The organism is Salinisphaera sp. SWV1 (genome assembly GCF_052044155.1).
Classification (GTDB): Bacteria; Pseudomonadota; Gammaproteobacteria; order Nevskiales; family Salinisphaeraceae; genus Salinisphaera.
Genome location: NZ_JBQDYE010000010.1, coordinates 1 through 54,990, shown reverse-complemented (window position 1 = coordinate 54,990; position 54,990 = coordinate 1). Strand labels below are relative to the sequence as shown.

55 protein-coding genes (1 of these 55 only partly in view) are annotated in these 54,990 nt (G+C 66.0%); 27 read left to right on the top strand and 28 right to left on the bottom strand.

Translation table 11 applies throughout. The annotated features are described in order from the left end of the window. From ilvG to ACS8YF_RS06925, 4 genes are all read left to right on the top strand, one after another. Positions 1 to 1,283: the 3' portion of an acetolactate synthase 2 catalytic subunit gene (gene ilvG / locus ACS8YF_RS06940; protein ID WP_440849492.1), read on the top strand. The gene continues 451 nt to the left of window position 1, outside the view; 1,283 of the gene's 1,734 nt are visible here — the last part of the coding sequence; its start codon lies off the left edge, out of view; the stop codon is at positions 1,281 to 1,283. Between the two features lie 3 nt (positions 1,284 to 1,286). Next, positions 1,287 to 1,592, top strand: a complete 306-nt coding sequence (locus ACS8YF_RS06935; protein ID WP_440849491.1) for an ACT domain-containing protein — start codon at positions 1,287 to 1,289, stop codon at positions 1,590 to 1,592. Positions 1,593 to 1,722: 130 nt separating this feature from the next. Continuing rightward, positions 1,723 to 2,808 carry a GGDEF domain-containing protein gene (locus ACS8YF_RS06930; RefSeq protein ID WP_440849490.1) on the top strand — a complete coding sequence of 362 codons (1,086 nt, stop codon included), beginning with the start codon at positions 1,723 to 1,725 and terminating at the stop codon, positions 2,806 to 2,808. Between the two features lie 167 nt (positions 2,809 to 2,975). Further along, the gene (locus ACS8YF_RS06925) at positions 2,976 to 3,674 is read left to right on the top strand and encodes a uracil-DNA glycosylase family protein (RefSeq protein ID WP_440849489.1); all 699 of its coding nucleotides are present in this window, start codon (positions 2,976 to 2,978) and stop codon (positions 3,672 to 3,674) included. 82 nt (positions 3,675 to 3,756) lie between these two features. Here the strand turns inward: ACS8YF_RS06925 and ACS8YF_RS06920 are convergent, their stop codons facing one another. The 4 genes from ACS8YF_RS06920 to ACS8YF_RS06905 all read right to left on the bottom strand — a co-directional run bounded on the left by ACS8YF_RS06920 (position 3,757) and on the right by ACS8YF_RS06905 (position 5,843). After that, the gene (locus ACS8YF_RS06920) at positions 3,757 to 4,143 is read right to left on the bottom strand and encodes a hypothetical protein (protein ID WP_440849488.1); all 387 of its coding nucleotides are present in this window, start codon (positions 4,141 to 4,143) and stop codon (positions 3,757 to 3,759) included. 81 nt (positions 4,144 to 4,224) lie between these two features. Continuing rightward, complete coding sequence (locus ACS8YF_RS06915) at positions 4,225 to 4,953, bottom strand: GNAT family N-acetyltransferase (protein ID WP_440849487.1); 729 nt, start codon at positions 4,951 to 4,953, stop codon at positions 4,225 to 4,227. 297 nt (positions 4,954 to 5,250) lie between these two features. After that, positions 5,251 to 5,436: a hypothetical protein gene (locus tag ACS8YF_RS06910; RefSeq protein WP_440849486.1), complete on the bottom strand. Its 186-nt coding sequence runs from the start codon at positions 5,434 to 5,436 to the stop codon at positions 5,251 to 5,253. Beyond that, positions 5,397 to 5,843 (bottom strand): GNAT family N-acetyltransferase, encoded by a 447-nt coding sequence (locus ACS8YF_RS06905; protein WP_440849539.1) that lies wholly within the window; start codon positions 5,841 to 5,843, stop codon positions 5,397 to 5,399. Before ACS8YF_RS06905 ends, ACS8YF_RS06910 begins: the two co-directional genes overlap by 40 nt. Positions 5,844 to 6,174: 331 nt before the next feature. Between ACS8YF_RS06905 and ACS8YF_RS06900 the strand changes: the two genes are divergently transcribed. Together ACS8YF_RS06900 and ACS8YF_RS06895 are read left to right on the top strand one after the other, a co-directional pair. Next, positions 6,175 to 7,296 (top strand): aminotransferase class I/II-fold pyridoxal phosphate-dependent enzyme, encoded by a 1,122-nt coding sequence (locus ACS8YF_RS06900; protein WP_440849485.1) that lies wholly within the window; start codon positions 6,175 to 6,177, stop codon positions 7,294 to 7,296. Positions 7,297 to 7,302: 6 nt separating this feature from the next. Continuing rightward, on the top strand, positions 7,303 to 7,956 hold the full coding sequence (locus ACS8YF_RS06895) for a PLP-dependent aminotransferase family protein (protein WP_440849484.1): 654 nt from the start codon (positions 7,303 to 7,305) through the stop codon (positions 7,954 to 7,956). On the opposite strand, the gene ACS8YF_RS06890 is transcribed toward ACS8YF_RS06895, so the two are convergent. After that, a complete protein-coding gene (locus tag ACS8YF_RS06890; RefSeq protein ID WP_440849483.1) occupies positions 7,948 to 8,613 on the bottom strand; it encodes an HAD-IA family hydrolase in 666 nt (221 codons plus the stop codon). The genes ACS8YF_RS06895 and ACS8YF_RS06890 overlap by 9 nt on opposite strands. 170 nt (positions 8,614 to 8,783) lie before the next feature. Between ACS8YF_RS06890 and ACS8YF_RS06885 the strand changes: the two genes are divergently transcribed. Next, positions 8,784 to 9,968 (top strand): GGDEF domain-containing protein, encoded by a 1,185-nt coding sequence (locus ACS8YF_RS06885; protein ID WP_440849482.1) that lies wholly within the window; start codon positions 8,784 to 8,786, stop codon positions 9,966 to 9,968. A 24-nt stretch (positions 9,969 to 9,992) separates the two neighbouring features. On the opposite strand, the gene ACS8YF_RS06880 is transcribed toward ACS8YF_RS06885, so the two are convergent. Next, on the bottom strand, positions 9,993 to 11,000 hold the full coding sequence (locus ACS8YF_RS06880; protein ID WP_440849481.1) for a LacI family DNA-binding transcriptional regulator: 1,008 nt from the start codon (positions 10,998 to 11,000) through the stop codon (positions 9,993 to 9,995). 108 nt (positions 11,001 to 11,108) lie between these two features. Between ACS8YF_RS06880 and ACS8YF_RS06875 the strand changes: the two genes are divergently transcribed. Continuing rightward, on the top strand, positions 11,109 to 11,954 hold the full coding sequence (locus ACS8YF_RS06875; RefSeq protein ID WP_440849480.1) for a phytanoyl-CoA dioxygenase family protein: 846 nt from the start codon (positions 11,109 to 11,111) through the stop codon (positions 11,952 to 11,954). 69 nt (positions 11,955 to 12,023) lie between these two features. Here ACS8YF_RS06875 and ACS8YF_RS06870 read toward each other — a convergent pair whose 3' ends face one another. After that, positions 12,024 to 13,109, bottom strand: a complete 1,086-nt coding sequence (locus ACS8YF_RS06870; RefSeq protein WP_440849479.1) for a right-handed parallel beta-helix repeat-containing protein — start codon at positions 13,107 to 13,109, stop codon at positions 12,024 to 12,026. 204 nt (positions 13,110 to 13,313) lie between these two features. On the opposite strand from ACS8YF_RS06870, the gene ACS8YF_RS06865 reads away from it, so the two are divergent. Continuing rightward, a complete protein-coding gene (locus tag ACS8YF_RS06865; RefSeq protein WP_440849478.1) occupies positions 13,314 to 15,074 on the top strand; it encodes a methyl-accepting chemotaxis protein in 1,761 nt (586 codons plus the stop codon). 322 nt (positions 15,075 to 15,396) lie between these two features. On the opposite strand, the gene ACS8YF_RS06860 is transcribed toward ACS8YF_RS06865, so the two are convergent. Continuing rightward, positions 15,397 to 15,633 carry an META domain-containing protein gene (locus ACS8YF_RS06860; RefSeq protein WP_440849477.1) on the bottom strand — a complete coding sequence of 79 codons (237 nt, stop codon included), beginning with the start codon at positions 15,631 to 15,633 and terminating at the stop codon, positions 15,397 to 15,399. A gap of 781 nt (positions 15,634 to 16,414) precedes the next feature. Here ACS8YF_RS06860 and ACS8YF_RS06855 point away from each other — a divergent pair. After that, complete coding sequence (locus tag ACS8YF_RS06855; protein WP_440849476.1) at positions 16,415 to 19,354, top strand: TonB-dependent receptor; 2,940 nt, start codon at positions 16,415 to 16,417, stop codon at positions 19,352 to 19,354. A gap of 145 nt (positions 19,355 to 19,499) precedes the next feature. Here the strand turns inward: ACS8YF_RS06855 and ACS8YF_RS06850 are convergent, their stop codons facing one another. Beyond that, the gene (locus ACS8YF_RS06850; RefSeq protein WP_440849475.1) at positions 19,500 to 20,285 is read right to left on the bottom strand and encodes an enoyl-CoA hydratase-related protein; all 786 of its coding nucleotides are present in this window, start codon (positions 20,283 to 20,285) and stop codon (positions 19,500 to 19,502) included. Positions 20,286 to 20,453: 168 nt separating this feature from the next. On the opposite strand from ACS8YF_RS06850, the gene surE reads away from it, so the two are divergent. The 6 genes from surE to ACS8YF_RS06820 all read left to right on the top strand — a co-directional run bounded on the left by surE (position 20,454) and on the right by ACS8YF_RS06820 (position 25,489). Next, positions 20,454 to 21,269 (top strand): 5'/3'-nucleotidase SurE, encoded by an 816-nt coding sequence (surE, locus tag ACS8YF_RS06845; RefSeq protein WP_440849474.1) that lies wholly within the window; start codon positions 20,454 to 20,456, stop codon positions 21,267 to 21,269. Next, complete coding sequence (locus ACS8YF_RS06840) at positions 21,266 to 22,207, top strand: ketopantoate reductase family protein (protein WP_440849473.1); 942 nt, start codon at positions 21,266 to 21,268, stop codon at positions 22,205 to 22,207. The genes surE and ACS8YF_RS06840 overlap by 4 nt, the downstream gene beginning before the upstream one ends. Positions 22,208 to 22,291: 84 nt before the next feature. Further along, positions 22,292 to 23,398, top strand: a complete 1,107-nt coding sequence (locus ACS8YF_RS06835; RefSeq protein WP_440849472.1) for a histone deacetylase family protein — start codon at positions 22,292 to 22,294, stop codon at positions 23,396 to 23,398. Beyond that, complete coding sequence (locus ACS8YF_RS06830) at positions 23,395 to 23,910, top strand: GNAT family N-acetyltransferase (protein WP_440849471.1); 516 nt, start codon at positions 23,395 to 23,397, stop codon at positions 23,908 to 23,910. The genes ACS8YF_RS06835 and ACS8YF_RS06830 overlap by 4 nt, the downstream gene beginning before the upstream one ends. Positions 23,911 to 23,945: 35 nt before the next feature. Next, positions 23,946 to 24,119, top strand: coding sequence for a DUF2256 domain-containing protein (locus ACS8YF_RS06825; protein ID WP_440849470.1), 174 nt, complete (start codon positions 23,946 to 23,948; stop codon positions 24,117 to 24,119). Beyond that, the gene (locus tag ACS8YF_RS06820; RefSeq protein ID WP_440849469.1) at positions 24,116 to 25,489 is read left to right on the top strand and encodes a DASH family cryptochrome; all 1,374 of its coding nucleotides are present in this window, start codon (positions 24,116 to 24,118) and stop codon (positions 25,487 to 25,489) included. Before ACS8YF_RS06825 ends, ACS8YF_RS06820 begins: the two co-directional genes overlap by 4 nt. A 148-nt stretch (positions 25,490 to 25,637) precedes the next feature. Here ACS8YF_RS06820 and ACS8YF_RS06815 read toward each other — a convergent pair whose 3' ends face one another. The 3 genes from ACS8YF_RS06815 to ACS8YF_RS06805 form a co-directional block, all read right to left on the bottom strand. Beyond that, entirely contained in the window at positions 25,638 to 26,093 is a 456-nt protein-coding gene (locus tag ACS8YF_RS06815) for a MarR family winged helix-turn-helix transcriptional regulator (protein ID WP_440849468.1), read from the bottom strand. Between the two features lie 89 nt (positions 26,094 to 26,182). Next, positions 26,183 to 27,187, bottom strand: coding sequence for an LLM class flavin-dependent oxidoreductase (locus ACS8YF_RS06810; protein ID WP_440849467.1), 1,005 nt, complete (start codon positions 27,185 to 27,187; stop codon positions 26,183 to 26,185). A gap of 98 nt (positions 27,188 to 27,285) precedes the next feature. Next, on the bottom strand, positions 27,286 to 27,447 hold the full coding sequence (locus ACS8YF_RS06805; RefSeq protein WP_440849466.1) for a YqaE/Pmp3 family membrane protein: 162 nt from the start codon (positions 27,445 to 27,447) through the stop codon (positions 27,286 to 27,288). A gap of 163 nt (positions 27,448 to 27,610) precedes the next feature. On the opposite strand from ACS8YF_RS06805, the gene ACS8YF_RS06800 reads away from it, so the two are divergent. Continuing rightward, complete coding sequence (locus tag ACS8YF_RS06800) at positions 27,611 to 27,985, top strand: hypothetical protein (protein WP_440849465.1); 375 nt, start codon at positions 27,611 to 27,613, stop codon at positions 27,983 to 27,985. Between the two features lie 368 nt (positions 27,986 to 28,353). Here the strand turns inward: ACS8YF_RS06800 and ACS8YF_RS06795 are convergent, their stop codons facing one another. From ACS8YF_RS06795 to ACS8YF_RS06775, 5 genes are all read right to left on the bottom strand, one after another. Next, complete coding sequence (locus tag ACS8YF_RS06795) at positions 28,354 to 29,808, bottom strand: peptidoglycan DD-metalloendopeptidase family protein (RefSeq protein ID WP_440849464.1); 1,455 nt, start codon at positions 29,806 to 29,808, stop codon at positions 28,354 to 28,356. Between the two features lie 134 nt (positions 29,809 to 29,942). Beyond that, a complete protein-coding gene (locus ACS8YF_RS06790; RefSeq protein WP_440849463.1) occupies positions 29,943 to 30,740 on the bottom strand; it encodes a hypothetical protein in 798 nt (265 codons plus the stop codon). A gap of 75 nt (positions 30,741 to 30,815) precedes the next feature. Beyond that, entirely contained in the window at positions 30,816 to 32,348 is a 1,533-nt protein-coding gene (locus ACS8YF_RS06785) for a DHA2 family efflux MFS transporter permease subunit (RefSeq protein ID WP_440849462.1), read from the bottom strand. Next, positions 32,345 to 33,571 carry an HlyD family secretion protein gene (locus ACS8YF_RS06780; RefSeq protein WP_440849461.1) on the bottom strand — a complete coding sequence of 409 codons (1,227 nt, stop codon included), beginning with the start codon at positions 33,569 to 33,571 and terminating at the stop codon, positions 32,345 to 32,347. The genes ACS8YF_RS06785 and ACS8YF_RS06780 overlap by 4 nt, the downstream gene beginning before the upstream one ends. Further along, on the bottom strand, positions 33,571 to 35,133 hold the full coding sequence (locus ACS8YF_RS06775; RefSeq protein ID WP_440849460.1) for an efflux transporter outer membrane subunit: 1,563 nt from the start codon (positions 35,131 to 35,133) through the stop codon (positions 33,571 to 33,573). The genes ACS8YF_RS06780 and ACS8YF_RS06775 overlap by 1 nt, the downstream gene beginning before the upstream one ends. Positions 35,134 to 35,261: 128 nt before the next feature. Here ACS8YF_RS06775 and ACS8YF_RS06770 point away from each other — a divergent pair, with 128 nt between their 5' ends. Both ACS8YF_RS06770 and ACS8YF_RS06765 read left to right on the top strand, forming a co-directional pair. Beyond that, positions 35,262 to 35,894 (top strand): TetR/AcrR family transcriptional regulator, encoded by a 633-nt coding sequence (locus ACS8YF_RS06770; RefSeq protein ID WP_440849459.1) that lies wholly within the window; start codon positions 35,262 to 35,264, stop codon positions 35,892 to 35,894. Positions 35,895 to 35,987: 93 nt separating this feature from the next. Then, the gene (locus ACS8YF_RS06765; protein WP_440849458.1) at positions 35,988 to 37,454 is read left to right on the top strand and encodes an SH3 domain-containing protein; all 1,467 of its coding nucleotides are present in this window, start codon (positions 35,988 to 35,990) and stop codon (positions 37,452 to 37,454) included. 72 nt (positions 37,455 to 37,526) lie between these two features. Here the strand turns inward: ACS8YF_RS06765 and ACS8YF_RS06760 are convergent, their stop codons facing one another. The 3 genes from ACS8YF_RS06760 to ACS8YF_RS06750 all read right to left on the bottom strand — a co-directional run bounded on the left by ACS8YF_RS06760 (position 37,527) and on the right by ACS8YF_RS06750 (position 39,344). Next, positions 37,527 to 38,216, bottom strand: a complete 690-nt coding sequence (locus tag ACS8YF_RS06760) for an SDR family oxidoreductase (protein WP_440849457.1) — start codon at positions 38,214 to 38,216, stop codon at positions 37,527 to 37,529. Positions 38,217 to 38,261: 45 nt separating this feature from the next. Further along, positions 38,262 to 38,744 (bottom strand): FKBP-type peptidyl-prolyl cis-trans isomerase, encoded by a 483-nt coding sequence (locus tag ACS8YF_RS06755; protein WP_440849456.1) that lies wholly within the window; start codon positions 38,742 to 38,744, stop codon positions 38,262 to 38,264. Positions 38,745 to 38,918: 174 nt separating this feature from the next. Continuing rightward, on the bottom strand, positions 38,919 to 39,344 hold the full coding sequence (locus ACS8YF_RS06750) for an OsmC family protein (protein WP_440849455.1): 426 nt from the start codon (positions 39,342 to 39,344) through the stop codon (positions 38,919 to 38,921). A gap of 196 nt (positions 39,345 to 39,540) precedes the next feature. Between ACS8YF_RS06750 and ACS8YF_RS06745 the strand changes: the two genes are divergently transcribed. Beyond that, positions 39,541 to 40,911: an MFS transporter gene (locus ACS8YF_RS06745; protein WP_440849454.1), complete on the top strand. Its 1,371-nt coding sequence runs from the start codon at positions 39,541 to 39,543 to the stop codon at positions 40,909 to 40,911. Between the two features lie 87 nt (positions 40,912 to 40,998). On the opposite strand, the gene ACS8YF_RS06740 is transcribed toward ACS8YF_RS06745, so the two are convergent. Continuing rightward, a complete protein-coding gene (locus ACS8YF_RS06740; protein WP_440849453.1) occupies positions 40,999 to 41,775 on the bottom strand; it encodes an SDR family oxidoreductase in 777 nt (258 codons plus the stop codon). A gap of 331 nt (positions 41,776 to 42,106) precedes the next feature. Here ACS8YF_RS06740 and ACS8YF_RS06735 point away from each other — a divergent pair, with 331 nt between their 5' ends. The 3 genes from ACS8YF_RS06735 (at position 42,107) to ACS8YF_RS06725 (ending at position 44,524) form a co-directional block, all read left to right on the top strand. Next, positions 42,107 to 43,318 carry a CaiB/BaiF CoA transferase family protein gene (locus ACS8YF_RS06735; RefSeq protein WP_440849452.1) on the top strand — a complete coding sequence of 404 codons (1,212 nt, stop codon included), beginning with the start codon at positions 42,107 to 42,109 and terminating at the stop codon, positions 43,316 to 43,318. Then, positions 43,315 to 44,034 carry a glutathione S-transferase family protein gene (locus ACS8YF_RS06730; RefSeq protein ID WP_440849451.1) on the top strand — a complete coding sequence of 240 codons (720 nt, stop codon included), beginning with the start codon at positions 43,315 to 43,317 and terminating at the stop codon, positions 44,032 to 44,034. The genes ACS8YF_RS06735 and ACS8YF_RS06730 overlap by 4 nt, the downstream gene beginning before the upstream one ends. Positions 44,035 to 44,098: 64 nt before the next feature. After that, positions 44,099 to 44,524, top strand: coding sequence for a hypothetical protein (locus tag ACS8YF_RS06725; RefSeq protein WP_440849450.1), 426 nt, complete (start codon positions 44,099 to 44,101; stop codon positions 44,522 to 44,524). 738 nt (positions 44,525 to 45,262) lie between these two features. Here ACS8YF_RS06725 and ACS8YF_RS06720 read toward each other — a convergent pair. Beyond that, entirely contained in the window at positions 45,263 to 45,631 is a 369-nt protein-coding gene (locus ACS8YF_RS06720; protein WP_440849449.1) for a PAS domain-containing protein, read from the bottom strand. Between the two features lie 247 nt (positions 45,632 to 45,878). Here ACS8YF_RS06720 and ACS8YF_RS06715 point away from each other — a divergent pair, with 247 nt between their 5' ends. Next, the gene (locus ACS8YF_RS06715) at positions 45,879 to 46,508 is read left to right on the top strand and encodes a response regulator transcription factor (protein ID WP_109993763.1); all 630 of its coding nucleotides are present in this window, start codon (positions 45,879 to 45,881) and stop codon (positions 46,506 to 46,508) included. Between the two features lie 90 nt (positions 46,509 to 46,598). Here ACS8YF_RS06715 and ACS8YF_RS06710 read toward each other — a convergent pair whose 3' ends face one another. The 3 genes from ACS8YF_RS06710 to ACS8YF_RS06700 form a co-directional block, all read right to left on the bottom strand. Next, positions 46,599 to 46,775 carry a DUF1328 domain-containing protein gene (locus ACS8YF_RS06710; RefSeq protein WP_109993764.1) on the bottom strand — a complete coding sequence of 59 codons (177 nt, stop codon included), beginning with the start codon at positions 46,773 to 46,775 and terminating at the stop codon, positions 46,599 to 46,601. Positions 46,776 to 46,940: 165 nt separating this feature from the next. Next, positions 46,941 to 47,378, bottom strand: coding sequence for a host attachment protein (locus tag ACS8YF_RS06705; RefSeq protein ID WP_440849448.1), 438 nt, complete (start codon positions 47,376 to 47,378; stop codon positions 46,941 to 46,943). A gap of 32 nt (positions 47,379 to 47,410) precedes the next feature. After that, positions 47,411 to 47,608 carry a CsbD family protein gene (locus ACS8YF_RS06700; RefSeq protein ID WP_440849447.1) on the bottom strand — a complete coding sequence of 66 codons (198 nt, stop codon included), beginning with the start codon at positions 47,606 to 47,608 and terminating at the stop codon, positions 47,411 to 47,413. Positions 47,609 to 47,765: 157 nt separating this feature from the next. Here ACS8YF_RS06700 and ACS8YF_RS06695 point away from each other — a divergent pair, with 157 nt between their 5' ends. Further along, a complete protein-coding gene (locus ACS8YF_RS06695) occupies positions 47,766 to 48,800 on the top strand; it encodes a hypothetical protein (RefSeq protein ID WP_440849446.1) in 1,035 nt (344 codons plus the stop codon). Positions 48,801 to 48,806: 6 nt separating this feature from the next. Here the strand turns inward: ACS8YF_RS06695 and speE are convergent, their stop codons facing one another. Beyond that, positions 48,807 to 49,658 (bottom strand): polyamine aminopropyltransferase, encoded by an 852-nt coding sequence (gene speE / locus ACS8YF_RS06690; protein WP_440849445.1) that lies wholly within the window; start codon positions 49,656 to 49,658, stop codon positions 48,807 to 48,809. Positions 49,659 to 49,721: 63 nt separating this feature from the next. On the opposite strand from speE, the gene speA reads away from it, so the two are divergent. Beyond that, entirely contained in the window at positions 49,722 to 51,581 is a 1,860-nt protein-coding gene (gene speA, locus ACS8YF_RS06685; RefSeq protein WP_440849444.1) for a biosynthetic arginine decarboxylase, read from the top strand. 145 nt (positions 51,582 to 51,726) lie between these two features. On the opposite strand, the gene ACS8YF_RS06680 is transcribed toward speA, so the two are convergent. Further along, the gene (locus tag ACS8YF_RS06680) at positions 51,727 to 52,551 is read right to left on the bottom strand and encodes a symmetrical bis(5'-nucleosyl)-tetraphosphatase (RefSeq protein ID WP_440849443.1); all 825 of its coding nucleotides are present in this window, start codon (positions 52,549 to 52,551) and stop codon (positions 51,727 to 51,729) included. 27 nt (positions 52,552 to 52,578) lie between these two features. Further along, positions 52,579 to 54,042 carry a hypothetical protein gene (locus ACS8YF_RS06675; RefSeq protein WP_440849442.1) on the bottom strand — a complete coding sequence of 488 codons (1,464 nt, stop codon included), beginning with the start codon at positions 54,040 to 54,042 and terminating at the stop codon, positions 52,579 to 52,581. A 359-nt stretch (positions 54,043 to 54,401) separates the two neighbouring features. On the opposite strand from ACS8YF_RS06675, the gene ACS8YF_RS06670 reads away from it, so the two are divergent. Then, positions 54,402 to 54,990, top strand: a 589-nt coding sequence (locus tag ACS8YF_RS06670; protein WP_440849441.1) for a hypothetical protein, incomplete at its 3' end; no start/stop codon positions are given.

Genomic DNA, 54,990 nt, shown 5'->3' with positions numbered 1-54,990 from the left:
CGGGGCCGGTCTGGATCGATATCCCGAAGGAGGTGCTGCAGGGTGAGGTGACGGTCGCGGCGCGCATCGCGGCCGCCGAGCCCCGGCGTGCGCCGGCCCGCGGCGCGTCGGACGCGGAACTCGCGTCCATCCTCGATCTGTTGCGCCGGGCGCGGCGACCGTTGCTCTACAGCGGGGGCGGCGTGAGCCGGGGCGGCGCCGAGGCGGCATTCCGGGATTTTGTGGCGGCCTCGGGCCTGCCGCATGTGCACAGCCTCAACGGCATCGGCAACGCCGGACGCGCGCCCGCCGAGGATCTGGGCATGCTCGGCATGCATGGTTCGAAGGCGGCCAATCAGGCGGTCGATGCCTGCGATCTGCTGTTGGTGGTGGGCGCGCGGCTCGATGACCGGGCCACCGGGCGCCTGGACGGTTTTGCGCCGAATGCACGGCTGATCCATCTCGATATCGACGCCGCCGAGCTGAACAAGTTGCGCGGCGCCGAGTTTGCCCTGCGCGGCGAACTCGGCCCCATGTTGTCGGGTCTGGCCGCGGTACTGGCCGCGCGCCCGCTGGCGATCGCGGCCTGGCGGCGCCAGTGCCGGGATTGGCGCGCGCGCGATGGTTTCAAGGCCACGAGTCCCGTCGATCCGGCGGCGCCGGTCGCGGGCCCGGCGTTCGTGCGGGCGCTGTCGGCGGCTGCCCCCGCCGACGCCATTGTCGCCTGTGACGTGGGCCAGCATCAGATGTGGGTGGCCCAGCATTTCGTCTTCGATGCGCCGCGCAATCATCTGAGCAGCGGCGGCCTGGGCACGATGGGCTACGGCCTGCCGGCGGCGATCGGCGCCCAGTTCGCGTATCCGGCGCGCACGGTCATCAACGTCGCCGGCGATGGCTCGTTCATGATGAACGTCCAGGAACTGGCCACGATTCGCCGGCATCGTCTGCCGGTGAAGATTGTGCTCGCCGACAATGCCTGTCTGGGGCTGGTGCGCCAGCAGCAGGAGCTGTTCTACGCCAACCGCGAAAGCCAGATCGATCTGGACGATAATCCGGACTTCGCCGCACTCGCGGCCGCCTTCGATATCCCGACGCATCGGGTGACCTGCTGGGGCGAGATCGAATCCGGCCTGCGGGCCCTGTTCGCCGCCCCCGGTGCGGCCTTGTTGCACGTCGCGATCGACCGCGCGGACAACGTGTGGCCGACCGTCGCGCCCGGGCGCCCCAACCGCGAGATGCTGCACGCCGCATCGTCGTCCCCCCAACCGCTGACCGCTGCCAGGCGGTCGATTGCCGAGGCCTGAGCCATGTCCTGTAATCATAGTGCCGAGCGTCATCGCTTCACCTGCTGCCTGTATTTCGAGCCGGCCGGCCTGGAGCGCCTGCTGCAGGTCGTGCGTCGCCGCGGGTTCGTGGTCGAGCGCATGCACGCCGAACACGATGCCGAGGGCTTGCATGTGGATTTGACGGTTTCCGGCAACCGCTCGCCGGAAACGCTGCGGGCGCAGATCGACCGGATTCATACCGTGCGCTCGGTGCAGCGACCGCTGGAGCCGCGTTTCATCGCCGGCGAAATGACAGCGCCGGCGGCGGGGCTGCGGCCGGCCGTCTGAGCCGACCGCCTGCCGGATAGGGATTCGCCGGGCGCTGTTGTAAGCTGGGCGTAACACGTCGTCGCCACGGCCCGCAGCCTTGCACGGTGTGGCAAACGGACCTGCGGCTGGCTGACGGGGGAAAACGGGGATGAGCCTGGCAACGGACGCGCGTCGGACCACGGCGCATGCGGCGTTCTGGATGATGACGCGGCGGGTCACGATTCTGGCGGCCGGCGTCGATATCGTGTTCTTCGGCTTTTTTCTGTGGGCCGGCTCGCCGTTACTGGCGTGGCTGAACGTGCTGAGCGTCGGTCTCTACGCCGCGGCCAATCGCCTGCTGGTGTGGCGCCGGAATCGCGTCGCGCTGGTACTGATCTGGCTGGAGGTGGTCGGTCATGCCGTGATCGGCACCCTGTGGGTCGGCTGGGAGGCCGGCTTCAATTACTACCTGTTGATGTTCATTCCGGCGATCATGGTCAGCGGCGACTGGCCCCGGGTCGGCGTGCCCCTGGGCATGCTGTTTCTAACCTACCTCGGGTTGCATGCGGCTTCCAGCGAGCTCGGTCCGCTCGCGCCGATCGATAACACGGCGCTTGTGCTGCTGAATGTCTTCAATATATTCATTTTCTTCACGATGGCGAGTTACACCGCGCGTTTCTATTATCTGCTGGTGCGCCGCACCGAAGGGCGCCTGCGCGAGCATGCCAGGCGCGACGCGCTGACCGGTTTATTCAACCGACGCCATCTGATCGAACTCGCCGATGGCGAGATGGCGCGCGCCCGGCGCGACGATACGCCGTTATCACTGGCGCTCGTCGACATCGATCATTTCAAGCAGATCAACGACGGGCTCGGGCACGACGTCGGCGACCGGGTGCTGGTTCACGTCAGCGCGCTGTTTCTGGCGTGTTGCCGCGCCTCGGATACCGTGGCCCGCTGGGGCGGCGAGGAATTTCTCTTTCTGTTGCCGAACACCGATGCCGACGCGGCGTTCCACTTCGCCGAACGCGTACGCCGGGCCGTGGCCGGCCAGCCGTTGACATCGGAGCACACGGACGTGGCTTGTACCGTCTCGCTCGGTGTCACCACGCTGGCCCCCGGGGAGACGCTGGAAGACGCAATCGCCCGGGCGGACCAAGCGTTGTATGGCAGCAAGTCGGCCGGGCGCGACCGGGTGACGCGGGCCGGTACCGCGCCCGCGATCACCGATTGGGACGGGCGGGCGGCCTGCTGAATATCCGTCTCGCACCCGCCGTGATGCGTGATTCCTCGCGCACTCGTGTGCGGCCGGGCCGAACGTGCCAGACCCGGCCAGGGGCGACGAAGGTCGCGGAAACCGTGGCACTGATATAGTGCGCGCCTTGTGTGCCCTGCGGCGCGCCGATGTAACGAAATAGTGCGATGAAACAGTCACAGCGCCAGGCGTTTCGCGAACTCGCCGCCGACACCCAAGGTATCGATATCGAGGCCTACGCCCGGTTCGACAAGGACCCGCTCGAGCCCATCATTGGGCTCGGCCGGGCCGATGCCCGGATCGGTTTTTTCGGCCGCGACCCGGGGCGAGACGAGATCAAGCACGGCGAGCCCTTCATCGGCGCCGGCGGGCAACTCGTGCGCAAGACGATCTACCGGCATCTGTACGCCGAAGACATGCCGGATTTCGAGGCGTCGCGGGAACTGGGGCGGTTGTTTTTCTGGATCAACACGGTGCCGTACAAGCCGGTGGGCAACAAGGCCTGGTCGATGAAGGTCAAGCGCCGCTTCCAGCCGCTGATGAACACGTTGCTGATCGAGCAGTGGCAGGGGCGTTCGCTGATCACGCTCGGGCGCGAGGCCTTTCTCTGGTTCGGCATCGGTCAGCCGAAGGACCAGCGCCGGCGTATCGAGGCCTTCTGGCAGCGCGAGGATCGTTTCGAGTCGTCCATCGACGTGGCTCTGGCGACGGCAACAGGCGCCTCCCAGACCTTCACCATCCATCCGCTGCCGCACCCCTCACCGTTGAATGCGACCTGGTACAAACGTTTCCCCGACCTGCTGCGCGGCCGGTTGGGCGCGCTCGATGCGCGTCCGGGGCGGCTGACGCTCGACGCCCACGACTGAAGCCGAGCGCTCCCCCGGGGCCGGTACGCTCCGGACATAACGGCTCTCGAAGGCGCGCCGCCCGGGCCGTCATCGCGCCCGGTCAGGCGTCGTCGCGATCGTGCGGGATGGCGCGCCAGTGGCCGTCGTCGCTGTGTTCGAGCAGCAGATCGCGGGTAACGGTATCACTGCCGTTGGGCGTGACTAGGTCGTAGCGCACGCGCATGTCGTAGTCGCCGTCGTCCAGCCGCTGCTGTTTCAGCACGGTGACATGTTTCACCTGCACCTGTGTTGGATCGGGCGAGCCGAGGGCGCGCAGCAGACGAATGGCGGAATCGCCGCCGAGCGTATTCGCGAGCGAATCCACCTGCGACAGATCGGCACGGACGTTGCTCTGGATTGCGGCCTGCAGGGCATCGTGGCTTGGGCCGCGAGCGCAGCCCGCGAGCAGGGCGACGAGCATGGCAAGGATAAAACGACGCGCCAACATCGGAACTCCGCATCGGGGGATGTCTCGCGATGTTGAGCGCGTCTGTCTGCACGCCGCATGAACCGGCGCGGGCCGGAATATTCAGGTGGCCGCTTTGCCGGCGGGCGCGGGCATGAAGGCCGACAACGAACGGCGCTGGCGCCCGCGGGCATCGAAGTTGTCAGGGGCCAGCCAGGCCGTGAGCGCAGCGTCGATGGCCGGCCATTCGCGGTCGATGACCGAAAACCAGGCGGTATCACGGCTGCGGCCGTTGTAAACCACGGCTTGCCGGAAGACACCCTCGAACTGAAATCCGAGCCGCTCGGCCGCACGCCGGGACGGCGCGTTCAGCGCATCGCACTTCCATTCGTAGCGGCGGTAGCCGAGTTCGAAGGCTCGCCGCATCATCAACACCATCGCCTCGGTGGCGGCCGGGGTACGTCGCAGCCGCTGCGTGAAATGCAGATGCCCCACCTCGATCACGCCGTTGGCCGGGTCGATGCGCAAATAGCTCGCGACGCCGACCGGTCGTTCGCTTTGGATATCGATGATCGCGAAGAACAAGGGGTCGTTGCCGGCAGCCATCCGGGCGACCCAGTCGCGATAGTCGGCGGCGCAGGTGAACGGCCCATAGCCCAGATAGGTCCAGCCGGCGGGGTCGTCGTCCTCGGCAATCCGGGCGTAGAGGGCGTCGGCGTGCCGCGCCAGCGATAGGGCTTCCAGACGACAGAAGCGCCCGATCATGGCCTCGCGCGACGGCGCCGCTGGCGGCTGCCAGTCGGGCAGGGCGGGGCCGATCGGCTGGCCGTGGCGATTGATGGTGGCGGACATGACATCAAGCGATGGGATTGACGCAGCCAGTCTGTACGACGACTGGTCCCGGCGTAAGATCCAATAATGACGCGTTCGGTAGCGCCAGTGAATCAGACCGTGGGCTGCGCAGCGTGGGTCGTGAATGGTCTGCGCCTGGCTCTTGACCGGCGATCGGCCGCCAGTCAGGCGTTCAGTGCCGCTGTGATCGCCGGCCATTCGCGATCGATGATTGAAAACCAGGCGGTATTACGGCTGCGCCCGTCGTAGACGACCGCCCGGCGTAACACGGCTTCGAACTGGCATCCCGCCCGCTCGTCAGCGCGCCTTGACGGGCATGCAGGCACCGTATTTCCGTTCGTAACGGCAATAACCGCGTTCGAATGCTCGCCGCATCATGACGGCCTCGGTCGCGGCCGGCGTGCGCCGCAGCCGGTGGGTGAAATGCAGATGCCCGACCTCGATCACGCCGTTGGCTGGGTCGATGCGCAGATAGCTGGCCACGCCGGGCGGTCAACTGCAGCGAATCTATAGATTCCTGATCCCCTCGGTCGCAGATCCCACTGGTACATGATGAAGTCGCTGGGACCGGACGTATAGCGGTCATAAAGCCCTCGCCCGCGTTCGTTGTAATACTGTGTAACCCAACGTACGACAGGCCAATCACGCTCGGCCGCTATCGACCCGAGTCGGTCGAATAATGCGTCTGCCGCACCGCTGCCTCTTGCCTCGGGTAAAACAAACATATCATCGGCAAACCCCATGTCACGGCCACTTAGAGGGCGCGGGCAAGAACGGAAATGGAGTAGCCCGACCGCGCGCTCATCCGAGTTCCGAACCAGCAGACCTTCCAGGACGTGCTCTGGATCGCGCAGCCATCCCCAAACACTGTCAGCGATCGCATCAGTCATATCCGTCTTATAGAAGGCTGCGTAGCCATCGAACAACGGGCGCCATTCGGATTTATCCTTATCCGACAACAGGTGCGTTGTAAATTTCGTCATAGTTGAGTGGCTCCTTCAAATATCTGACGCACCGGCATGACGGGCCGGCGAGAGCGGTTCGAGGCAACCGAAGCGGCCGGTCATCGCTTCGCGTGACGGCGCCTGCGGGATTTCCAGTTCGGCAGGGCGGGACCGATCGGTTGGCCGTGGACGTTATTGACGATAGGCATGGCATCGAGCGCCGGGAATATGACGTGCCCAGTCTGTAACGTGATTGGTTCCGGCGTAAGATCCGATCATGGCCACTTCGATGGAACCAGTGAAACCCGCGGTCGACGCCCGGGCATGGGTGGTGGACGGGCTACGCCGGGTACTCGGCCAGCGCCATCCGGAGACCACGCTCGCTCGTTGTCTCTACGACGGTCTGCGCGGGTGGATCCAGTCGGGCGAACTGGCGGCGGGTGCCCGCCTGCCGTCGTCGCGTGTTCTGGCCGGAGAGCTTGGCATCGGCCGCAATACGGCGCTGGCCGCTCTCGATCACCTGGGCGCCGAGGGCTTCGTCGTCGCCCGGCCGGGCGCGGGGTTGTATGTGGCCGATACCGGCTTCGAGCGGCCGACCGATTGTGGCGCCGCGACGGCGACTCGCGCGGCGGGGTTGTCGGAACGCGGGCGCGCCTTGCTGGCCTGGTCCCATCATTCGTCGGGGGCATCGCATGGGGCTTTCATGCCGGGCGTACCGGCGCTGGATGCGTTTCCCTGGGGCCCATGGCAACGACTGCTGCGGCGACACCGGAGCCGCCAGCGCGGGCGGTGGCTGGACTACGGCGCCGAGGGCGGTCATCCGGCGCTCAAGGCGGCGGTCGCGGATTACGTCAATATTGTGCGCAACGTGCGCTGTCGGGCCGACCAGATTCTGATCACGCACGGTGCCCAGCATGCCTTCGACCTGATCGCGCGCATGCTGGCCGATCCGGCCGATCCGGGCGATGTGGCGTGGGTGGAGGAGCCCGGCTATGCCGGCGCCCGGGCCGCCTTTGCCGCGGGCGGGTTGTGGCTGGCGCCGCTGCCGGTCGATGGCGACGGGCTGGACCCGGCGGCCGGAGCGAGCGACCCCAGGCTGATGCATCTGACCCCGTCGAAGGTGTCCTATCATGGGTATTTTGTCGCATTCAGCGAGGCGGCGCGCGTTCGTGGCAAGGCGCGACGCGCCGGCCAGGGCCAACCCCTGGCCAAGCGGCGCAACGCCGTCCACGGGCGTGCGCCGCCTCGCCCCACACCCGATATTCCGAAGGGAACGCCTGTGCGCGCCCATCACCGCGTTGCGCTCCTTTGCCATAGGCACACTATGGCAAAGGAGCGCGTCTTGTGCTGCGCGCACAGGCGTTCTGAATACGGCAAAATACCCATGACAGGGCACTAGTTCCCGATGGGCGCGACGCTGTCGATGGCACGTCGGCTCGCGCTGATCGACCGGGCGCGTCGGCGCGATGCCTGGATCATCGAGGACGATTACGACAGCGAGTTCCGTTATGCCTCGGCGCCGCTGTCGGCCATGCAGGGGCTGGCCGCGCGGGCCGACGGCGAGGGGCCGGTGCTTTATGTCGGCACGTTCAGCAAGACGATGTATCCCGGCCTGCGGCTCGGCTACGTCGTCCTGCCGCCGGCGCTGGTGGGGCCGATGCGCCGGGCCAACGTCCGCCAGTTCCGCGAGGGCGATTATGTCCTGCAGGCCGCGCTGGCCGAGTTCATGCACGGCGGCGGTTATGCCCGGCACGTGGCCCGCATGCGCCGGCTGTATGCGCGGCGCCAGCAGTGTTTGCGCGATGTACTCGGCACCGGCACCCGGCTGATCGGCGGGGCGGCGGGCCTGCATGTGGTGCTGCCGCTGGATACGCGCGATGGGGAGCGCCGGCTGGTCGCCGCGGCCGCCGAGCGCGGCATCGCGCTCGCGCCGCTGTCGGGGTATTTCATGCGCCCGCGGGGCGATCCCGGCCTGGTGCTGGGCTACGCCAATGCGACCGAAGCCGGTATCGAGCGCGCCGGCGGCTGGCTTGCGCGGCGGTTGCGGCGCCTAAGGTAGATGGATGCGCAGCCGGCCGTCGCTCTGCACCTGCGACGACACGCCGCGGTAATCACGGATGCTCGGATGCCCGGTATCCCGCGCTGCCGAATGCAGTGCCGTAATCACCACCACCGCGGCGCCAACGGCTTCGGCGGCCTGCACGCCAGCGATGGCGTCCTCGAAGATCAGGCAACGGTCAGCGCTCACGCCCAGGCGTTCGGCGCCGAGCCGGAAGGCGTCTGGCGCCGGCTTGCCGCGGGTCACGTCGTCGCCGGCGACCAGGGTATCGGGTTGCGGCAGGCCGGCGGCCTCGATACGGCGCTCGGCCAGGCGGCGCGACGCCGAGGTGACGATCGCCCAGCGGTCGCGCGGCAGCCCGCCCAGGAAGTCGGCCGCGCCGGTGATGGGCTCGATCCCCGCCACATCCGCGATTTCGGCCTCGAGTATGGCTTCGGCCTCGGCCTGTGGGTCGATATCCGTCAGGCCGCTGTCGCGTACGCTGTCGATCGCCCGCTTGCCGTGAATGGTGGGCAAAAAGGCGGCGACATCCAGTCCGTGGCGGTTGGCCCATTGGGTCCAGACACGCTCGGCGGCGGCGATCGAGGTCAGAACGGTGCCGTCCATGTCGAACAGCAGGGCATCGAAGGCGGGGTGCGCGGTGCTCGGATGGGCCATCGGGGTGCAGAACCTGGAAACGAAGCGGCCAAGCCTACCTTGAGACGGCGTACTTGTCCCGTGCCGTTCGTCCGGCGCCGGGTATCGTTGTAACCGCGTCTGCGTATACTGGCGGTGACGGTCCGGTGCCCGATGCACAGGGGCGATGGTGATCAACACGGAGGGAAAACGTGGCCGGACACGACGTGCGTTGGGGCGAGATGATCCACGGCGCACGCATTTTTCTGACGACGACGCATGGTGCGATCTACCTGGCGGCCAAGCGCGCCGATTTTTCCGAATTCACCCGGGGCACGCTGCTCGTCACGGCGCTGTTTATGATCACGGCCATCGCCTGGGACTTCGCGATCGACCCGGTGAACGCGCGGCGGGTAATCTGGTTGCGGTGTCTGGAGTCGGCCCTGGTCCTGCTGTGGGCGCTGGCGAGCTGGCGCAATGTGCATGCGCCCATGGCACGGGCGCTCGCCATCCTGGGCCCGCTGGGCGTCGAGGCAACATTCGTTCATGTTCTCGGCGTCCTCGATCAGGGCGCGTCCTTCGGCATGGGCGGGTTCCTGTACTTCTTTATTTTTGTGCCGTTTCTGACGCTCGTGCAGCCGCTGGCGTTTTCCGTGGCCGTTCTGGTGCTGATCGCGGTCTGCCCGCCGATTCTCGGTGCTTGCGGCGTTACCGCCGATCTCGATTGGTGGGTGTACGCGGCGTACATCGGCCTGGTGATCGGGCCGGTAATGCTCATTCTGTTGATGTTCGAGTATCTGTACTGGACGGTATTTCGCTATCGCGAACAGGTCGAGGTCCAGGCGGTGACCGACGGTCTGACGCGGCTGGCGAACCGGCGTTACTTCATGGCCGAGGCGGCTGCTCGGCTGGGCCGCCAGAATGCACGCGGCGGGGCGGCCAGCCTGTTGTTCATCGACATCGACCGCTTCAAGGCCGTCAACGACGCCCATGGCCATGCAATCGGCGACCAGGTGCTTACCCATGTGGTGGCGCGGCTGCGCCAGGTGCTGCGCGATGGTGACCTGATCGCGCGCTACGGCGGCGAGGAGTTCGTGGCGCTGCTTTCGGACACCGATACCGAGCGGGCGGTGGCGGTGGCCGAACGCATACGGCAGGCGGTTCGAACGGCGCCCTGTGACATCAACGCATGCGGCCAGTCTCTTACGTCCACCGTGAGCATCGGTATCGCGACGCATCGCGCGGAACAGCCGATCGATCTCGACCGGCTTATCGTCGACGCCGATCACGCGGTCTACGAGGCCAAGCGCACCGGCCGGGACCGCGTGGTCGCCGCCGACACCCGGGCGCGAGTGCAGACGGTCGATGTAAACGGGGCCCAGCGGCCCGGGTCCTGACGCGCGGCATCCCGCTCGCGCCGTTCAGGCGGCCGAGCTTTGTCGGATTTCCAGGCGATGCGGTACCCGGCGCTCGCGGGCGGGCAGCGTATGATCAGCCAGTCGATCCCCCAGGCAGTCCAGCACCAGTGCCACCAGGCGCGGCTTGTCCGGTGCGATGGTCGACAGCGCCGGCACGCTGTAGCGCCCGGCCTCGATGTTGTCGAAGCCGACCACCGCGACATCCCCTGGCACCGAGCGCCCGCTCGCGGCCAGGGTATGCATCGCACCGAGCGCGAGCTGGTCAGTGAAGCAGAACACGGCATCGACATCCGGGGCGACGGCAAGCAGTTGCTGCATGGCCCGGGCGCCGTCCGGATGATGGAGTCGCTCGACCGACATCTCGAGCGTGGGATCCGGGCTCAGGCCGGCTGCCATCAGCGCCTGGCGATAGCCCGCGGCACGTAGACGCCCGGTCTGGTTCGCCAGGTGCGGCTGGATGCCGATCGCTGCCACGCGGCGCCGGCCGCCGGCCAGCAGATGGGCCGTGGCCTCGCGCGCCGCGGCCACATTGTCGACCACGACGCGATCGAGCAGCCCCCATCCGGGGCGCTCGCCGAGCATGACGACCGGTGGCGCGGACGGGCCGCGCTCGATTTCATCCGCGCTCATCGCCCAGGGGCTGAATACGATGGCGTCGGCGCCGGGGCCATGCGTCCCGGCCAGCATCGCGCGCTCGCGGGCCAGTTCGCCGTCGCTCTGCTCGATGTGCACGGTCCAGTCGCGTTGTTCGGCCGAGCGGACAAAATGCGCGGCGATTTCAGCAAAGTAAGGGGAATCGATTTCCGGCAGAACCAGGCTGATCACCAGGCGCTGCCCCTGCCGGAGCTGGCGTGCCGCGATGTTCGGCCGGTAGCCGAGCTCGGCGATCGTGGCCTGCACGCGCTGGCGCGTGGCGGCTGCGACGTGGGGAAAGTCATTGACCACATTGGACACGGTGCGAACCGAGACGTTGGCCTGGGCGGCCACGTCCCGCAAAGTGATTCGGCTCAAACGTTTCTCCCAAACACGATGATCGATAACTTTTAGGGCATACTATTGCAGGATAATTTTGCAACGTTGCAAAAATTGGAAAGAATATAAAACAAAGCGTTGGAAAACATGGTCGATACAGCATTTTCGGATAGGCGCGGGCCCACGGTATCGGCGGTGGATACCGTCGCCGCTGCGCTATATCGCGATGGCGTGGTTGAACACCAGCAGGCGCTGGGCCGTGTTTGGGCGGCCGAACTCGCGGCCGATATCGATGCCGCCTGTGCCGCGGCGCCATACGCGTGCGCGCACGGCGGTGGAGGCGGCGCGCGGCGCGGTTATGCAGAGATCCATCCGGAGGCGCTGCGCGGGTTCGTGGCGCTGGTCGATCATCCGTGGGTGCGTGCGGTGTCGGCGGCGGTGTTGGGGCCGGATTATCGGATCATGGCCGTGGGGCTCGATCACCGTTCGTCCGGCAGCGCGGATCAGTCCTGGCACCGCGATTGTCCGAGCCCGCGCGCGACGCGCCGCGAGCGTCGCCTGACGTCATTGGCATTCGATGTCGCTTGCATGGATAGCGCGCCCCATACGGGGGCGTTCGAGGTGGCGGTGGGTACCCAATGGGAATCCGGCGCCGACTTCGAGCATGAAATGTTCCCGGCGCGATCCGAGTACGCCCGCTACGCGCGACTGGCCGTGCCGCAGTGCCCGCGGGCGGGCGATATTTCAGCGCGTTCGCCGCTCGCTATTCATCGCACAACGCAAAATCACTCGGACCGCCGGGCCCGGCCGGCACTGGTGCTGAGCATGGGCGCGCCCGGCGTCGGCAATGACGGCCGTCACGCCATGGCGGTAACCCGGGCATTCTGGCTGGGTCTGCCGCCACACGTGCGCCAGCACATGGCTTGCCCGATCGTCGGCGCACTCGTTCCGCCGGCCCACGGGATGGCGGGTGCGCCTGGACCGGTGGCATAGGCGCGTCCTGTGCTCCGACCCTGGCCGGCCCGATCCGGGGCCGCAACGCCGCACCGAGCGTGCGGCCGGCTATTCGTGGGAAATTCCGTTGGGATGGGGCGCGGCGGTATCGGCGGGCACCTGCCGATTGTGTTCGGTTCTGGCGGTGCCGCCATCGCGTGTCTTGATCGGGCCGCTGACCCGGTTGTCGCGGATGATGCCGCTGCTCCCGGGAAAGCGGGATTCGATGGCGCCGGTCCCGGGACCGTTGCGCAGCACCGTATTGCCCTGAACCAGGAAATCGTGGGCCTTGTTGAGATAGATGCCGGCGTCGTCGGTATCGTGAATGACGTTGTCCCGGATCACACCGCCCCGGGTCTCGTATCGCGTATCGGCATTGCGGAAATACACGTCGTCGGTGCCACCGCCACCGAAGGACAGGCCGATGAAACTGTTCTCCACCTGGTTGTCCGCGAATACTGTCTTGTGTGCGTTGCCCTTGGCGAACGCGGCGTACGCCGGACCGCCGTCGGCGCGACGAATGTTGACGAAATGGTTGCCGAGCAAATGCCAGCCATTGCCGGCTACGATATCCACGCCTTCGACCACGCTGCGGCGCCCGGTCGTGGTGAAGCCGATCCAGCAATTCTCGATCGTGCCGTTGTCGGAATAGGCCGCCGGGCCGCTGGCATGGGTGGGGCTGGTGATCTTGAAACCGGATTCGCCGTTGTCGAGCGTGCGCAGGTTGTCCGCGGTGAAGCGATCGGAATCGTTGTTGATCTGTACGCCGTGGTCGTAGCTGTCGCGCAGCGTCAGGTTTTCCAGCGTGATGTTGTCAGCGTTGTTCAGCCGGACGTTCGACTGCAGGCCTGGATCGTCGATGCCCGGCCCGCGGATGACCGTGTCGGCATAGTCGCGGGTGGCGCCGCTGATGGTGAGGTCGTGCTTGCCCCGAATCCGGATCGCCCGGGCCTGGCGGTAAACGCCGGGCGCGAGAATGATGGTTTCGCCCGCCGGGGCATCGTCGATCGCGGTCTGCAGTCCGGCCAGTGAGGATACGGTGACGCGGGACGGATGCGCCGTCGGGACACAACCGCTGACGAGCAACAGCGCCAGCAGGGGTACTACGCGCGAAACGCAACAACGATAGGGCATCGGGCCGGACCTCGTGGACATGATTCGATCGAACCGGCCCCGGCGTCGAAACGCCCGCATCGTCCCTCGCACCGTGCATGAGAGCAGGTTTGGCCGTCGCGGGCAACTGCGCGCCCGAGCGCGCGGCCCGGCCGGCGCGCTCAGGTTCCAGCCCGCGCGGCCGATAGATAGCGCAGAACCGGCGCCGGTATCGGCGAGCGGCAGCGACGCGGGGGAGAACACAGCATGCTGAATGTCCGAAAGAGCGTACGAGCCAAGATCGGACTGGGTCTGGGGCTGACCTTCGTCCTGGTTGCCGTGCTGGTCGCGGTTTCCCTGTGGTCGATTAGCACGGTGAATAAAGCCACCACCGAAATCTATCGCAGCAATATGGTCGCCAGTACGGCCATCGCCCGTACCCAGTCCCTGCTGTCGGACCTCAAAGGCGACATCAAGGTTGCGCTCAATTCCTCGGCCCAGTCGGCCAATGTGCGCAATCTGCCGGACGAGATCGCTCGGGTACGCAAGCAGGTGAAGACCGCCTGGAGACAATATTATCCGGCGTTGGCCGGCAGCGGCGACGAAGCGAAGACCGCAAAGAAAGCCCAGGCCACGCTCGCTGGCATCGATGACGCGCTGGGGCGTTTCGCGGGGACCATCCAGGACCAGGGCATCCTCGGCGCGGCCATGTTCTATGGCACGTCGTTGCGGCAACCGCTCGCGCAGATCAATGACCAACTCGATACCTTGTCCGGCTTCGAGAACAAGACGGCTGCGGCGGCTTTCGTGCAGGAACAACGGGTGGCGCATCTGGCCCGGCTGGGCATGACGGGCTTCGGTGGCGCGGTATTGCTGGTCACGCTGATTGTCATGATCTGGCTGGCGCGCATGATCATGCGCCCGCTCAATACGGCCCGCGGCTTCGTCGAAGCGATCGCCGACGGCGATCTCGGCGTGGCCATTCACAACCCCTACCGCGACGAGTTCGGCGCGATGATCGGTGCCATCGAAGCGATGCGTGCGCGTCTGGCCCGCGTGGTTCAGCGTGTGCGCGGTCATGCCGAGTCGGTTTCGGGCGGGGTCGGCGAAATCGCGTCGGGTAATGAGGAACTCAGCACGCGAACCCAGCAGCAGTCCGCCAGTCTCGAGGAAACCGCGGCGTCCATGGAACAAATGACCGCGACCGTGCGCCAGAATGCCGACAATGCGGCCCAGGCCGATCAGCTGGCGCGGACGGTGCGGGACCAGGCGCATTCCGGCACCGACGTGGTCGGCCGGGCGGTCGAGTCGATGCAGGCGATCGATGCGGTCAGCCGCCGGATCGCCGAGAACATCAGCTTGATCGACGATATTGCCTTCCAGACCAATCTGCTGGCGCTCAATGCCTCGGTGGAGGCGGCGCGCGCGGGCGAGCAGGGGCGCGGTTTTGCGGTGGTGGCCTCGGAAGTGCGCAATCTGGCGACGCGCAGCGCCACGGCGGCCAAGGAGATCAATGCGCTGGTCGCCGAAAGCGTAGCGAAAGTGGCGGATGGCTCACGCGACGTCGGGCTTTCCGGTGAAACGCTGAACCAGATCACGGGCAGTATCAATCAGGTCAGCGACGTCGTCGCCGAGATCGCGGCCGCGAGCAAGGAACAGACGGGTGGTATCGAGCAGGTCAACCAGGCGGTCACGCAGATGGATGGCATGACGCAACAGAATGCGGCACTGGTTGAGGAGTCGGCGGCGGCCAGCCGATCACTGAGCGAGCGGGCGCGCGAGTTGATCGCCGAGGTGGGTTTCTTCCGGCTCGCCGGCGGGCCAGGGCAGACGGCTGGCGCGAAGCAGCCCGCCGCGCCCGCGGCCGAGCATCGCCCGGCCGCCGATAGCGGCGCCGAGCCTGCCGCCGCGAAGGAACCGGCGGTCGAAAGGGTGCCCGCACGGCGTGCCACGCCGGCGCCCGCTGCGCCCGCGCCTGTTGCAGTAGCGGCCGGGGCAGAATCGGACTCGGACTGGGCCACGTTCTGAACCACGTTCTGAGTGATTGTCGGATGCCGCCTTCGGGGCGGCGATCGAAGACGGCGTGAGCCGGCGGGCCGTAGCGGTGCGCCCCGCCCGCCGGACTGGATTCACGCCATCCGGCGTGGCGTTGCCGGATAGGGGCGACGACGCATCGCGACCGAACGCGGCATCGTGTCGCGCGGCAACCGGCCCGGGCTTGCGGCCGAGGGCGCGTGAATGAAGCCCTGCCCTTGGGATAGGCCAAACTCGGCGTCAGAAAGTCGTTTTGGCACAGATGTTTGCGATGCAATCCATATCGGGCCGGTCGCTCGATAAACCCTGTTGGCGCTTATGCGGCGCGAAACACGGCCAATGGCGCGGGATCGTTGTCGGTGCCGTAGAGCAACAGGAAATCGCCCAGCGTCTCGAAATGCCGTGTACGGCGCAGCGCCTCGAAAAGCGCTTGCTCGGTATCGGCCTGATTCGAACAGGCCCGGCGCGTGGTGGCCACCGGCTCGATGCGCAGTTGGTCGTCGTGGCGCTGGTAACGTGCCGTCAGGCGATTGCACCCGGTCGAGCCGGTCACCGGCATCGCCGATGCCGCGCGCGCTCGGTATTCAAACCGTGGGTCTGCGTAAGCGTTGGTTCCAGCAAACCCGTAACCCCTGCGACGCGTGCGTTATCGCACGCTTGTCAGTCAATGCGGTGATGCCGGCCTGTTTTTAGTCAGGCTCCGAAGCGACGACATCTGATCCGCAGCTTGTGACCCGCGGGTCCGGAAGACCCGGGGTGAACGCGGCGCACTCACCACTTGCGCGGCTGCCTGCAGCACTCGTGCGAGATGGGCGCCGGGCGATTGTGGTGATCGGCCGGACGAAGAGCGGGCGATCCGCGGCATTGCGCCCCCGCCGCTATGCGACTCTCGTGAATTGGCAGCTCGGTAGCGGCGCAATCTATTGCTGATTCGCGTCGCCCGGTCATGGGCGACCGATGCGATATATCCGATGTCTCCACGCCGCGCATCGCACCCGGCACGTTGCCCTTCGGCCGTGCAGCCGTGTGCTCGTGGGTGCCGGCATTTCAATGGACCTGCTCGCCTGCGCCGTACTTTGCAGACACGGCGAAACTTTATCAGGAAAGGTTTTTTACGCGATTGCCATTCGCAATCTGGCCATCGCGTAGATGATGGCCCTGATCTTGCATTGAACGTGTCCCAGCTTGCGCTAACGCGTTTTCCGCGGATGCAGGGCGCATCCGTTCCGGTCTCGACTATTCATTTTGGTTTTTTGCAGGCCGTTGACCGAAAAAGGGAGCGGGGCCGTGGCTGGAAGGGAGGAAGAGGGCTTTGCTCTTTTCGGAAATTGTAAATGTCCTACCGTTATTGGGGATCGATCATGACCGAAGCGTCAGCTTCTGAGGCTGAAAAGCCTTGGGTGCGTACTGATGAATATGTATCAGGCGTAACGAACTGGAAAAATACGTCCAAAGCATCGATTTGTGCCTGTCTGCTTGCGTTGTCGCCTGTCGGTGCCGCCCTTGCGCAGACGACTGGCTCATCTTCGAGTAGTGGCGACAATGGCTATGTTGCGCCTGCTGCAGCCAGCGGTGATGCTGGCGCCAGCGCCAGTGGGGTAGCGCCGGCGGCCCCCGCGGCGGCGGCGCCTGCAGCAGCGGCCCCCGCAGCAGCGTCGGCTTCTGCGTCCTCGAGCTCGGCGGCGGTTTCTGCGCCGACTACCAATCTGGGCAGTGTGGCGGTAACCGGTACCGCGATCGCGCGTACCGACGCCGCGACTTCTCTCCCGGTCACGGTTTACAAGGCGTCTGATCTGCGCAAGCAGGGTATTACGTCCACGCCCCAGCTGTTACAGCAGTTGGCGGGTAATGACAGTTCTTCCGGCCCGGGTTTTGGTACCGGCGCACAGAACACGGGCGGCGCGTCTTTCGCCGATTTGCGCGGCCTGGGTCCGAACAAGACCCTGATCCTGCTGAACGGGCGTCGTCTGGCGGTCAACGGTTTGTTCGGCAACGGTTCCGGGACGGATCTCAACAGCATTCCGTTTGCGGCCATCGACCGTGTGGAAGTGCTGCGCAGTGGCGCGTCGGCCTTGTACGGCACCGACGCGGTCGGCGGCGTGATCAACTTCATCACCAAGAAGAATCTTCAGGGCGGCGACGTCAGCCTGCAGGAAACGCTGCCGACTCGTAGCGGTGGCGGGAATGGAACGACGCTGAGCGCGACCTTTGGCAAGGGCGATCTCGATAAGGACGGCTGGAACATCATGGGTACGCTGGAATACCGGCGTCAGCAGGCCGTCAATGCCAATGATCGCAGTTTTGTGACCCCACTCGATCCGCGCATCGATGCCGTCTCGTCGTTCACCTACCCCGGTCAATATGTCGCCAACCCCAACTACAATCCGACGGCACCGGGCTGTAATGTGCATGGCGAAGTCAGCATCGGCGATAGCGTGTCCTGCCGCGAGAACTACACCGCGCTCGGAGCGAACGTTGTAGACCGGTCGAACGAGCCCTCGGCCTATCTGCGCGGCGCGTACAAGATCAACGACAACAACAAGGTTTCGTTGAGCTATCTGTGGACGCGCAATACCAACTACACCCTGTCGGCGCCGTCGCCCACCGTCGGCAACTTCGGCTCCTCGGTCGCGATCAGTCCCTCGAGCCCGTATTACCCGGGCAACGGCGTGGTGCCGCTGCCGACGACCGCGGCTGAAGGTGCCGGCAGCTTCGATCCCACGCAGCCGGCGCAACTGCGCTATCGCGCTGTTCCGCTGGGTCCGCGTATCGCCCGCAACGTCAACCAGAGTCAGCGCGCGGTCATGGCCTTCACGGGCCGTTTCCTGGGTGGCTTCCATTACGACACGGCGCTTAATTTCGACCAGAGCACCACCACGCAGAATCTCGTCAGCGGGTTCTTCAATCAGGCCTATGGCGCCAATTCCTTCCAGACCGCGGTCAACGACGGCTCCTTCAATCCGTTCACCAGCAACCCGACCCCTGCCCAGTTGGCAAAACTTCGAAGTCTGGAAACGACCGGGGAGCTCGACCAGTATCGTACCCGTGCCTATATCTGGGACGGCAAGGTCGATCATGAGTTGGGTGACTGGTTCGGCGCCGGCCAGGCCGCGCTCGCGCTGGGCGCCCAGTATCGGCACGAGACGTTGAGCGAGTACGTCAACGGGTCCGTGGCACAGCGGGCGACCAGCGAGGGTATCGAGGCCACGCAGATCAATAAGAACCGAGACGTGGAAAGCGTGTTCGGTGAATTGAACATTCCGCTGCTGAAAAATCTGTCGCTCGACGCCCAGGCGCGCTTCGACAACTACAGCGATGTCGGTACAACGACCAACCCCAAGGTCTCGCTTCGTTACCAGCCGTTCAGGATGCTGGTGCTGCGCGCGCACTATGCCGAGGGGTTTCACGCGCCCACGCTGTACGATCTCTACCAGCCGCCGTCCGTCACTAATTCCTCAGGCGGGCTCAACGATCCGTTGCGTTGTCCGGGCGGCACGCCCATCGCAGGCGCCAATGCTTCGGTCAGCTGTAATCAGCAGTTCAACGAGCAGATCGGCGGCAACAAGAATCTCCAGCCGGAGACATCGCAAAGCTGGGGTGCCGGCTTCGTTCTGCAGCCGATCAAATATGTGTCCCTGTCCGCAGACTTCTGGCATATCCGGATCACGAACCTGATTTCCGTGCCGCCAGACGACTATATCTTCAGCCACTACAGCAAGTACGCGAATGAGTTCCACCGGAACGGGGCTGGCGGGCCGATCAACTACATAAGCGACCTCAACCAGAATCTGGGCGCGATCACCACCAGTGGTGAGGACGTCGATCTTAAGTTCAATCTTCCGACCGACACCGGCGATTACACGCTGGCCTTGACTGGCACGTATACGAATTACTTCGAGCAGCAGGTGGTGCCGGGCGGGAAATTCATATCGAACGTGGGCCGTTATGCCAACGACCAGGTCGAGTTCCGCTGGAAGCACAACATTACGCTGGGCTGGAGCAAGGGCCCTTGGGCGCTGGCGGTCGTCAACCACTACGAGAGTGGCTACCGGGATTCAGGCGGGGATCGGCAGGTGCATCCCTTTATTACCTGGGATACCTATGGCTCCTACTCGTTCCACGACGGTGTCCAGATCACGCTGGGCTCGGATAACGTGTTCGACAAGAACCCGCCGTTCTCGGTGCAGACCTATGCCGGCAATTCCGGGTATGACGCCCGTTATGCCAGCGGTCTCGGCCGTACCGTCTACGGTAGGCTGAGCTATGACTTCTGATAGGTAGAAGGATTGGCCCTGAGCCGCCGCCACCGTGAGGTGGCGGCGTTTTCATGGGCTCGGACGGAATGACTGCGGGCAGCGTTCAGGCTGGCCGCAAGGTAAAGGGCGCGTGACGCCGTCAGCGCGCCCGGGCGGCCTCGTTTCAGCGCTTGTTGCGGTTCAGGAATGCGTTCATGATCTCGCGGACTTCGCTGCTGGCGAGTCGCTGTCCGAAAATTTCGGCCTCGCGCTCGATCTGGGCCACGGTGTCGGCCGTATTCATGCCTTCGCGCAGCAGGCGCTTGCTTGCGCTCATCGCCCCGGGCGGTTTTGCGGCCAGGCGTGCGGCCAGTTCGTGGGTACGATCGGCCAGCTGGGCGGCCGGCACGCGATAAGCGATCAGGCCCATGTGCTGCGCTTCCTCGGCGCTGAGCGTGTCGCCGGCGAGCAGCAGGCGGGCAGCGTTCTGGCGCCCGACCAGTGCCGGCAGCAGCCGGCTCGAGCCGGCTTCCGGCACCAGGCCGAGATCGATGAAGGCCGTATAGAAACGCGCATCGTCCGCAGCGACGACCAGATCGGCATGCAGCAACAGCGTGGTGCCGATGCCGGTGGCCTGGCCCTGGACGGCGACCACGATCGGCTTGTCGCATTCGGCCATGCGGCGGATGAAACTTAGCGCCGGTCCGTCGGTGCCGGCATCGCCGGACGCGGGATCCGCGTTGGCGAAGTCGGCGATATCGTTGCCGGCACAGAACATCGGGCCTTCGCCGTCGAGCACGATGACGTGTATATCGGGGTCGTCCACGGCGGCCGCGATGGCGGTGCCCAGATCGGCATACATGGCGCGCGTCAGCGCATTGCGCTTGTCGGCGCGATCGAGGGTGACGCGCAGCACATGGTCGTCGATGGTGGCGCGGACATGGCCGCTCTGCAGATCGGGTCGGGTCATGGGACGCTCGCCAAAAAGATGAAGATACTGTGCCGTATGTACACCGCCGGGGCGGCATTCGGCAAGTCGGTGAGGGTCGCTGTGGCGCGGTGTTCGACCGGTTGGCACCCGCGCTGCAATGCGGGTGCGCTAAGCTGGTCGCCCTTTGCGAGGCGGAGACAGGCTTCGATGAAACTCGAACGCATTGTGGTGACCAACGACGACGGTATCGACGCTCCCGGCCTGGCGGTCGCCGAGCGGCTGGCGGCGACGCTGGCCGATGAGGTCTGGGTGTTCGCGCCGGCCACCGATCAGAGCGGCATGGCGCAGGCGCTGTCCATGCACCATCCCCTGCGGGTTCGCGAGCATGCGCCCCGGCGGCACTCGGTGACCGGCACGCCGGCCGATTGCGTGATGGTCGCGCTGGGTACCGAGTTGATGGGCGGTCAACGCCCGGATCTGGTGCTCTCGGGCGTGAACTGGGGCCACAATCTGTCCGATTCGGTGATGTATTCCGGCACCGTGGGGGCGGCCGTGGCCGCCGCGCATTTCGACCTGCCGGCGATCGCGCTCAGTCAGGCTTTCACCGATCGGGCCGTGTTTGACTTCGGCGTGACCGAAACCTGGGGCGGGGCGGTCGTCGCCGCGCTCTGGGCGGCGCGGCAGGAACATGGCTGTGCCTGGAACATCAATTTCCCGATGTGCGACCCGGACGCGGTGAACGGGCTGCGTTTCACGCGTCAGGTCGGCGGCAGCATGGCCGCGCCGCGGCTCGTCGAGCAGCGCGATTCACGCGGCCAGTCCTATCGCTGGATGGCGTTCGAGCGCGGGCTCGAATCGGTCGATCACGCGCATTCCGATGCCGCGGCCCTGCGCGCGGATTATGTCTCGGCCATGCCGCTCAAGCGGGAACGTTGCGACGAGGCGCGCCTGGCGGCCGTGGGCGTCGGCCGCGAGTGGACGCTGCGAGCGCGCCAGGCGCCGGCGACGCGGGGGACCGGATGAGTCCGCGCGTGCCGCGCATCGTGATCGTCGGCGCGGGCGCCATCGGTGCGTTCTACGGCGCCATACTGCAACGCGCCGGGGCGCGCGTGGAGGTGGTGCTGCGTTCGCATGTCGACATCGTGCGTGCGCGTGGCTTCCGCATCGACAGTCCGATGGGCGACTTGTCATACCGGCCGGCCGCGGTCCATCACATTGCCGACGCCGCCACCCCGGGAGCCGATGTCGTGATCTGTTGCGTCAAGGTGTTGCCGGAGGTCGACCGGGCCGCGCTGATCGCGCCCTGGCTCGGCGCGCGATCGGCCATCGCCCTGATCGAGAACGGGCTGGATATCGAGCCGCCGGTGGCGGCGGCGCTGCCCGGTCATCCGCTGGTCAGCGCGCTGGCCTTCGTCGCGGTCAGCCGGCGCGCGCCGGGCGAGATCGAGCACCGGGCGTATGGTCGGCTCACGCTCGGCGCCTGGCCGAGCGGCGTGAGTGCCGAAGCACGCGATCTGGCCGACGGGTTCGAGGCCGGTGGCATCGATGTAAAGTGCAGCGCCTCGATCGTGCGCGAGCGCTGGGCCAAGAGTTTGTGGAACACGCCGTTCAACCCGATTTCCGTGCTGGCGGACGGCACCGATACGGTGACGCTGCTGGATACGCCCGGCGGCGAGACGCTGGCCCGGGCCGCGATGACCGAGGTGATGGCCGTGGCCGCCGCCGACGGCCATCCGTTACCGGCAGACGCGGTCGATCGCAATATCGAGGCCACACGGCGCATGCCGGCCTATCGCAACAGCATGGCGCTGGATTATCGGGCCGGGCGCGCACTGGAGGTCGACGCCATTCTCGGTAATGTCGTGGCCCGGGCCGAGGCGCTCGGGGTGGCGGTGCCGCGCCTGCATACGCTGCAGACCCTGATCGCCATGCGCGAGCGCGAGGCCACCGCGCGCGGATGAGATCGGCCCGCGTGCCGCCCCCGGTATCGCGTCGGCCGCGTCACGGCGCTATGCTGCGTGTCGGTCCGCACTGGAGGGACAAGCGTGATCGGTGACCGAGATGTAACCGTGTTCTACGACGAACGTGTGCTCCTGCACCGCCCGGAGGCTCAAGAGCCGTTCCTGCCGGGGCGGATGAACAGCCGGGTACGCCATATCCTCGAAGGCCTGGGCATGGAGGCCAAGTGGAGCTATCCCGAGCATCCGGGACGCGTGACGGCGATCAACGATCTGCTGCACGCCGAACCGGTGCCCGGGGTCCGGTTCGAGACGGGCCGGGTGGCCACGATGGAGCAACTTCAGCGCGTGCATACCACGTCGTACGTGGAAAGCCTGCACGAGCTCAGGGGCAAGCAGGCGTGGCTGGATGTCGATACCACGGCGGTTTCCGCCGGCAGCCTGGAGGCGGCGGAAGTCGCGGCGGGTTCGGTGGTGGCGGCGGTCGATGCGGTGTTTGAAAAGCGCACCGGTTCGGCGTTCGTGGTATCGCGCCCGCCCGGGCATCATGCCAACGCGGTACGCGCGCGCGGGTTCTGTCTGTTCAACAATATCGCGGTCGGTGCCGCCCATGCGCAGGCGCACTGGGAAGCCGAGCGTGTTCTGATCGTCGATTGGGACGCCCATCACGGCAACGGGACTCAGGATATCTTCGCCGCCGATCCGAACGTGTTGTTCTTCGACACGCATCGCGCGGCCCCGTTCTATCCGGGCACCGGGCCTATGGACAACGTGGGCGAGGGGCTCGGCGAGGGCACGACGGTCAACGTGCCGTTGCCCGGCGACGCCGGCGACCTCGCCATGATCCGCGCATTCGAAGATATCCTCGTGCCGGCGGCCGAGTGGTTCAAGCCGGACCTGGTGATGGTCTCGGCTGGCATGGATGCGCATATCAATGAAATGTGCCTGACCATGACCTTCGACGGGTTCAGCGCGTTGACCGGGATCGTTCAGTCGCTTGCCGACACCTACTGCGACGGCCGGTTGGTGATGGCGCTGGAAGGCGGCTACAACCCGGAAACCCTGGCCCGCTGCACACGCACCACGCTCGAGGTGATGGCGGGCGCGTCGCCATCGCCGCTGCGCGAGCCGGGCGTGGCCGAGGTCGCCGAGATCGCCGAATTCCATCGTACGGCCTTCGCGGACATGGAATGAGCGGCGCCGGTACCGGCGAGGCCGGCGATACGCGCCCGACCCGGCTGCCGGTCGCGCTGGCGCCGGTCACGCGGGCCAACTGGCAGGCGGTGATCGCGCTGCGCGTCGAGGCGGAACAGGCCGACTATCTCGCGTCCAATCTGTATTCATTGGCCGAGGCCTACGTGGAACCCACCTGCCGCCCGCGCGCGATCATCGCCGGGCAAACAGTGGTCGGGTTTGCCATGTATGAATACGTCGCCGCCGAGAACGCGTTCAATATTCCGCGTTTCATGATCGATGCCGGCTGGCAGGGCTACGGCTACGGCCGGGCCGGACTGAAACAGCTGCTCGCGGAAATCGCGGCCGAACATGCGGATGCCACCGTGCTGATCAGCCTTCGGCCCGACAACGAGGCCGCGCGCCGGTTGTATGCCGGTCTCGGTTTCGTCGAAACCGGGCGTCGTAGCCACGGCGAGGACATCATGCGGCGCGCGCCATACCCTGCATCCGACCCGGAGCCTCCTGCGTAGGGATTCAGCCTGAGTCTGGTTCGGATCCCGTATTCATGCCACGGATGCGCAAGAAGGGTGATTTGCCCGCGAAGCGGTGCGCCCACTGCGATCGGGCTTTCGCCTGGCGCAGAAAATGGGCACGGGACTGGCCGCGGGTGAAATACTGCAGCAAGGCGTGCCGTTCGGCCCATTCCGGGCCGGCGGTAAGTAGTGGGGTGGCCGGATGAGCCGCGCGATCTGCTGGTTCAAGAACGATCTCCGGGTGGACGACAATCCCGCGCTTACGGCGGCGCTACAGGCCGGCGCGGTCGTCGCGGTCTATTGCGTCGATGCCCGTCTTGCCGCCGCGAGCGAATACGGCGCGCCCAGGGTTGGCGCGCATCGCCGCAGCTTCATTGCCCAGGCGCTGGCCTCGCTGCGCGCCGGTCTCGAGCCCTATGGGGTGGAGCTGCTGGTGCTGGCGGGCGAGCCGGAGACGATCCTCGTGCGGCTGGCGCAAGCCAACGGTGTGGCATCGGTCTGGACCGCCGCGGAGAGTGCGCCCGAGGAGGCCGGCCAGGTCCGCCGGGTGCGCCGGGCGCTGGCACGGCGCGGTGTGGCCCTGTACGAAACCCGGCCCAATACGCTGCATGCGCGCGGCGATCTGCCGTTCGATCTCGATGACATGCCCCGCGTGTTCACGCGTTTCCGGCGTCGTATCGAGCGCGGCGCGCGGCCGGCCCGCCCGATCGAGCCGCCGAGCGATGGGGTCGGAATCGCGGCCGTGGACTTATCCGGCATCGACCGGTTCGATCCGGCCGCCTGGTCCGGCCTCGCCACACGCTTTCTCGGCGGGGAGACGGCCGGACGCGCGCAGCTGTCGCACTACCTCTGGCAATCCCGAGCGGTCACCCGCTACAAGCACAGCCGCAACCAGCTCATGGGCACGGATTTCTCGTCCAAACTCTCGCCCTGGCTGGCCAGCGGCTGTCTATCGGTGCGGCGAGTCGCCGACGAACTGTCACGCTTCGAATCCGATGTGGTCGCCAACGAATCGACGTACTGGCTGTTGCTCGAATTGCGTTGGCGCGAATTTTTCCACTGGGTGCTCGCGCGCCATGGCGCGCGGCTGTTCGCGCGCAGCGGTCTGCTCGACCGGCACGATCGGCCGGCGGTCGTGGATGCGGCCGTGCTGGAAGCCTGGAAGGACGGATACACCGGCATGCCGTTCGTGGACGCCAATATGCGCGAACTGGCGGCGACCGGGTACATGTCCAATCGCGGTCGTCAGAATGCGGCCAGCTACCTGGCGCGCGACCTGGGTCAGGACTGGCGCTGGGGCGCGGCCTGGTTCGAGGCCCAGCTGATCGACTATGACGTCGCCAGCAACTGGGGCAACTGGGCGAATATCGCCGGCGTGGGCACCGACAAGCGCGACCAGGGGTTCGACGTGCTGGCGCAGGCCCTGCAGTATGATAGCGAAGCCGAGTATGTGGTCCGGTGGGTGCCCGAACTCGAGACACTGCCGCGCAAGTATCGCCATACGCCGTGGCTTGCCGCGGCGGAAACGCTTGAGGCCGTCGGCTACCCGCGGCTTGCAATGGCCCGCTCGTCCTAGGGCACGACCGTTGTCGGCACGGCGTGCCTTGTGGTGCCAAGGCTTGAAGCGTTTCGGCCGCCGGCGCCGCGCAACCGGCCCGGGCGGCGGGGGCGGGGCAGTCGGTTGGGCGCGATCGCGGTGCGGCTCGCGCCCGGCCTCGAACCGATTAGTTCTTTTCCAGGTTATCGATGAGTTCCATCACCTGAGCCTGGAGCTGGCGCGACTCCGGGCGCGTGAGTTCCATGCGGCAGAGCATGTCCGCCTGGATGTGGTGCGCCTGCGACTTCAGCTCCAGCCCCTGGTCGGTCAGATAAATGAGCACGCGCCGCTCATCGTTGTTGTCGCGCTGGCGCGTGACCAGTCCGGATTTTTCCATGCGCTTGAGCAGGGGAGTGAGCGTGCCGCTGTCCAGATACAACGAATGACCCAGCTCCCCGACCGAGCGCGGCGCGGACTCCCAGAGCACCAGCATCACCAGATACTGCACGTAGGTGAGCCCCAGCGGCTCGAGCAGGGGGCGGTAGGCTCGTGTTATTCGATGCGTCGCGGTATACAACGCAAAGCATAACTGTTCGTCGAGCGCCGGGAATTCGGCGTCTGCGGGCGCGGATTGGGCGGTCATGGCGAACTCATCCTCAATGTACATGCGCCGGTATTGTGCGCTGTCCAACCGGGCGGCGTCATCTTTCTCTGTCGCCGCCGGGGCAAATATCAGCTGCTCGCACCAGTCGACATGGCCTGGGCAACCAGTTCATAGGAGCGCAGCCGCGCACCGGCATCGTGGATGTTGGACACGATCATCAACTCGCTCGCGCCCGTGCGTTGACCGAGATCCTGCAATTGTCGGGCCACCGTTTCGGGCGAGCCGATGATGTGGCGCGCGCGGTTTTCCTTGACCGCGTTGCGCTCGATGTCGCTGTAGGAATAGGCACGCGCCTCCTCGGGCGAGGGCAGCGGCAGAAACTGTCCCTTGCGCAGACGCAGCCACATCAGATCGACCGTGGCCGCCAGCGCCTCGGCTTGCTCGTCGGTCGCGGCGCAGATCACCGACACCCCGAGAATGGTGTGGGGCGTTGGAAATTGCGACGACGGTTCGAATGCATAGCGATATCGTTCGAGCGCCGGTTCCGCCGGAGCGGGGCTGAAATGGCTGGCGAAGCTGTAGCCGTAGCCGCCGGCCCCGGCCAATTCCGCGCTCGCGCCCGACGAGCCCAGAATCCAGATCGGCGGCATGGGCGCATCCTCGGGCACGATCCTGACGCCGGCATACGGGTGATTCGCGCCATAGCGATCATGGGCCAGCGAGAGCATTTCATCGAGCATGTCGGCAAAGTGCTCCCCCGAGCCGGCGTGCAAGGCCCGGTTGGCACGCATATCCGACCCGGGTGCGCGCCCCAGGCCGAGATCGACCCGCCCGGGATAGAGTGCTTCCAGAGTGCGGAAATGCTCGGCGACCCGCATGGGGGCATGGTTGGGCAGCATAATGCCCCCGGAGCCGATGCGGATGTGTTCGGTCAGCGCGCCAATGCGTGATAGCAGCACCTCCGGCGAGGAACTCGCGATCGCCGGCATGCTGTGATGTTCGGAGATCCAGTAGCGCTTGTAGCCGCGGGCCTCGGCCACAAGCGCCAGGTTGATGCTGTCGCGGACGGCCGCCGACGCCGCTGTACCGCTCGGCACGGGAACCAGATCGAGCACGGAAAGATCGATGGACATGACAAGCTGTGAAGTCGTGAGCGTATGTCGAACACGATGGGGGTGCGTTCGTCGGTTTCATAGGGCTCTCGACAACATGGACCCGAGGGCCGTCTGCGTCAGTCGCGCGTGGCAATGATATAGACCGCGTGCACCACGCCCGGAATATAGCCGAGAATGGTCAGCCCGATATTGAGCCAGAACTGAAGCCCGATGCCGACTTGGAGAAAGACACCGAGCGGCGGCAGCAGAACCGATAACAGAATACGAATGAGGTCCATGGGATCTTTGGCCGAGCGCTTTTGAGAGTCGGCCGGTGAGTCTGGGAGCCCGGGCGGCAACCGGGGCTGAACGCATCCCGGGCCAGTGTGTTCAGTCCGTTCAGGCTTGGTTAAACGGGTCGGCTTATGCTCTGCTGAAGTCTCACAATGAGAGGTGACCAGCATGCGCAGCACGAAGATCATCCCTTGGGTCGTCGCCCTCGCGATGGCCGGCGGCAGCTCGGCGGCCCTGGCCGACAACACCTTCAATGAGGTGTTGGGGGGCGGCCTCGGCGGCGCGATCGGCGCCGCAGTGGGCGGTGCCATGGGCGGTCAGACCGGTGCCGTGATCGGCGGCGGGCTGGGCGGCGCCGGCGGTGCCATTCTGGCGGGCCAACACGACGGCCGCGACGATGATCATTATCGTGGCCGCGACTGGGGTCGCCGCCGCGATGTTCATTACGATCGGCGCGGTTACGGCCACGATCGCCGCCATGACTATGATGACCATGACCGTGGTCGTCACCGCGGCTGGGACGACCGCGACTGGCGCCATTGATCGAAACATGGCATGCACCGGCGCGGGCTACCGATAGATGAAGGCCGCCCGATCCGTCGCGCGGCCTTTGTCGTGGCGGAACTGCCGTGCACAAGGCGGGACTTGGATGGCCGGCCCGGCGATGGAGGCCGTGCTGCGGGCGCGCCACGGCGGCTCATACCCGGGCGTTGATCCCCGTTGGCCGGAAATCCGGGGCCGATGGCGCCGTTTGATCATGCCGGGCGCTGGATGATGTGGCCCTGGTCATGCGCCGCCAAAGCATCCGGGCACGCGCCCTGTAACGCCGATTCGTGCACGGCAAGGCACGGCGGCGAGCCCGATGCCGGCGTACGGTAAATGCCCGCCGCGCGGCGATGCGTGGCAACGCGTCAGGCTTTGGTCGGCTGATGGTGGTGGTGTACCACGCAGAAGATGTTGCTGAGACTGTGTCGCCGCGCGGCATCGACTGGATCGAGCGCCAGTGTGGCGTTGAGCGACACGGCCCGGTTACAGCTGTTGCCGTGGTCCGCGGTCGAGGCGTTCCTGGCCAGTAGGGTGGTCGGGGCCGGCGAGAGCTTGGCGATGAGCGGCTGGATCTTGCGGGTATAGGCCGCCAGTTCGCTGTGCGGCAGCGAGTGTGCCGCGGGCAGTTTGATGGTCATCGGGTTGTAAGCCACGCCGTTCTTTCGGATCTCGAAATGCAGATGCGGGCCCGTGGCTTCGCCGGATTCGCCGACGTAACCAATGACCTCGCCCTTGGTCACGTGCTCGCCCACGTGCAATTTCGACCGGATCCGGTGCATGTGCGCATAGCGCGTGCTGTAGCCGTCGAAGTTGGTGAGTTCGACGATGCGGCCATAGCCATGCATCCAGCCGGCGTATTTCACCGTGCCTTCGGCGGCGGCATGAATCGGCGTACCGATCGGCGCCGCCATGTCCACGCCCTTGTGCGGGCGGACCTTGTGCGTGACCGGATTCAATCGGTGGAGGTTGAACGGACTGCTGATACGCGTGTAGGCGACCGGCTTGCGCGTGAAGGCCGGCTTGTAGGAAACACCGGCGGTGTCGAAGTAGCCGACGTTGCCGTTTCCATCCTTGGCGCGAAAGGCTTTGTAGTTGTGGTGATGGGTCGTGATGCTCGCGGCCAGCACCGGGCCTGTGGCAATCTGCTGGCCTGCGCTGTAGGTGGCGCGGTAGACCACCGAGAACTTATCGCCCGGTTGCAGATGACGCAGGTTGTGGCGGTAGCGGTAGATACGGGCCATCTGGTTCGCCACACGGGCCGGCACGCCATCCGCGGCCATCGAGTGTGACAACGACTTGCCGACCGTGCCGGTCGCGGTGATCTCGCGCGTCTGTGTCGCGCGTTTTTCGATCCTGGCCTGCAACGCGCCGCTCGTGCGGTTGACGTGCAGCGTCTTGATCGAATTGAGTCGGTAACGCAATTCGCCGAGTTTACCGGTGGGCGTCTTGCGGATGTCCAGCGTATCCCCGGGGTGGATGTGACGCAACGCGTCAGTCGATGGCCCCAGATCGAGCAATTGTCGCCACTGCGACGCGCCGAGCCCGGCCCGTGCGAATACGCCCGATAACGTGTCTCCGGAGCGGACCTTGATCTGCTGCCAGGGGGTGATCTGCGGGGTCGTGGTCAGCCCCAGCGCCTTGGCGGTCTGCATCTGATCCGCCGCCAGGGGCTGGATCCGGAGGTCGCTGCTCTGCTTGTCCGAAGCGCGAATCACGGTGGCTTCCGGTTTGCCCGGTGCCGCCTGGGCACCGCCGCAAAAACATAAAGTGACACCGAGCGCACCGGCGGCGCCGGTACGTAACACGCGCTTGTGTTGCATTCCCAACCCTCTGCACCGAACTCGACACGCTGGCTGGCCGATCCCGCTGCTTGTAATCAAAAAAAACAAAATCCTGAGACCGGCCCCCGCGGGAAAAGTTTCCCGCCGACCGGCCCCTGGGTCGCGTAAACGGTCTAGATGCCGTGTAGCGCGACCCACCCCGCCAAGGCAATAGCCATGCCACCCATGGCGAAAGCGCGCCAGTCCCTGGCGTCGAGCGCGCCGGCTTTTGCGCTCGATACAAAAAACGCCAGCGCGACAAACAGGAACAACCCGGCGGCTGCGCCGAATATCAAACCGGCCGGCAGTGCCACCGCCGCAGGCATGATTGCAACACAAAGCGCGCCGAGTCCAGTCCCCAGGGCCGGGAGTACGACTAATATCCGGTGCCCCGGTCGGGCAGCCAGGCGCCGCGCGAGCACGTATCCGGCCGGCGCCTTGTGAGCGAGAATGGCCAGCCCGACACCCCAGCCGAGTGCCGGCATGAGCGTATAAAGCGCGCCCAGTACGATGCCGCCGCAGATCGAATGCAGGGTGAGCGCCCCGAGCATGGCGCGACCGTCTCGGCCGCCGCTGGCGACATGCAGCACCATGCCCACGGCCAGACCGATCGCCAGACCGGCGCTGCCGGTGGCCGCATGGTCATTCAGCGCATGCGGGACCAGCAGCACCAGTGCAGAGGCGAGCATGGCCCCGGCGGCGGCGGCATCGATGCGCGAGATCCAGCGCGGATCGTGCGGGATCGCGCTGATGACAGCGCCGGCAAGAAACGCGACAGCGCTGAACAGGGTGAGTGTCACCAGGACCCACAAGCCGTCCCGGCTGCCGGCAACCACCAGCGCGAGCCAGCCTGCCGCAGCGCACAGGCACAGCGCCGATATGGCGCGCGGGCCGGGCTCGGAGGACGGGGTAAAAAGCGACGAATCACGCACCGCGCGATGAACACCGGTTTCAGTAATCGTTATAAAATAACATGCCGGATGGGTTCGGCCGATGTCGTGCCAGCGCTATTTGGCGTGGGGGCGGGAGAACCAGATCAGCACGGTGAGGCCGAGGAATACCCAGCCCGCCAGGGTGTACATCTCGTTGAGACCGATCATGAACGATTGCTGCTTGATCACGCCTGCCAGCGCGCCGTAGGCCTGCTCCTGCGTGAGACCGGCCGCGCGGGCCTGGGCCAGCCAGTGCTCGGTGGCCGGGTCGGCGACCGCGGTATGGGCCGACAACACGTGATCGTGAAATGCCTCGCGCCAGTCCCAGATCGTTTGCGACAACGATGTGCCGATGGCCAGCGCGATCAGGCGCATGAAATTGAACAGCCCGGAAGCGCTGGCGATCTTGTCGCGCGGCAGGCCGGTCAGCGACAGGGTGATCAACGGTATGAAAAAGCAGGCCAGGCCGATGCCCCAGGGCAGGCGGGTCAGAAACAGGCGTTCGAAGCTGATGTCGGTGTTCGCGTCGGCCTTGACGAACGACAGCACCGCGAACAGCAGCATGCCGAAGGTCACGATCAGCCGGAGATCGATCTTGTCGGTCAGACGGCCCACTATCGGCGAAAACACGGCGCCGAGCAGCCCGAGCGAGGCCGTGGTGAGGCCGGCCCAGGTCGGGGTGTAGCCCTGGACGTTCTGCAGCCACAGCGGCAGCAGGACCACGCCCGCGAAATACGTCATGAACCCGAACGTGACACCGAGTGTCGCCACGGTGAAGTTGCGACGCGCGAACAGTCGCAGATCGACCACGGGATTGTCGTCGGTGAGTTCCCAGACGATCCAGAACGACAGGAACACGACCGCCACGATCGCCAGAGTGGTGATGAACGGCGATTGGAACCAGGCGTCCTCGTTGCCCTTGTCGAGCATGATCTGGAGCGCGCCGACGCCGATGGTCAGCAGCACCAGCCCGATCATGTCCAGCGGCAGACGGGCGGTGGCGGTCTCGCGTTCACGCAGTACGACCCAGGTGACCAGCGCGGAGAAAATGCCCACCGGCACGTTGATGTAGAAGATCCACGACCAGCTGATGTTGTCGGTAATCCAGCCGCCGAGGATGGGGCCGGCGACCGGCCCGACCACGGCGGTCATGCCCCAGATGCCGTTGGCGAACCCCCGCTTTTCCGGCGGATAATTGGCGAGCAGCAGACTCTGCGACAACGGGATCATCGGGCCGGCGACCAGGCCCTGGGCGGCCCGCATGGCCAGCAGAAAATAGAAACTCGGCGCCATGCCGCAGGCCAGGGACGTGGCCGTGAACAGCGCCGTGCAGATCACGAACAACTTGACCTCGCCGACACGTTTGGCGAGCCAGCCGGATACCGGCACGGCAATCGCGTTGGCCACGGCGAAGGACGTGATCACCCACGTGCCCTGGCTCGACGATACCGCCAGATTGCCGGCGATGGTCGGGATCGACACATTGGCGATCGACACATCCAGCACGTTCATGAACACCGCGAGCGCGAGGCTCAGGGTGACCATCACCAGTGCGCCGGTCGGCAGCGGCGCGTCGACGGCGCGAGCCGCCCCGGCGCTCTCGCTCATGAGCCGCTGGCGTCGCTCGTGCCGGCGTTGTAGCCCGACGCCGCGCCGTCATTGGCGGCGACGATACGCCGGATCAGCCGGTTGGCGCCGGCGAGCCGCTGTTGGTAGACATCGGTGTGGTAACGCGGCTTGCTCGGCGCCTTTTTCGCCAGTCGTGGCCCGCTGGTGTCGTGCAGATCGACCGTTACATTCATCGACAGGCCAAGGCGCAGCGGGTGCTTGTCGAGCTGGTGATGGCTGTTGTCGAGGACGATGCGCACCGGCACGCGGCGCACGATCTTGATCCAGTTACCGGTTGCATTCTGCGGCGGCAGCAGTTCGAACGCCGAGCCCGTGCCGGCGCTGATCCCGGCGACATGCCCGTGATAGGTCACGTTGCTGCCATAGAAATCGGACACCACCGTGGCCGGCTGGCCGATGCGCATCGAGGCGAGCTCGGTTTCCTTGAAGTTGGCATCGACCCAGATCTGGTCGTTGGGCACGATCGACAGCATGGGTTTGGACGGATCGACACGCTGGCCGACCTGCACCTGGCGCTGGGCGACATGGCCGGTGACCGGCGCCGGGATCCGGGTGCGTTGCAGGTTGAGATAAGCACTGCGCAGTGCGCTTTCGGCCTGCTTCACGCGCGGATGGTCGCGGACCGTGGTGCCGTTCGTCTGCGCCTTGAGTTCGGACAATTTGTGCCGGGCCGCGGCCAGGGCGGCGCGATCCTCGTGATAGGTCGCGCGTGAGCGCTCGAAGGCCTGGCGGGTCACGCCGTGGGCGTGGACCAGGTTGCGGTCGCGCTGGTAGTCACGCTTGGCCTGGGCCAGCGTGCTCTGGCGTTGCGCGATGATCGACTGCTGTTCGTCGACCCGGGCGTAGAGCTGGTGTACGGAACGCACGGTCTCGGCAAGTTGTGCCTCGGCGTGATCGAGTGCGTTGCGCGCATCGGCGGGATCGAGCCGGACCAGCGTCTGGCCCGCTTTCACGAGATCGGTGTCGTCGGCGGTGATCGACGTGACCGTGCCGCGGACCTGGGGCGTCAGCTGTACCCGATTGCCGTGTACGTAGGCGTCGTCGGTCTCGGCGTAGAACTGAGCGACCGTGAAGTAGTAAATGGCATAGGCCACGGCCGCGATCACAAAGATCGCGGCCAGGCCCAGCAGATACCATTTGCGGCGGCCGGACTTGCCCGAGGTTTCGGTCTCCGGCCAGGCGTTACTGTTGTCTTCGGCCATCACGAGTCCACGTGAGCGTTGGTAGCGGTTTGGCCGGTACCGGCGCCGGCCGCCATCGGCGAATTGCCGTGCTGCGACCAGCCCCCGCCGAGCGCCCGGAACAGATCGGCAGTGTCACGGTAACGGGTCACGCGCGCCTTGGTGTAGTCGAGTTTCGCACTCTGATACTGCGCCTGGGCGGTATACAGATTCACGTAATCCGCAGCCCCGTTGTCGAGTTGCGCGCGTACGGTCTTCAGGTTGTTCCGGGCTGCCTTGAGCGCGCTGCGTTGTGCTTCCAGGGTGCGCGCATCCGCTTCGATCGAACGCAGGCTGTTGGCCACTTCGCCGAAAGCCGACAGCGTGGTCGCGCGGTAGTCGGAAAGCGCGGCCACGAATAGATCCTGTGCCTGGCGCTTGGCGGCGTGCAGCCGGCCGCCCTCGAACAGCGGCGCGCTCAGCGAAGCGCCCAGCGAGTACAGGGCGAAGGCGGGGTCGCCCAGATCCGACGGCGTCAGCGCCGAGCGGCTGTAGGAACCGCTGATGCGGATATCGGGCAGCAGATTCGCCGTGGCCACGCCGATCTGCGCGCTGGCCGCGTGTACCGCGGCAGCCGCGGCCAGGATGTCGGGTCGTTGATCGACCAGTTGTCCCGGCACGCTCACCGGCAGCTTGCGCGGCAGGCGCAGCTGGTCGAGCGTGAAGCCGGGATCACTGAAGTCGCCGGGATTGCTGCCGACCAGAACGGCCAGCCGATTGACCGCCAACGTCTTCTGCTTGCGCAGGGGTTCCAGCGAGGCCCGCGTGCGGGCGAGCTGGGTCTTGATCTGGGTCGCGTCGGCATCGATGGCCGCGCCGTACTTGATCTGCTTGCGCACGATAGCCAGTGCGTTCGCCTGGCTTTTCGCGATATTGCGGGTGGTCTGGATCGCCGCATTGAGACCGGCCTCGGTAATCGCGGTTGCCACGACGTTGTTGATCAGCGTGACGTAGGTATCGATCACCCGATACTGCTGTTCGTCCAGATGGGCGTTGCTGGCTTCGATCATGCGCCGGGTCTTGCCGAACAGGTCGAGGTCGTAACTCGCCGTCGCCTGCGCCTGATACAGATTGAACACATTCGTGAACGACGATTGCGTGATGCCGAACTGGGCGCCGGTCACGCGATTGCGCGAATAGCCGCCGTTGACGCCGATCCGGGGATACAACGCCCCCCGGTTCTCCTTGACCACTTCGCGGGCGGCCCGGATACGGGCCCGACCGGCGGCCAGGGTCGGGCTGTGCTTGATGGCGCGGCCGATCAGCGCATCGAGCTTGTTCGAGCCGAATACCTTGTACCAGTCGGACCGCACCTTGCGGGCCCGCTCGAATGCCTGCTTCGGGATCGGCTCGCGCGTATGGGACGCCTTGGCCGTGCTGTCGCCGCGGGTCGTGCCGTTGATGTTGTAGGCGTTGTCCGCCGGCTTGGCCGGCGGCCGGTAATCCGGGCCGACGGTGCAGCCGGCGACCAGCGTGAGCAACATGAACGCGGCCGCCAGCGCAGGCTGCTGCGCCCGGGGGCGTGTGGAAAATGCGGTTCGCATGGGACCCGATCCGGTGGGAGTTCAGGTTGAACTGTACGGTTCAGTTCAGGTGCGTTAATTTAGTCGCTGGCGGTATGGGTGTCAAATACACATACCGCCCTGTGCCCGCTTGTTTCAATCGACTGTCCGTGGACGCCGTGTCTGCCTGCAAGAACCCATCCAAGAAAGCCGAACAGGTGCTCGACGCCGCGCGCCGACTCTTCGTCGAACGCGGCTTCGGCGCGACCAACATGGATGCGCTCGCGGCCGCGGCCGGCGTGTCCAAGGCCACGATCTATGCCCATTACGACAGCAAGGAAGCCTTGTTCGCCGCCACGGCCCGCCGTGAATGCCGGCGCTTGGTGGTGCGCATGGCCATTGGCGAGGATGTTGCCGAGCACCGTGCGCTGGATACGGCGCTCACCCACATCGGGCGGGCGTTTCTGGATGCGTTGATGTCCCCCGAGATCGTCGGCCTGTTGCGCATGGTGATCGCCGAGTCGACCCGGTTTCCCGAACTCGGTCAGATCTACTACGACAGCGCGCCGGGCCAGACGTTGACGAGCGTGACCTGTTATCTCGAACGGGCACGACGCGAGGGCCTGCTGATCGATTGCGATACGCGGCGTGCGGCCGAGCAGTTCCTGAGCCTGCTGCGCGGCGATCTCCATCTCCGGATATTGCTCGGGCATCCGCCGCCCCGCGCGGAACGCGATCCGGCGATCGACGAAGCCGTGGCCACCTTTGTCGCGCGCTACGGCGCTCGTGCTTCGGCGCGCTGACGGCCAGCCCCGAAGGCCGGCGGCGGGGTCGCGTTTGCGGCGCGGCGCGGGTAATGTAGCCGGGCCTATTGCTGTTGTTCCGAGGATCGCTGCATGCGCGTGAGGGTCGATGCCCGGTTTGCTATTGTCATTGCTGTGACGCTCGCGGCTGCCCCCGGCGTGGTCTGGGCGGCCGGGCGTGATGCACCGAGCGCGGATCGCGCGCAGCAGATCCTGGATCAGAACCGGCCGCTGGCCAAAAACGGCGATGCCAGCGCGCAGTACAACATGGGCGTGCTCTACGACCGCGGCTACGGCGTCAAGCGCGACTATGCCAAGGCGCGGCACTGGTACGAAAAGGCCGCCGCCCAGCATTATGCCCGCGCCGAGCACAATCTCGGCATCATGTACGAGGCGGGCAAGGGCGTGCCGCGCGATCCGGCCAAGGCGGCGCACTGGTTCCGCCGCGGCGCCGATGACGGCCAGACCGCATCCCAGAACAATCTGGCCGTGCTTTACATGAAGGGGCAGGGTGTGCCGCAGAATACCGGCAAGGCTGCGTTCTGGGCGGCGCGCGCGGCCGCCGGGGGCAACCGTGCGGCGATCGATAATCTGCCGCGGATCATCGCCGGTCTGCCGCATGTCTACGTCAATGCCGATCATGTGAACGTGCGCGCGCAACCGGATCGCAAGTCGCGGGTCGTGGGGCATGCCGACCGCGATACGGTCGCCGTCGTGCTCTCGCGCCGCAACGACTGGACGCAGATCCTACTGCCCGATGACGACACGCTGGGCTGGGTAGCCAATTTCCTGCTGCCCGGCAGCCAGGGGGCAACCGCGGGCAACGCGGCCCCCGCGCAGGACACCTCCAATGCAGGCGGCGCGGTCGACGCCGCAACCGACGCCACAACGCCAGCCGCATCGGATTCCGCCGCGGCCGATCGCGTGGCGAGCGCGAACAAAGTGCCCGCGAAATCCACGCGGCCCGAGACGAAGCCGCCCCGGCTTGCCGCCGGCGGCGACAGTCTCGTCGTCGACCACCGTCAGCAGCCGGCGCGGTCGACGCCTGGCAAGGAGGTCGCGCCGAAGAGCGCGCCGGACCGGAAGTCATCGGTTCCGCCAACACCGGCGGTCGCGACGCCACACCAGCACGCGCCGGTGGACCAGGCGTTGCCGAAAACGGCGGGCGCCGGCAATGGCGGAGGCGGTGGAAAACCCGAGGCCGGGGGCTCGGCGGCAGCGACGCCGCCCGCGGCGAAGTCCGGCTCGTCCGGTTCGCTGATCGCGAAACCGAAACCCGAGCCTAAACCGAAACCGAAACCGGCGCCGAAGACAAAGGCAACCGAGCCGGCGGCGACCGCGAAACCGTCTCCGGCCCGGGCATCAACGGCAACCCATGCCACGGTGGGCGTGGACGCGATCAACGTGCGCGCCAAGGCCAGGCGGGGCAGTCGTGTGGTCGGTCAGTTGCATCGCGGCGACCGCGTGAAACTGCTGGAGGAGCACAACGGTTGGCGTTACGTGCGCACGGCCGGCGGCATGAAGGGCTGGGTCGCGGGTTATCTGCTCGTGATGCCGTAGCGTCTTCGCGCCCATGAAAAAGCCGTCTCGGAAAAGACGGCTTTGCATGGCGGCCTGTGCCCGGTGTGCGCGTCAGCCGTCGTCGACCGGTGGTGTCGGGCGAACCAGGATTTCGTTGACATCCACGTGGGCCGGCTGCGAGAGCGCGTACATCACCGAGGCGGCGATGTCGCGATCGCTCAGGGCGTGTTCGGGGCGATCATCGAAGAACGGGGTATCGACCATGCCCGGTTCGATCAGCGTGGTACGCACCCCAGTACCCCGCAACTCCTCTCGAACGCCATAGCCGATCGCGGAGACCGCCCATTTGGTCGCGCTGTACATCGACCCCGGGAGGGTCACCCGGCCGGCCGCCGAGCCCGTGATCAGCAGATGCCCCCGGCTGGCCTTGAGGGCTTGCGCGGTACACTGGATGGTCAGGCCGACGCCGTAGACGTTGGTCAGGATCATGTCCTTCCAGACGTCGCTGTCGGCGCCAGTGAAACCGCCCGGTTTGCCGCCAATGCCGGCGTTGGCAAATACGGCGTCGATGCGCCCGAAACGCTCGAGTGTCGTGTCCACCATCGCTTGCTGCGAAGCCTTGTCGGTGACGTCGCAGGTGATGGCGATGGCTTGCCCGCCCAGTTCGTCGACCAGGCTGCCCAGCGTGGCGGCGGTACGCGCGGCGAGTGCCACGCGCCAGCCTTCCGCCACGGCCGCGCGAGCGGTTGCGGCCCCGATGCCGGTGGACCCGCCCGTGATCAGCAGAACCGCGTCACGCATGACTGCCTCCTGATTCGAATCCGTGTGGATGCCACCGCACGCCGGTTATTCGTGGGCGTGGTTTTCGTCGTGGACGTGCCCGTGCTCGAGCTCGGTGTCGGTCGCCGGGCGGATATCGGCGACGTTAACCGTGAAATCCAGCGTCTGGCCGGCGAGCACGTGGTTGCCGTCAACCGTGACCTCATCGCCCTCGACATCCTTGATCGTGACGATCATCGGGCCGGCATCCGACTCGGCGCGGAAACTCATGCCCGGGGCGAGTTCGTCCACGCCCTGAAACGCTTCGCGGTTCACTTTCTGTACCAGCTCGTCGCGATAGGGGCCATAGCCTTCCTCGGGCTCGACCGTGGCACGCACTTCGTCGCCCTCGGCGCAGCCTTCGATGGCCTTCTCCAGGCCCGGCACAATGTTTTCGTGACCGTGCAGATAGGCGAGCGGCTGCCCTTCGCTCGACTGATCGATGATTTCGCCCTCGGTATCGCGCAGGACGTAATGGATGCTGACGACGTTGTCGCGCTGCGCTTGCATGTTGGCCTCTTGGTGTTTGCGTGCTTTGTTCATGAGCCTTCGAACGTTGCGACGATCGACAAAAATACAATGCCGGCAGCGCAATTGATTGTCCGATGCCCGGTGGGTGGCCCGCGGCCCATGAAAAAGCCGGGCCCGAAGCCCGGCTCGCGGTCATGCTTTCGATCGACGCGATCAGCCGTCCAGAGCGGCCGTGAGCGTGATCTCGGCGCCCTTGAACAGGCGCGAGACCGGACAGGCATCCTTGGCCTTGTTGGCAGTCTGGCGGAACGTTTCTTCGTCGAGGCCCGGGACCTTGCCATGGCAGATCAGATCGACCTGCGTAATCGTGGGCGTGTCGTCGAGCGAGAAGTGCACCTTGGCCTCGGTCCGGATCGAATCGGGCGTATGCCCGTCGGCGGCGAGCATGGCGGAAAACTGCATCGAAAAACAGCCCGCGTGGGCCGCTCCCAGCAACTCCTCCGGATTGGTGCCGGTGCCTTCCTCGAAGCGGGTCGTGTATGAGAATTGCCCTTCAAAGGCACCGCTTCCCAGCGCCATATTGCCTTTGCCGGACTTCAGATCACCCTGCCACTGGGCATTGGCCTTGCGTACGGGCATTGATTGCTCCTTTGCGGTTTCGACGTGCCCACTGAATCTAAGGGGCACACCATCATAAGACAAGATCATGGCTGCTTCGCGGGCAGCGAACGATGCCGGCAATGCGCTGCAATTCGGCCGATTCCGTATTTGTGGAGCTCCCGGGATACTGCTAGGTTCGAAAGACGACTCGATAACACGGGCTTTCCCGACAACAATGAGCGACACGAGCGACGACAGCTTTTCTGTCGACAGTGACGACGTACAACGGGCCGTTGTGGCGGCCGCCATGGGCAATGCACTGGAATGGTTCGATTTCAGTGTCTATTCCTATATGGCGGCCACCATCGGCAGCGTTTTCTTTCCTTCGCACAGCAATTCGGCGGCCTTGCTTGCCGCGTTCGCGGGCTTTGCCGTGGCGTTCATGGTTCGCCCTCTGGGCGGCCTGTTCTTCGGCCCGCTGGGCGACAAGATCGGGCGCTCGGCTGTCCTGGCGACGACCATCATCCTGATGTCGATCGGCACCTTCGCCATCGGCGTGCTGCCGAGTTTCCAGGCCATCGGCATCTGGGCGCCCATCCTTCTCGTCCTGGCCCGCCTGGTGCAGGGATTTTCCACCGGGGGCGAATACGGCGGGGCCGCGACATTCATCTGTGAGTATTCGCCTGACAGCAATCGCGGCTTCCTGGCGAGTTTCCTGGAATTCGGCACCCTGGGTGGCTATATCTTCGGGGCGCTGCTGGTGCTGGGCACGCATATGATCATGGGCGACGCCGCCTTCCACAGCTGGGGCTGGCGCATCCCGTTCCTGTTCGCTGCCCCGCTGGGCCTGTTCGGCTTGTATCTGCGGCTCAAGCTTGAGGACAGCCCCGCATTCGAGGCGGTCAAGGAGAAGGGCGAAGCCAAGGGCTCGCTGGGCGAGGTGGTCTCCAACCACCTGCGTCAGCTCATGCTCTGCATGGGGCTCGTGCTGATTCTCAATGTCGCCTACTACGCGATCCTGACCTACCTGCCTTCCTATCTCACGTCGGAACTCCACATCGGCTCGATCGAGTCCACCCTGCTGCTGGTGGTCACCATGGTCGGCATGATGTGTGTGATCTACCTGTTCGGCGCGCTGTCGGACCGGATCGGGCGCAAGCCGGTGCTGGTCGGCGCTTGCACCGGCTTCATCCTGTTGTCGTATCCGGCGTTCGCCATGCTGCAGACGACCGAGGTGTGGGGCATCGTCGCCGGTCTGGTGATTCTCGGGCTGCTGACGGTCTCGTTGGCTGGGACCATGCCGGCCACGTTGCCGGCGATCTTCCCCACCAACGTGCGCTACGGCGGGTTCGCGATCGCCTACAACATTTCGACCGCGTTGTTTGGTGGCACGGCGCCGTATGTCATCCAGTGGTTGATCGGTGTCACCGGCGACAAGTCGGTGCCGGCGTTCTATCTGATGACCGCGGCCGCCATCGCGCTCATTCCCATACTCCTCATCCCGGAGACCGCCGCCCGGCCATTGCCGGGTTCGAAGGCCCAGTATGCCCGCGGCAGCGGGACCGGCGGCGGCGGCCCGCAGAAGCAGCCGGCGCCAGCGGCCTGATCCGGTTGCCGCACGCCATGAGTCGCCGCTGGACGCCAGCGGCGGCTTTTTTTCGGCGTGCATTTCCGCCGGCACACAGCCGTTGGGTCAATGGGCGTAGATCATCTTTCGCGTCATGCCGCCGTCGGCGATCAGCGTCTGGCCGGTGATGAAGGGGGCGTCGGGGCCGGCCAGAAACGCCACCACGCCGGCGATGTCCGCGCCGATACCGACGCGGCCGGTCGGATGCTGGGCGTGATCCACCGCGCGCAAAGGGGGCGGGACATCGGCGCCGGCCTGCTCGCCGCGCACATCGATCCAGCCGGGCGCGACGGCGTTGACCCGGATCGCCGGGCCGAGGCTCATCGCCAGCGCGTGGGTCAGGGTTTCGATGCCGCCCTTGGCGGCGGCATAAGCCTCGGTCTGCGGTTCCGACTGATAGGCGCGGCTGGAGGCCATGTTGACGATGGCGGCGTTTGGCCGTCCGCGCAGCAGCGGGACGGTATGCTTGGTCACCAGGAAGACGCCGGTCAGGTTGACGTCGATGACGCGGTGCCAGTCGGCCAGCGCCAGTTGTTCCACCGGGCCGTTGAACGGCGCTGCGATGCCGGCATTGTTGACCACCAGATCGAGCCGGCCGTGCCGGTCCCGGATTGCGGCCGTGGCGGCCTGTATATCGGCTTCGCAGGCAACATCCGCGACGGTCGTGAATACATTATTCGCGTGTGCGCAGTTGCCCGGGTCGGCGCGCAGGTCTTCGAGCGCCGCTGAATCGCGGTCCAGACACCACACGATATGGCCATCGGTCATCAGGCGTCGCGCGATGGCGCGGCCGATGCCCTGGGCCGCGCCGGTGATCAGACAGATTTTGTCGGAAGCGGTCATGCCGGAAAAATGGCTTGGATTGCACCGCCGATAGTGCGCCGCGTGGGCGCCGAACAAAACCGCCGACAGGGCCGCGGATTTTCGCCCGGCCCGCCGGCTGGCCACTGTGCGGATAGCCCTGGCGCGCCCTCGGGGGTCGCGTGAAACGGCAACCGGCCCTTGTGTCCTGTAACGTAAGTTCACGTCATGGATTTCGCGTGATTTTTCGTGTCAGGCAAGGCGCGGTGATGAGCCGTATCAGCGAATACGGCGATTTGCCGCAACGCCGCGTGGCGCGAAAAAGTGCCGAAATAGTGCGGCGAATTTGCGTTACAGGACACTGCTGAGACCCATGAAACAGCCTTTGAACGGATATCGCGTCTGCGATATGACGGCCATGATTTCCGGCCCGCTGGCCACCATGCAGCTGGCCGACCAGGGGGCCGACGTGATCAAGGTGGAGCGCCCCGGGGTGGGCGATTACACCCGCCTGGCCTCGAATCGTCGGGCGGGCATGTCGGCCAGCTTTCTGAACAACAATCGCAACAAGCGTTCGATCGCCCTGGATCTGAAGCATGCCGAGGGTCTGGCCGTGCTCAAACGTATTGCCGCGACGTCCGATGTGTTCGTGCAGAATTTCCGGCCGGGCGTGGCCGAGCGCATCGGCATCGGTGAAGCGGCCATCCGGGAGGTGGCGCCGGATATCATCTATGTATCGATCAGCGGTTTCGGCGCGGACGGGCCGTATGCGGCCAGGCCGGTCTACGATCCGCTGGTGCAGGCGCTGTCGGGGCTGGCCAGCATTCAGGGCGGCTCGGACGTGGCGCGACCGCGGCTGGTTCGCACGATCCTGCCCGACAAGCTCACCGGTTATGTCGCCGCGCAGGCGATCACGGCTGCCTTGCTCGCCCGGGCCAACGGCGGTGGCGGGCAGCACATACAGTTGTCGATGCTCGACGCCGTGATCGATTTTCTCTGGCATTCCGACATGAACAGCCAGACGTTCGTCGGGGCCGACATGGACCAGTCGCAGGCCGCCAGTTTCATCGATCTGATTTACCAGACCACCACGGGTTATATCAGTGTCGCGGTGCAGACCGACGCCCAATGGCAGGCGCTCACCGAGGCCCTGGAAACCCCGCATTGGCGCGACGATCCGCGTTTCGCGACGCCGGCGGATCGTCAGGACAACATCGATGCCCGGCTGGCGTTGACCCAGGAGCGACTGCGCCGAGCCAGTGCGGAACACTGGCTCGAGCGGCTGACGGCACATGGTGTGCCCTGTGCGCCGGTGCTCACGCGTTCGGATCTGGTCGATCATCCACAGATCCGGGCCAACGGCAGTGTGCTGGAAACCGATCACGCTATCGCCGGGCGCCTGCGTCAGGCCCGGCCGGCGGCGCGTTTTTCCGCAGCTGGTGAGATGCCCATGCGCGGCGCCCCACCGCTGGCCGCCGATACCCGATCGGTGCTTGCGGACGCCGGTTACGACGCCGCCGCGATCGCGGCCCTGATCGACAGTGGCGCCGTGGCTGTCGCCGATACGCAAGGCAACCCCGGATGATCGATTTCTATTACTGGCCCACGCCCAACGGCTGGAAGATCTCGATCCTGCTCGAGGAACTGGGCCTCGCGTACCGGACCATTGCGGTGGATATCAATGCGGGGGATCAGTTTGACCCCGCGTTTCTGGCGATATCGCCGAATAACCGCATGCCGGCCATCGTCGATCATGCCCCGCCGCCCGACTGCGGCGAGGGCGCGGTGTCGGTGTTCGAATCGGGCGCGATCGCGCGCTATCTGGCGCAAAGGACCGGCGCGTTGTACCCGCCGGACGCGCGTCTTCGCACCCAGATCGACGAATGGCTGTTCTGGCAGGTCGGCAATCTCGGCCCCATGGGCGGGCAGATGAGCCATTATGTCAACTACGCACCGGGCGAACATGCGTATTCCGAGACACGCTATCGCAACGAGTATCATCGCTGCCTCGGCGTGCTGGAGCGACGGCTGGCCGATCGCGATTACCTGGTCGGCGAGACGTATACCATCGCCGATATCATAAACTGGCCATGGGTGTTGATCGCCAGGGCCATGGGGCAGCCGCTGGACGAATTTCCGCGAGTCGCGGCCTGGCGCCAGCGCATCAAGCAACGCCCCGCGGTCCAGCGCGGTGTGGATCTCGGCAAGCAGTGGCGGGGCGGCCAGCCGAAAAACGAGGCGGCACGGCGGCGACTGTTCGAGCAGACCGCGGATACGGCGCAGCCATCTTCGCGCGACTGAGCGCGACCAGTACAATTCCGGCCTTCGTCAGCCCCCGGGCTCATCGATCGTCAGGAGAGAGGTCATGTTTGCGTTCATCAAGGCGTTTGTTGCCGGGCTTATCGCCATGCTCGGTTTCAATCAGGGGTTGCTCTGGCTGTTCGATCGCCTGTCGATTGCGGACACCACGAGCTGGAGCCCGCAGGATCTGCCGGGGACCGGCATACCCGTCGTGGCATGGCTGGCGCTCTGGGGCGCGCTGTGGGGCCTGGTGGTCTGGTCGCTCGTACGCCGTGCCGAAGCGGCGGGCTATTACGTCGGCGCGATCATTCTGGGCGGCGTGCTGCTGACCGGTGCCGCCGCAGCGATCACGCCCTGGCTGGGCGGCGTGGTGTTCGGCGTATCGCTGGGCGGTTATGCGATGAACGCGATCGGCGTGGTGCTGGCGGCCAATGCGGCCTACGGTCTGGGCTTTGCCGTGATCATGCGGCTGTTGCATCCGCCGCGTTGAGCGGGCCGCCGCGGCCGGCGGTGGTCGCGGACCGGAGCGGCCGTTTCAGGCGGCGGTGAATCGGCGCGGCAGCCTCGGCATGAAACAGCTCGGCTGGCCGTCATCGCGGCCGTGACTGATGAGACAAGGATCGCCGCCGTGACTGCGCGCGTGAGCGGCGGACGCTCGATCCCGGGCCGAGGCCGCTGCGCTGGGTGGTGGTGAACGCCGGCAACGGCTGCCCCGTCGGCGTCGGTGCTGCGCCCGTTGTTGTCCACGCCCCGCGTGATCCGGCACTCGTGGGGCGCGGCCGGCGAAGGGGCGAGCGCCTCGATGGCGTTGCCGAGGAGGTGGCGCCGTACCTGTCGGGTGAAGATGCGCGCCATCGGCAGTTCGATGGCTCTGAGTTCGCGCTTGTCCGGCCATTGAAACGAAACCCGCTCGGATCGAGGGCTCGGCGGCCGCCATTCGCGCACTTCGCCGGGCACGGGAAACAACGACGACCGGAGCATCGTCGGCCGGCCCTCGCGCGAAGTCGCGCAGATGAGAAATGACTTGGGCCGGCCGCTGGATCCCGTATTCGGCGCGTAGCAGAAGATCGGCCTGGGGCAGCCGTCACGCGCGCGCCCGCGAGTGCCCGGCTGACGAGGTTGTGCGGGCCGAGGTCAGCGGTTGGCCCGGATCGTGCGCCAGCCCGGTGCCGAGTGAGGTGAACAACGCGGCTGCGTTCGCGCATCGCGATCGGCTTCTGCCGCGCGTTCATCCGGTCCCGGGTGTGTCGGCCGCTTCGGTCAGATCGATGGCGAGCCCGGCCAGGCGCCAGGTTGCGCCGGCGCGATCGCGCGCCGGGAAAGCAGGATCACGAATCCGGCGGATTTCGCCGTGCGGTCGATCGATACGGAAGATCTCATCGTATAGCCCTTGTGCCGCGTCGCGTTTGCACGCCTTGCGTACCCGTTCGCGACCACTTTCATAAACCCGGGCCAGGCGTCTTCCCGGGTCTTCGTAGAGACTGGCACAGGGTTGTCCCCAGATGTGCTCAGACGCGGAGCTGATATAAATCGGTTCGTCGCCGGGCGGGTTGGTCATCCAGAACACTTCCCCGATATGCTCGGCAAGTTCGCGCAAGCAGCGCGTCTCGCGTTCGGCGTCCCTGGCCTGCGCCTCGCGGCGCGCCAGACCCGAGCGAAATGACGCGATCTGTTCGTGCGCCGTGGCGAGGCCCCTGGGCAGGGGCGCCGGCGTGTCGGGTTCGTGACATGGGACCGATCGGTTAGCGGTGGCGAAACACCCCCCGCGACCATAATATATGGGCGTTGCGTATGGTCGCCTTGGCGGCGCGCGCGAGACAGAGGCCGGGTAGCCAGGAGACGCTATGCGTAATGATTTTGCTGTTCATATCGTGGACGATGACCCCGGCGTTCGGGAGTCAATGAAAACGCTGGTACGGGGCGCCGAATATCCGGCGTTCTGTTATCCCAGTGCTTCGGCCTTTCTGGAGCGCTGCGATTCGGTAACGGGGTGCGCGCTGATTGACCTGCGCCTGCAGGATATGGACGGCATTGCGCTGCAGAAGGAATTGATCGCGCGGCAGAGCCCCCTCGACATCGTCATGATGAGCGCTTACGGGGATATCGAACATGCCGTCGAAGCGATGCGCCTCGGCGCGGTCGATTTCCTTGAAAAGCCCTTCGACCCCGATTACCTGCTCAAGCAACTGTACGAGCTTTCGCGCGCGAGCGACACGAATGAGCGTCTCCAGCGCGAAGCGCGGCAGCGGGCGGCTCTGATCGATACCCTGACACCGCGCGAAAAGCAGGTGCTCAGCGGTATTGTCGACGGCCAGGCGAACAAGCAGGTAGCGGCCGATCTCGGCATCAGCGCGCGCACGGTGGAAACGCATCGCGTACACATCATGCAGAAGCTGCAGGCGGATTCGCTGGCGCATCTGGTGCGCATCTGGCTGGCCGCAGCCGCGTTGCAGGAGACCGCGTCCGAGCCATGAGACGCCCGGGTTCGACCGGTTGCAGCCGAAGAACCTCGAATGCGAACAAGAAAAGCCGCTGATTGTTGATCAGCGGCTTTTTTTACGGCGCTACAATCGCGGCCCGCGGCCCCGTACCGCATTGGATATGAGGGCCAGCACGAACAGCACGATAAAGATGAAGAACAGGATCTTGGCGATCGACGCCGCGCCCGCGGCAATCCCGCCGAAACCGAAAACCGCCGCGATGATGGCGATAATGAAAAATACGACAGCCCATCCGAGCATGACTCGCCTCCTTGTTGCTGCGCTGCGTCAAGCGGGTCGAGCGAAACGACTCGATTCGATGTTCGCGCATTCTCGCCGACGGGTCCGCACCACCTTGAGTATCGCGGGCAATCATGTATGACACATGAACCGCGCGATGAGAATTCGTCTTTGTCGAGACGGCGTTCAACCGAGTTGCGAACCCAGGTGTTTCTCGATCTCCGCATCGTTCTGGCCGGTCCAGTCCTTGTCGATGCTGGCCGCCACGCATTGCGACAGCGGGCTGTCCAGATGCTCGCGCAGCCGGCCCAGGAACTGGGGCGCGGCGACCAGCACGAGTTCATCGAAAGCGTTGTCGTTGAACCCCGACTTGAGTCGGGTCACGACTTCCTTGGCGAACATGTCTTCGTGCTTTTCGCTGGTTCGGGTTTGCGGATCGGCCTGGTGGCGCCCGTGCGCCGCCGAATCCTCGATTTCGCCCTTGCCGCCGGTGCGCAGATCGCCTTCGTGTTTGCGACTCTCGTCGTGATAGAACGCGTCCACGCGGGACAGCACGCCGGTTCCTTGACGCGAAAACAGCCGCGCGGCGGCTGCATCGGCGACCAGAATCCATTGCTTGGCCATGAAACCTCGCCTTGTCGGTCGCAACCGACCTTTTAGAACTTGCGTTCGAATTCCCTGAGTTTTTCCTCGGCCGCCTGCCGGGTGTCGCCGTATTTTTCCTGAATCTTGCCGAGCAGGTTCTCGCGCTTGCCGCGAACCTGTTCGACATCGTCATCGGTCAAGCGGCCCCAGTGCTCGCGCACGGCACCCTTGATGCGATCCCACCGGCCTTCGAACTGATCATCGTTCATGACGAACTCTTGATTGCAAAATGCATGAAATACGCTAACAGCGCGTGTTGATCACACCATCCGGGCAATTACCCAGGCGTGCTCGGGCGGGCTCAGGCATTCGCGGTCGCCGGGCATAATCTTTAAGCTCGGGGCTTCGTATCCCAATACCCGTGCCATGGCCGAACACGCCCGTTCCGATCTCGCCGACCGCCTTTTCCAGGCCCACGTCGCTCATGAACTGTCGGCCTGGCGCGGGGAGCGCGGCCCCGAGCGCCTGGCCGGTCTGGTCGACACGTTCTGGGACTGGGCCGAGCGCACCACGCTCACCGAACTGATCGATTGCGACACCGTGCGCGGTGCCGCCGAGCGCCTGGTGCTGGATCTCGACCTGCCGGATCAGCTGGCGGGCATCATCGGGGGTATTGCCGACGACCTGGTACGCCTGGACGTCAATCGCGACACGCGTGTGCGCGATGTGATCGATCAATCGCTGTTCGACGAGGGCGTGACCCTGGCGGTGGAACTCGAAACCCTGCGGGCGCGGCTCGTGCAGCGGCTGTTGAAAAGCCCGGTATACACCGCGCTGGCGTCTGACATTCTGTATCAGGGCATCAAGGACTATATTTTTTCCGATTCCGGGGCGATCCGGTCGATTCCGGGCGTATCACGGCTGATCAAGGGCTCGTCGAGCGCGGTCAGCCGGCGCATGCCGGGGCTGGAGGCGCAGGTCGAAAGCCGGGTGAAGGCCTATATCGAGGCCAATACCGCGCGCACGCTCGCACGCACCGAGACCTATCTGCTGGAGTCGCTGGACGGCGATCGTCTGCGGGCGCTGGCCGACGAAATATGGCGGGCGGCGGCCGACAAGCCATTGTCGATCGCCGACGCCATCGATTCCGACGAACTGCAACGGCTGGTCGATTATGGCCTGCAGGTCTGGCGCTCGCTGCGCGAGACCGAATACCTCGGCGTGATGATCGACCAGGGCGTGCAGACGTTTTTCGCGCGCCACGGCGACGACACACTCGCCGAGCTGATGCGCCATGTCGGTCTCGAGCGCGAGGTGCTGGCCGGCGAGGTGGCAGCGTTGGCACCGGATATCATCGACGGCCTGGCCGAAACCGGGCTGCTCGAGACCTGGGTGCGCGACCAGCTCGCCGATTTCTATGACTCGGGCGCCTTCGCTGCCGTCATGCGCGGCGACGACTGACCGCGATCAATCGTCGCCGGCCAGCACTCGCTGCATGAAGGCGGGCTGGGCGAAAGCGGCGTGGTGCATCGCCGGCGTGTAGTACGCCGTGTCGAAGGCCGGCTCGGCCGTGGGCGCGGCCAGTGCCAGGTCGTCGCGCGCGGCGAGCGTGGCCGACCACCAGCCGGTGGGGTAGCTCGGCTGCGGAAAACTCAGCAGGTGTGTGGCCGCGAACCCGGCGCGGCGCAGGCCACCGTGCATGTCGCGGATCAACTCGGCGTGCACCAGTGGTGACTCGCTCTGCTGAACCAGCAGGCCGCGCGGGGCGAGCACGCGATGGCATTGCCGATAGAAGGCTTCATTGAACAGACCCTCGGCGGGCCCGATCGGGTCGGTGCTGTCGATGATGATCAAATCCACCGATGCATCGCCAGCGGCGGCCATCCAGGCCACGCCGTCCTCGAACGCGAGCGTCGCTCTCGGGTCGTCGTTCGATTCGACCAGTGCGGGGAAGTACTGCTCGGCCACGCGGGTGACGCGCTCGTCTATATCGATCTGGGTAACGGATTCGACGCTGTCGTGCTTGAGCACTTCGCGCAGGGTGCCGCAGTCGCCGCCGCCGATGATCGCCACATTCCGGGCATTGCCGTGGGCGAAGATGGCCGGGTGCGTCATCATTTCGTGATACACGAAGTTGTCGCGGTCGGTGAGCATGACCAGGCCGTCGATCGTCAGCAGCCGGCCGAAGGTCTCCGTCTCGTAGACCGCGATGGTCTGGTAGTCGGAGGTTTCCTCATGCAGTTTGTTCCGAACTTTCAACGAAAATCCGACGCCGAGTTCGTCGCTGGCCTCGGTGAACCACGATTCGTCCGCTACCATGGCGCGGTATGCTCCTTCGCCGCCGTCGGCGGCTCGATTCCACTGGATGAGTTCGCAGTATAGATGATGTCCGTATCCGCCCGAGAAGCCGCCGCCGAAGCCCGTGACTGGACGCTCGACGATGCGCGCCGCCTGTATCGTGTCGCCACCTGGGGCGATGGTTATTTCGGCATCAACGAGGCCGGGCATGTCGAAGTCCGGCCGGCTGCCGACATGCCCGGGGTCGATCTCGATGCCCTGGCGGACGAGATCCGGGACGCCGGCCTGCGTCTGCCGGTGCTGGTGCGGTTCACCGATATCCTGGGCGACCGGCTCAACCGGTTGGCCGATGCTTTCGACGCCGCCCGCGCCGCCCACGACTATGCCGGGCGTTATACCGTGGTTTATCCGGTGAAGGTCAACCAGCAGCGGTCGGTGGTCGAGCATCTGGTGACGGCTGGCGGCGACCGCGCCGGTCTCGAGGCCGGCAGCAAGCCCGAGTTGATGGCCGTGCTCGCGCTGGCCCGCCCCGGTTCGACCATCGTATGCAATGGCTACAAGGATCGTTCCTTCCTGCGCCTGGCGCTGGCCGGGCAGCAACTGGGCCACCGCGTTTACATCGTGGTCGAGAAACCCTCCGAGCTGGCGCCGATCGCCGAGCTGGCCGATGCGCTCGGCCTGCGGCCGCGGCTGGGTCTGCGGGTTCGGCTGGCCAGTGTCGCGGCGGGCCACTGGCAGAACACGGGCGGCGAGAAATCCAAGTTTGGTCTGACCGCCGATCAGGTGGTCGCGGCCGTGGCGCGCATGCGCGAACTGGGCATTCTCGATTGTGTATCCATGTTGCACGTGCATGTCGGTTCGCAGGTCGCCGATCATGCCGCGCTGGCCCGGGCCATGGACGAGACCGCGCATCTGTACCGCAGCCTGCGGGCCCTGGGCGCGCCGATCGATACGGTCGACGTCGGCGGCGGGCTGGCGGTGGACTACGAAGGCCGCGGCGCGCGTTCGTTCTGTTCGATGAACTACGGCGTGCCCGACTACGCCGAAGTCGTGGTCGGCGCGCTGGCCCGGGTGGCCGAGCGCTTTGACCTGCCGGCGCCGAACATCATCAGCGAATCGGGCCGCGCGCTCACCGCCCATCATGCGGTATTGCTGACCCAGGTCATCGACAGTGAAACCAGCGTGAACGTGGCGCCGGCGGCGCTCGACGAGGCCCTGTCGGCCTCGGCCCAGCTCGATCGGGTAGCGGCGCATCTGGCCGACGTGCAGGCGCGGTTTGTTGCCGGTGAACTCGGGCTGGCCGAGCGCGCCGAGGCCGAGCGCGAGGCGGCGGCGGTGTATCGTGCGCTCGCCGCACGGGTTCCCGAAGACGCCGACGAGCGCGCGGCGGTCACCGCGGCGCGCGAGAAACTCGCGACCAAGTATTTCGTGAATTTCTCGGTGTTCCAGTCGGTGCCCGATGTGTGGGCACTGGACCAGATCTTCCCCGTGATGCCGCTGGCCCGGCTCGACGAAGCGCCGGACCAGAACGCGCGGCTGTGCGACCTGACCTGCGACTCGGACGGCCGGCTCGACCGCTATGTCGACGACAACGGGCTCGACACCACGCTGCCGTTGCATGCACTGCGCGAGGAAGAGGTCTACCGTATCGGTATATTCATGGTCGGGGCCTACCAGGAGAACCTGGGCGACATGCACAATCTGTTCGGCGACACCGACGTCGTCGATGTCGAGATTCGTGACGGCGGCTGGCAACTGGGCGACGCCCAGCACGGCGATCGCACCGACGAATTGTTGACCTACGTGCACTTCGAGCCCGAGGCGCTGCGCCGGGCCTATCGCCGCAAGCTGACCGCAGCCGGACTCGCGCCGCGCGAGCGCGCCGAGTGCGAGGCATTGCTGGAGGCGGGGCTGGCCGGTTATACCTATCTTCTCGAGTCGTGACCGGCCGTATCGAACGGCCCGGGTGCCCGTCGCCGCCGGCCTGTCTCGATGTGGCCTTGTCCCGGCAAGGTGGCGGACCGCCCGCGGCCCGGCCGGCCGTTGGCGAGCGCGGGCCCGCCCATGGCCGATGGTGGGGCGAACGGTTTCAGTCCCGGGCGGCGACCTGAATCAATTCCGGGGTCGGCCGTGTCAGGTCGAGCGCGCTCAGCGTGCCGCCCCAGGCCGCGCCGGTATCGATGCCCCAGACGTTGTATTCCGGCCATGCGACGCGCTCAAGGGCAGACCAGTGACCAAACACGATGCGCTGGCCCGCGCTGACTCGCCCGGGGACCGCGAACCACGGTGTCAGTTCCGGCGGCGCGTCGGCCAGGGTCTTCTTGTAGTCCATGTCGAGGCGCCGGTTCGGCCCCACGAAGCGTAGACGCGTGAGCGCGTTGGCGATGAAGCGCAGCCGTGGTACGCCGCGCAGGCCGGAATGCCAACGCTCCGGCGTATTGCCGAAAAGCTGGCCGAGAAACGCCGCATGATCGGGCGCGCGCAAAGCGGCCTCCAGCTCGCGCGCGCGTGCCAACCCCTCGGCAACGGGCCAGCACGGCGGCAGCCCGGCATGTACCAGGGTCCAGCCGAGGCCGGCATCGTGGTGCATCAGTGGGCGGTGGCGGAGCCAGTCGAGCAGCGATTGGCGGTCGGCGGCCGCAAGCAGCGATTTCAGACTGTCCGGCGCACGCTGCGCGGCGTCCGCGCGCGCGGCCAGGCTCAACAGGCTGAGATCGTGGTTTCCGAGTACCGTGATCGCGGTATCGCCAAGCGCTTTGACGCGCCGGATCACGCCGGCCGAATCGGGGCCGCGGTTGACCAGGTCGCCGACGAACCACAGGCGCTCGATCGGGCCGCGCGCGGCCAGCCGGTCGAGCAGCTTGTCGAGAAGGTCCGCGGCGCCATGAATATCGCCAATGGCGTAGATGCTCACGAGATCCGGGGTCGCGAAATGGTCGGCTCAGTCTGCCGATCGCGCGGGCGCGGTGCCACCGCGGGCGGCGAAAATCAGCGCGCCGGGGTCTGCGTGCACGACCTGCCAGCGCTTGTCATGGCGCAGCGTATCGACGAGCGGAGCGCCGCGGGGAAGCAGGACCACGCGAATGCCCCAGTGACGGAACAGCGCGCGCCAGTGTTCGCGGTATTGATAGGCGCGGAACCAATGCAGCACGAATGCCTCGGGATACATGTCGAAACGCGTATCGATGAAAACGCGGCGGCCGGGGGTATAGAAGCGCGCGCAACTGCCGGCGATTTCGCTCGAGAACCAGTGGGTATTGGCCGGGTAGTGCCGATCCAGGTAACGCAGGGAGGCTTGCAGTGGCGCGCAACCGGCCAGATGAGCCGGGCCCGCGGTGGCGGGCGCGCCAAGGGTAATTACCGCCGCGCCCAGAAGCGGCAGGCCGGCGACCGTGGCGCGCCGTGCGAGCGGTGTATCCAGCGGCGCCAGCGCCGCACGGAGCCGTTTCGGCGACAGCCGGGCCCCGGCGTGGGTGAACAGGCGCGGCGCAATCAGGGCATAGAACAGGCCGGCCCAGACCACGAAACGCATGGACGTGCATGCGAGTGCGGTGAATACGGCCACGTGGATGACCTCGGCGGCGCTCAGCACACGGCGAAACACGAGCGCGAGAGCCGCGAACGCAAGCACGAGCGCTGCGCCCGCCTGCATGTAGGCATTGTCCAGGCGCGGCGGCATGAGTTCGTGAATGTGTGCGTTCATCCGGGTTTCGAGCGACAGATTCACGATATAGCCATACAGCGTCCAGCCATAGGGATTCAGCCCGCTGGCCAGCACGGCCACGATGAACAGCAGGGCGTAGCTCGGCGGCGAGGCCGTGGCCGCAATCGGGTCGCGGGCCCGGGTCCATAGATCACCGGCGGCGAATAAAGTGATCGAGAGCAGGCCGAGGGTGAATCCCAGATGCATATTCGACCACAGCGCGTAGATCGCCGCGATCCAGGCCGCCGTCGCCAGTCTGTGCGCGTCGCCGGCGCGCAGGCGCTGGATCACGAGATACTGCGCCAGCAGAGCAATGTTGCTGGCGAGCATCGGTCGCAGCCCCAGATTCGTACTGACCGGCAGCAGGACCAGTGCACCGATCAGCATCGGCCAGAATGGATGGACACCATGGCGGCGCAGCGCGCAGGCCGGGATGAGCGCATAGGTCGCCAGGCCCAGCAGGCCGACGGCGAACACGCTGCCGGTTATCCCGAATACGCTGTACACGGGGGCGGCGATGGCCTCGAACAGCCATTGATAGAGCACCCAGTGGCGATCCGGGAAAGTCCAGGAAAACAGATCGCGATGCGGCAGGCCGTTCGCCCAGATCGCCTGTCCGGCACGAAAAAGCCAGCCCCAGTCGGCCGTGATCGCGCCGAGCTGCATATGGCGCGCGAACAACCAGACAGCGATGACGAACACAACGGTGCCCGGAACAGCGATCGCGAGCGCTGGGGCGAGGCGCCGGATCACGGGTCTCACGGTTGCCGTAACCGCCTGCGACTGCGAGTATTATTATCAGGGGGCACAGCGTGGCGAGATCGATTGCCGAAACGCGCGACCGCCGGCGCGTCGAGCGCCGGCCGAGCGCGGATCGCGCCGCGTCGCAAGGGATCGATAAGCGACATGAAGGCAGACTCCGTAACACGCGACCGACGTGCGTCCGCGCCCGCGCTCTTGGACGGCCCGGGACAGGGCGAAACCACACCGCGATCGAAAAGCCGTCAGTTTGCCATGCCCGCTCGCCGGTGTTTGCCATATATCGGAGGGTCCGCGTTTAGATGAACACGGCCCGGAGTACGAACAACCGTCGGTGGGGCGGGTTGATCGTGGCGGTGCTCGGTGTGATCGGTGCGATCTATCTCGGTATCGGCGCGCGCAACGCGGCACTCGACGGCGCCATCCGGCAGGCCACGACCGAACTCGCGCCGACTCTGGGCGCCCGGGCCAACGGCAGTCCCCAGGCCGTCGTCCACCGTCTGGTCACCACCGACGCCTCGGACATGGCCTTTCTCACGGTACGCGACCGCGCGCACCGGCTCGTCGCCTCCGATGGCGCGTGGTCGCACTGGTTCGCAGGCTGGGCTTCACAGGCAACGGTGCGGGCCTGGCGTGCCTGGCTGTATCGCACGCTGTGCGCGGATACGTATCGATCGGTACTCGACGGCGCACAACTGCACGCGGGTGTGCCGTGGTGGCGGGTGGCGGTCATCGCCGGGCCGCCATTCTGGGCGACGTTGCTGCTGTCGGCTCTGGGCCTGGTGCTGTTCGAGCGCGAGCGCCGTGCGCACAGGCAGGCGCCGCCCCGCCTCGCCGCCAAGGGGCCGGGGCCGGCATCGGCTTGGCGCGAATGGCTGCGTCGCGCGCTGC

Excerpts from the sequence above, each read along its gene's own strand:
- ACS8YF_RS06935 (WP_440849491.1), top strand. The coding sequence starts at position 1,287 with ATGTCCTGTAATCATAGTGCCGAGCGTCATCGCTTCACCTGCTGCCTG.
- ACS8YF_RS06930 (WP_440849490.1), top strand. The coding sequence starts at position 1,723 with ATGAGCCTGGCAACGGACGCGCGTCGGACCACGGCGCATGCGGCGTTC.
- ACS8YF_RS06925 (WP_440849489.1), top strand. The coding sequence starts at position 2,976 with ATGAAACAGTCACAGCGCCAGGCGTTTCGCGAACTCGCCGCCGACACC.
- ACS8YF_RS06920 (WP_440849488.1), bottom strand. The coding sequence starts at position 4,143 with ATGTTGGCGCGTCGTTTTATCCTTGCCATGCTCGTCGCCCTGCTCGCG.
- ACS8YF_RS06915 (WP_440849487.1), bottom strand. The coding sequence starts at position 4,953 with ATGTCCGCCACCATCAATCGCCACGGCCAGCCGATCGGCCCCGCCCTG.
- ACS8YF_RS06905 (WP_440849539.1), bottom strand. The coding sequence starts at position 5,843 with ATGACTGATGCGATCGCTGACAGTGTTTGGGGATGGCTGCGCGATCCA.
- ACS8YF_RS06900 (WP_440849485.1), top strand. The coding sequence starts at position 6,175 with ATGGCCACTTCGATGGAACCAGTGAAACCCGCGGTCGACGCCCGGGCA.
- ACS8YF_RS06895 (WP_440849484.1), top strand. The coding sequence starts at position 7,303 with ATGGGCGCGACGCTGTCGATGGCACGTCGGCTCGCGCTGATCGACCGG.
- ACS8YF_RS06890 (WP_440849483.1), bottom strand. The coding sequence starts at position 8,613 with ATGGCCCATCCGAGCACCGCGCACCCCGCCTTCGATGCCCTGCTGTTC.
- ACS8YF_RS06875 (WP_440849480.1), top strand. The coding sequence starts at position 11,109 with ATGGTCGATACAGCATTTTCGGATAGGCGCGGGCCCACGGTATCGGCG.
- ACS8YF_RS06870 (WP_440849479.1), bottom strand. The coding sequence starts at position 13,109 with ATGTCCACGAGGTCCGGCCCGATGCCCTATCGTTGTTGCGTTTCGCGC.
- ACS8YF_RS06865 (WP_440849478.1), top strand. The coding sequence starts at position 13,314 with ATGCTGAATGTCCGAAAGAGCGTACGAGCCAAGATCGGACTGGGTCTG.
- ACS8YF_RS06855 (WP_440849476.1), top strand. The coding sequence starts at position 16,415 with ATGTCCTACCGTTATTGGGGATCGATCATGACCGAAGCGTCAGCTTCT.
- ACS8YF_RS06850 (WP_440849475.1), bottom strand. The coding sequence starts at position 20,285 with ATGACCCGACCCGATCTGCAGAGCGGCCATGTCCGCGCCACCATCGAC.
- surE (WP_440849474.1), top strand. The coding sequence starts at position 20,454 with ATGAAACTCGAACGCATTGTGGTGACCAACGACGACGGTATCGACGCT.
- ACS8YF_RS06840 (WP_440849473.1), top strand. The coding sequence starts at position 21,266 with ATGAGTCCGCGCGTGCCGCGCATCGTGATCGTCGGCGCGGGCGCCATC.
- ACS8YF_RS06830 (WP_440849471.1), top strand. The coding sequence starts at position 23,395 with ATGAGCGGCGCCGGTACCGGCGAGGCCGGCGATACGCGCCCGACCCGG.
- ACS8YF_RS06825 (WP_440849470.1), top strand. The coding sequence starts at position 23,946 with ATGCCACGGATGCGCAAGAAGGGTGATTTGCCCGCGAAGCGGTGCGCC.
- ACS8YF_RS06820 (WP_440849469.1), top strand. The coding sequence starts at position 24,116 with ATGAGCCGCGCGATCTGCTGGTTCAAGAACGATCTCCGGGTGGACGAC.
- ACS8YF_RS06815 (WP_440849468.1), bottom strand. The coding sequence starts at position 26,093 with ATGACCGCCCAATCCGCGCCCGCAGACGCCGAATTCCCGGCGCTCGAC.
- ACS8YF_RS06810 (WP_440849467.1), bottom strand. The coding sequence starts at position 27,187 with ATGTCCATCGATCTTTCCGTGCTCGATCTGGTTCCCGTGCCGAGCGGT.
- ACS8YF_RS06805 (WP_440849466.1), bottom strand. The coding sequence starts at position 27,447 with ATGGACCTCATTCGTATTCTGTTATCGGTTCTGCTGCCGCCGCTCGGT.
- ACS8YF_RS06800 (WP_440849465.1), top strand. The coding sequence starts at position 27,611 with ATGCGCAGCACGAAGATCATCCCTTGGGTCGTCGCCCTCGCGATGGCC.
- ACS8YF_RS06795 (WP_440849464.1), bottom strand. The coding sequence starts at position 29,808 with ATGCAACACAAGCGCGTGTTACGTACCGGCGCCGCCGGTGCGCTCGGT.
- ACS8YF_RS06785 (WP_440849462.1), bottom strand. The coding sequence starts at position 32,348 with ATGAGCGAGAGCGCCGGGGCGGCTCGCGCCGTCGACGCGCCGCTGCCG.
- ACS8YF_RS06780 (WP_440849461.1), bottom strand. The coding sequence starts at position 33,571 with ATGGCCGAAGACAACAGTAACGCCTGGCCGGAGACCGAAACCTCGGGC.
- ACS8YF_RS06775 (WP_440849460.1), bottom strand. The coding sequence starts at position 35,133 with ATGCGAACCGCATTTTCCACACGCCCCCGGGCGCAGCAGCCTGCGCTG.
- ACS8YF_RS06765 (WP_440849458.1), top strand. The coding sequence starts at position 35,988 with ATGCGCGTGAGGGTCGATGCCCGGTTTGCTATTGTCATTGCTGTGACG.
- ACS8YF_RS06760 (WP_440849457.1), bottom strand. The coding sequence starts at position 38,216 with ATGCGTGACGCGGTTCTGCTGATCACGGGCGGGTCCACCGGCATCGGG.
- ACS8YF_RS06755 (WP_440849456.1), bottom strand. The coding sequence starts at position 38,744 with ATGCAAGCGCAGCGCGACAACGTCGTCAGCATCCATTACGTCCTGCGC.
- ACS8YF_RS06750 (WP_440849455.1), bottom strand. The coding sequence starts at position 39,344 with ATGCCCGTACGCAAGGCCAATGCCCAGTGGCAGGGTGATCTGAAGTCC.
- ACS8YF_RS06745 (WP_440849454.1), top strand. The coding sequence starts at position 39,541 with ATGAGCGACACGAGCGACGACAGCTTTTCTGTCGACAGTGACGACGTA.
- ACS8YF_RS06740 (WP_440849453.1), bottom strand. The coding sequence starts at position 41,775 with ATGACCGCTTCCGACAAAATCTGTCTGATCACCGGCGCGGCCCAGGGC.
- ACS8YF_RS06735 (WP_440849452.1), top strand. The coding sequence starts at position 42,107 with ATGAAACAGCCTTTGAACGGATATCGCGTCTGCGATATGACGGCCATG.
- ACS8YF_RS06730 (WP_440849451.1), top strand. The coding sequence starts at position 43,315 with ATGATCGATTTCTATTACTGGCCCACGCCCAACGGCTGGAAGATCTCG.
- ACS8YF_RS06725 (WP_440849450.1), top strand. The coding sequence starts at position 44,099 with ATGTTTGCGTTCATCAAGGCGTTTGTTGCCGGGCTTATCGCCATGCTC.
- ACS8YF_RS06715 (WP_109993763.1), top strand. The coding sequence starts at position 45,879 with ATGCGTAATGATTTTGCTGTTCATATCGTGGACGATGACCCCGGCGTT.
- ACS8YF_RS06710 (WP_109993764.1), bottom strand. The coding sequence starts at position 46,775 with ATGCTCGGATGGGCTGTCGTATTTTTCATTATCGCCATCATCGCGGCG.
- ACS8YF_RS06705 (WP_440849448.1), bottom strand. The coding sequence starts at position 47,378 with ATGGCCAAGCAATGGATTCTGGTCGCCGATGCAGCCGCCGCGCGGCTG.
- ACS8YF_RS06700 (WP_440849447.1), bottom strand. The coding sequence starts at position 47,608 with ATGAACGATGATCAGTTCGAAGGCCGGTGGGATCGCATCAAGGGTGCC.
- ACS8YF_RS06695 (WP_440849446.1), top strand. The coding sequence starts at position 47,766 with ATGGCCGAACACGCCCGTTCCGATCTCGCCGACCGCCTTTTCCAGGCC.
- speE (WP_440849445.1), bottom strand. The coding sequence starts at position 49,658 with ATGGTAGCGGACGAATCGTGGTTCACCGAGGCCAGCGACGAACTCGGC.
- speA (WP_440849444.1), top strand. The coding sequence starts at position 49,722 with ATGATGTCCGTATCCGCCCGAGAAGCCGCCGCCGAAGCCCGTGACTGG.